Source organism: Vibrio anguillarum (assembly GCF_001989995.2).
Taxonomy (GTDB): Bacteria; Pseudomonadota; Gammaproteobacteria; order Enterobacterales; family Vibrionaceae; genus Vibrio; species Vibrio anguillarum.
The window spans coordinates 1-57671 of record NZ_JAHGUP010000067.1 but is presented as its reverse complement, the minus strand read 5'-3'; the positions used below and the strand labels follow the sequence as shown (position 1 = coordinate 57671).

Sequence of the window (57671 nt, the reverse complement as noted above, 5' to 3'; positions counted from 1 at the left end):
AGGTTTGGCCTTTAAAGCTGATATTGATGATTTACGTGAGAGCCCAGCTTTAGACATCACTTTACATTTAGCACAAGACAATATTGGACAAATTCTAGCGGTAGAGCCAAATATCCACCAATTACCGGGTAAGTTAGCAGAACATGATGTTGAGCTAGTCTCGCTAGAGCGTGCTTTAGAGTTAGCCAATATCGTTGTGGTGCTGGTTGATCACCGAGATTTTAAAGAAGCAGATAAAACGGCGTTTGCCAAGAAAGTAGTGATTGATACTCGTGGTGTTGTATAAAAGGAATTAAGATGAAAGTAACATTTTACGGTATTGGATATGTAGGCTTGGTGCAAGCGGCTGTCCTTGCCGATGCTGGCCATGACATTTGCTGCGTTGATATAGACGAAAGCCGCGTTGAAAATCTTAAAAAGGGCATTATTCCTATTTACGAGCCAGGTTTAACCGCATTGGTTGAGAAAAACTACCAAGAGGGACGCCTTAGCTTTACGACCGATCCCAAAGTTGGCGTGGATTTTGGCGATTTGCAGTTTATTGCGGTTGGCACTCCTCCAGATGAAGATGGCTCTGCGGATTTAAAGTATGTCCTTAAAGTCGCTGAAACGATTGCGACATATATGCAATCACCAAAAATTATTATTGATAAGTCAACCGTGCCAGTAGGTACTGCAGATAAAGTTAGGAATACTATCCAAGCTATACTGGATAATAAAGGGTCTAAATTAACGTTCTCCGTCGTCTCTAATCCAGAGTTTTTAAAAGAAGGTGCGGCGGTTGATGATTGTAAGCGTCCTGACCGAATAGTGATTGGTACAGACTCAAGAGAAGCCGAAGAGTTAATGCGAGAGCTTTATGCTCCTTTTAATAGAAATCATGAAAAAGTTATTGTGATGGATATTAAAAGTGCTGAACTTACTAAATATGCTGCGAATTGTATGCTTGCCACAAAAATTAGTTTCATGAATGAAATGGCAAATATTGCTGAGCGGGTGGGTGCAAACATAGAGCAAGTTCGTCAAGGGATCGGTTCTGATTCCAGAATTGGTTTTCAATTTATTTATCCTGGCTGTGGCTATGGCGGATCGTGTTTTCCTAAAGATGTACAAGCGCTAGTTCGCACTGCCGATGAAATAGGATATGAGTCTCAAATTCTCAAAGCCGTAGAAGCGGTGAATTATGCGCAGAAACATAAACTATTTGAATATATTACAAAAGAGTTTGGCCCTGATCTGTCGGGAAAAACATTCGCCATTTGGGGATTAAGTTTTAAACCAAATACGGATGATATGCGTGAAGCACCGAGTCGAGTATTGATGCAGCAGTTATGGGAGGCAGGAGCAAGAGTACAAGCCTATGACCCAAAATCGATGGAGGAAACTCAGCGCATTTATGGGAGCCGAGAGGATTTAATGCTTATGGGCACAAAAGAAGCTGCACTAACAAACGCCGATGCATTGATTATTTGTACTGAATGGCAAAGCTTTAAAGCTCCAGATTTTGTCAAAATTAAAGAGCAATTAAAACAAGCCGTATTGTTCGATGGCCGAAATCTATTTGATCCGATACGGATGACCAAAAAAGGTTTTGTTTACTATAGTATCGGTAGGAATAAGTTGTCATAAATACAACTTAAAAACCTTCTCGAACAGAGATTTTAGGTCATAGGAATGACAAATAATAAAAAAAAGGTAACGATAGGGATCTGTACCTATCGTCGCCCTGAACAATTAAAGGAATTATTGGTTTCAATATTTGAAGCAAATGATACCAGTGAATTTATCTTAACTATAGCCATAGTTGATAATGATGAAAACCGAAGTGCAAATGAAGTTGCAAGTCTATTTTATAATGAAAATATAAATGTAATTTATCATTGTGAGTTTTCAAGGAATATATCTGATGTGCGTAATAAATGCATTGGAATCGCAAATGATAATGAATCAGACTACATTCTTTTTTTAGATGATGATGAAACTATCTCACCTAATTACTTCATTAGTTTAGCCAAGATGCTTAATCAGTATGATACAGATGTTGTGATTGGTCCTGTGATAACTTGCTATTATCCACAGACATCTCAATGGGTAATTGTTTCTAAACTCTTTGAAAGAGTTAGAAAAAAAACAGGTACTATACTTTCTACTGGTAATACAGGAAATGCTCTTGTATCTATGGCATTAATAGAAAAAGTCGGACTATTCAATAGAGCATTTGGACAGTCTGGAGGAGAGGATTCTGAGTTTTTCTATCGGTGTAAACAACATGGGGCAAAACTGACTTGGTGCGATGAAACTGAAGTCTTCGAATATTTGTCTCTTGATAGAGCTAATTTACAGTATGCTATAAAAAGAGGCAGGAGGGGAGGGCAAACCTTTTCTAAAATAAGAAAAAATCATTATTCTCTAGATAAAAAAGCAATTATAATTACCACTAGATCAATAGTTGGACTATTTGGGGTGTTAGCTTCACTTCCACTTATTGCTTTCACTGGGAAAAGAAAGGGAACTATTTTATTGGTAAATTCCATTGCTAGGCTCGGTCAAATTGAGGGATTGTTTGGCAGAGAGACTAAAATGTATGGTGAGTAAATTAATAAAATTATTTTATCAATTGTGTGGCGTGATTGATGTAGCAACAATAAGTGCGGCTAATTTTTTAATATCTTTTTTTATTATTAGAGAGTTAGGACCTAAAGACTATGCAGTATACATGAATTTTTTTTCAGGATTAATGCTGATCTCTACGCTTCAAAATGCATTTTTCCATACAACCTTATCCGTAAAATATGCAAAAATCTCTGAATATGAAATAAAAATCAGGAAGAGTAATGCACTGTGTGTATTTGCTAATATTATTCATATGGCTCTTATTGTACCTGCATTCTTTTTGGTCAAATATTTTGAATTTGAAAATTCATTGTTTTTTTTGGTGTACTGCTCTTTTTTTCTATATTTAAGTAGAGATTTGTATCGAGTATATAACTATGTATTCGAGCTTCGTGGCACGATAGTGTTGTCTGCTATTGTTTCACTTTTTACTACTATGTTAGGTTTATTGTATTTGTTCTTTAATGAAAGTGATGTGACTCTTAATTATATATATTTAGTGTCTATAATATCGGGTGTTATATCAATAGTAATTATTACTTATAAACTTAAATTTAGGCTACCAACAATAAGTGAAATGAAAGTATCTTATTATGACTTATGGAGTGTAGGCCGTTGGTCTTCTGTTGGTTCGTTAGCGACTTGGGCACAAAATAATAGTTATACCTATTTAGCTACACTCATTATTGGCGTTGAAGCAACAGCGGTTTTAGCTATAGCTCGATTAATTGTTATGCCAATAAATCTAGTAGCTTCTGGTATCTATATGTCTGAAAAGCCTAGATGGGCTAAATTATATAAAAATGACAAAAATACACTTAAAAATGTCAGTGTAAAGATTATATTATCAATGTTTCTATTTATAACTGTTTATTCGATATTGGTATTAAGTAATTTTAACTATATAGAAATGATATTTGAAACTAAAGTTAGATTTGATCTATTATGCTGTTGGCTTTCTGTCTGCATGGTCCAAGTCTTTAAATTTTCAAACAGTAATATATTAAATGTAGCTGAGGAATTTAAATATTTAGCGGTTATGGGTGTTATTGTTTCTACTTTAGGCGTAGCCGCTTCAACAATATTAGGAACATATTATGGAGCCATTGGAATTATTGTTGGATACTTAATAGGTGAGCTTCTTCATTTCTGTTGTTCACAATATAAAATTATAAGTAAAAGGCTATTCTATGCAAATTAGCTATAAGAATTTCATATCTGGTCTGCTATTCGTATTCTTATTAAATTCTGCAGGAGTGTTTTCTCCATCATTGGCTGTTCGTGACAGTGATTTTGTGTCTGAAATTGAAATATCATCTAATATGGTTAATAGACTTATTATGTTGTCTTCATTCATGATTTCTATTGTTTTTTTGTTTAAAAATAATAAGGATTTTTTTAAAATTATCATTATAAAAGCTTGGCCTCTGTGGATATTGGTTCTGTATTCAATTATATCATGCCTTTGGTCTGAAATACCTTTGACTTCATTTACTAGATTATTACAACAAATATTTTTAATCACATTCATTTTGATGGTGATAAGATATTTAGATTTTAATGATATCTTCAATGTGCTAAAGTTTTTTGCTATCGCTATTGTTATTATTGGAGTGTTAAGTATTCCATTCTCTTTTGCTTGGCAAGATATTGGATTTAGAGCGATACATGGACACAAAAATACTGCAGGGTATATTTATGCTCTATCTTTATTGATAGTTATGTATGATATTTTCATTAATAAAAATAAGAATAAATTAAATTTATATTTGTTATTTACTGTTTTTGTTTTGCTTGTAATATCAAAATCCAAGACATCGTTAGCGCTAGTGATATCATCTTCAATCTTCATATATATGCTGATTAATTACCAGTGGTTAAAAGCGAAAAATGTCATTTTATCTATATTTTTTACTTCTGGTTTTGTTTTTTTAGCCCTCCTTTTAGTTGATACGAGTATATTGTCTGATTATGGGCTTGATTTTACTGGTAGAGCTATAATATGGGACTTTGTGATATTCGAGATGAATGATTATAAATGGCTAGGTTTTGGTTATCGTTCTTTTTGGGGAGTTGGTGATGCTGGACTTAGCGTGTTATATGGTGGGGATTTTGATTTCTTTATTACAAAGTTAAATCAATCACATAACACTTACTTAGATATTTGGATAATGTTAGGTTATATTGGTGTGCCAATATTTATTGCATTTGTCATTCATTCCATATTTGAAATAACTCGTTCTAATTATTTATTCATAGCAATATTGTTTTTTTTGATCATTCATTCTTTTATGGAAACAGATTTCTTTAGAAGTAATAATTTATTATGGGTGCTTTATGTTCTTATCTATCTTTCTTCAATATGCCATAGGAAAATAATTAATGAATAGAAATGTTTTGTTTTTATCAAAAGATGCAAGTTGGCAAAGATATAGAAATGAAGTTCTCACTAAATTAACGCTTAACTATTACTGTAAAATTGATGTAATAACTGACGGTGAAATTAAAGATTATATAAAGCCATGTGCAAACTTAAACTATATATGCAGCACAGATATATTAAAATGGTCTAAACGTATTAATCTATTGCCTTATGCTTATAAATATATAATCCAATATAAACCGGATGTGATTCTAGCTCTTCCTAATAGTTCAAACCTAACCGAGCTAAGCTTATCTATATTTTGTAAAATAACAAAAACAAAGCTTGTTTATTGGACGCATGGATACGACCATTGCCGCAGACCAGATAGTGGATTAAATGGTTTTTTAAATAAGATTAGAGTCTCTGTGATAAATAAATGTTTAAAGCAAGCAAATGCCATTATCGTGTTTTCTGAACCAGGGAAAGAATACCTTGTCGATAAAGGAATTGATAAGGAAAAGATATTTGTTGCTCCAAATACGCTTAATACAGAAAAGTTAATCAATAGCTATCTTCCTATAAAAGAAGAAGACATTAATAAATTCAAATCGGACAATAACATAGAAAATAAAACTGTATATCTTTTTTCAGGTCGTTTTAGATCTGGCAAACGGTTAGAAAACTTTATTAATGCTTTGGGAAAAGCAAAGAATAAAGATTCAGTAGCACTGGTTGTTGTCGGTGATGGAGAGATGAGAGAAAGCTGGCAAGAATTATGTAAATGTTTTGGTATACATGCATTGTTTTTAGGTGAGGTTTTTGATGAAGATCGGCTTGCAATAATATTTAAAAGTGCTGATTGGTTTGTAATGCCTGGTTATGTAGGATTAGCCATTGTACATGCATTTAGCGCTGGTTTACCACTGCTAAGTGAGGACATTTCGTTCCACAGTCCTGAAATAAATTTTTTGAAGCAAAATGTTAATGGAGTATTATTCAAAGAGAAAGATTTAAGTGCTTGGACTGCGTTTATTGAAGAGAAAGGGAATGATTTTCAGCTTAAAAATAGAATGTCCAAAGAGGCGTTAAATACAGTTCATAATGAAGCTAGTATAAATAATCAGATTCTTGCAATGTCTTTAGCCTTAGGTTTAGATAAAAATGTATAAAAGCTCACTTTATAAAAAGTCACCTATTTTTCTGCAAGAACTGATGATTAACATTAAATCGATTATATTTAAATTATTGAGAGAAAATTGGTTGTTTAAAAAAAGAATAAAAGAATTACATAATAACCAATATATATCTAGAGAGAAATTGCTTGAGCAACAAAGAAGCCTATTAAAGATAACATTAGATCAGGCTAAGGAACACGTTTCCTTTTATAAAAATGTAAAATCATCTAATATTGATGATTTTCCGCTCATTGGTAAGGAAGATATTCGTATCGCTCCCTGTGCATTTCTAAATGATTCTAAAAAATTTTCTTATACTTTTAAGTCTCAGACTGGAGGTACGACAGGTAAGCCACTAAACCTCTATTCTGGATTATCCGCGATTATAGAAGATCATGCTCAAAGTCATAGACAATTGACATGGGCTGGTTATCTTCCAGGTGATAAGCGAGTCTGGTTACGAGCTGATCTTATTGTTCCTCTAGAGCAAAATACCTCACCTTATTGGCGTCACAACAGTATTGATAAAATGTTAATGATGTCTGTATATCATCTGAGCGAGGAAACAGTTCGACAATATTTAGAGCAATTACATAATTATAAACCAAAAATAATTCAAGCTTATCCATCTGCAATATTTCTGTTTGCTAATTTAATTGAGTCATTAGGGTTAGCAGTAAACCTAAAAATTAAAGGGATTATCCTTTCATCGGAATCTTGTTCTGATAATCAGAAACTAGTAATCGAACGCGTTTTTAATTGTAAGGTTTTTAGTTGGTATGGATTGAGTGAAAGGGTGGCAACGGCAGGTACGTGTAAATACGGTAAGATGCATTTAATTGAAGACTATGGCTATTATGAGTTTTCTGATGATAAATTAATTGCGACGGGATTCCATAACTCTAAAATGCCATTAATTAGGTATAACACAGAAGACATATTCTCTGGTGTTAGTTCCGAATTCAATCAATGTGAATGTGGTCTTCCATTTTTAACAATTAAAAGTATTCAAGGTAGAGAAGGTGAGTTTCTACTGTCAACTTCAGGGCGTAAGGTGCTTATTTTTAACCATATCCCAAAAAATGTGTGTGGTTTGGTTGAGCTTCAGCTTAAGCAAAAAAGAATAGATGAAATAATAGCTTTAGTTGTTGTTGAACGTCGATATGATCAACAATCAGAAAAAATTCTAGAAAAAAATATTAAAACATATTTTGGAGAAGATATGCGTGTTCTTGTTAAGCAAGTTTCATCCATTCCAAGAACAAAAAATGGAAAATTTAGGCAAGCGATTTTAGAGTTGGAACCTTAAAATGTTTAAAAGACAAATTCTTATAAGTGACGCATCGAATGTTGAAGTTTCTGTCCCCAGTACATTCAGATGTATTGATTTTACTAAGTATTCAATTTATTTTGATAGTCATAATAAAGTATACCAGTACATAGGTAGATTTTTCTCCCTATTAATTGTAGGTGAGATAGTACATCCACAGTTTGATTCATTTGACTTAAGGATTATTGTTAATGAACTTGACAATTCAGATATAAGTTTTCCAATCATCAATAAATCTCTATCGAGATGCTGTGGAAGATACTATTTATTTTATAGTGATAGTAAAGTTGATATGTTAAGAGCTGATGCAACATCACTTGCGCAAATTAATTTTTCTAGTAGTTACGGTTTGATAGCGACAGACATTAGTCTCTTGCAATATCAAAGTATTAAGCTTACACATAATGAAGAAGCCTATAAATTTTATAAGGAAGTCTTTCCAAAAAAAGGAAATGGTAATGCTTGGATCGGGCATGAAACTATTTTTAATGAGATAGAAAAAGTACTTCCTAACCATGCTTTAAGTATTAGAGATATGAAAGTTGTTCGTTATTGGCCTCAAGTTGAATTTAAGTACCATGATATTAATCAGGTTGTGACAGAAGTTGCAGAAGAACTTAAAGCCATTTTAAAATCTTTTTCTGAAGTATCACCATTATCAATCGCTGTTACAGCAGGTAATGATTCTAGGGTGATGGCCGCTGCTACAAAAGAAATTAAACATAGATGCTATTACTTTATTGATAAGTTGAAAAATTTAAATGACGATCATCCGGATATTGTCATCGGTAAGAGGATTTGTGATACACTTGGAGTGAAATATACGATCCATACTGATTTTTTAGATGTGGATAAAATACCTGATTCATTTAAAAATGAATATTCCAATTCTGTTTTTTACGCTACTGAAAAACGGCTCCCAGAAGTCTATAACTATTCTATAATCTTGCCTGAACATATCAACGTTTGCGGCGTCGGGGAATTTGGTCGATCTGTATATGGTACACCTAAAGAAAATATCGAGAGTAATTATTTGTGTTTTAAATATCAGTGTGTAAATTCACGCTTCTCCAATTTTCAGACAAATTTATGGTTAGCTGGTTGTAAAGAACATTTATATGCTAGCTCTTATCCCAAAAACTCATTATATTACATTGAACAAAAACTAGGTAACTGGGGGGCAGTTGGTAATTCTGAGTCAGATATAGCATTTGAGGAAGTCAATCCATTTGCTACACACTACATTATTGAACGTATGATTTGCTTGCCATACAAATATACAAAATACTATAACAATATTTTATTTAAAGAAATCATTCACTATCTAGCACCAGAAATTAGTTGTATACCAATAAATCCTCCTAGAAACTTTAAAGGGAAAATTGTTGATTATATAAAATCAGGATTGTTATTTAATATTATTGAACGATATAGGTATATAACGAAAAATATTATTGGGAATAAGGTGGCGTGATGAATTTGATATATTTTTATCGTATATCTCACTGGGCATACGTGAATCGAATTCCATTGATCCCAAATGTTATAAAAATTATTTCTTTTTTACTATTTAATTCCGTTGTCCCAGCTTCTGTGAAAATAGGGAAAAATTCCCGTTTTATGTATGGAGGGATAGGATGTGTCATTCATAAAAAATCGATTATTGGTAATAATGTTTGCTTAGGCCAGGGTATTACAATAGGAAGAAAGCTAAAAGAGTCATGTCCAGAGATAGGAAATGATGTATATATTGGTGCTGGCGCAAGGATTTTGGGTGACATAAAAGTTGGAAATAATATAATAATTGGAGCAAACGCTGTTGTTATTAATAGCATTCCAGATAACTCAATAGTTGCGGGTTCTCCGGCTAAGGTTGTGAAGATGATTGAACATTCTATTTGGCAAGAATTAGGTGACCTACTTTGATTAGTGTGGAAGATATCGTCTCTTCTTTATTAAGAGATGCAAAAATTAATGATTATGCTGGAAAGGATCCTTTTGATGGGTTAAATAGTAAATTTTTTTATTTTTTTCCTAGAGCCAAAACGGGCTTACTTGGTTTATTTTGGACTCAACTTCATAAGCGCTCTGCCATTAATTTTAGAACAGTATTCTTTGTTCCTGACAAGCGAAATCCTAAAGGGATTGGGTTATTTATTTTAGGCTTATTAGAAAACTATCAGTCAACAAATGAGCAGAGTTACCTAGATGAAGCGGTAGAGTTGGCTAATTGGTTGTTAACACAGCAGAGTGATAGAACTTTGTGGGGGCACAGCTGCTGGGGTTATCATTTTGATTGGAATGCACGCGCATTCTTTGTGCCAAAAGGTAAACCTAATGTAATCACGACTGTCTATGTTGCACAAGCACTTTGGGCGTTGGGGGAGATTATTAATAGTGATAAATATCGTGAGCCAGCAATTGATTCTGCGAATTTTATAGTTAAACATCTCTACACAGAACTAGATGGTGAATGTTTTTTCTCTTACATCCCAGGAGAGACCGCACTAGTATACAACGCCAGTTTATGGGGTGCCGCTTGGGTCGCAAAAATTGCTAGTATTACAGGTAATAGCCAGTATAAGAAATTGTCCTTAGCTGTTGCAAGACAATCAGTTTTAGCTCAAAGTTATGACGGTTCTTGGGTCTATGGTACAAGACACCACCATCAGTTTATCGACTCTTTCCATACGGGGTACAACTTAGAAGCCCTAACTCTATTGGCTGATTCTTTAAGTACGGATGAGTTTAAATCAAGTATTGAACTTGGCTTTAAATTTTATAAAACCCAATTTTTTGAAGCAGATGGTACTGCTAAGTATTACCATAATAACCGCTATCCTCTTGATATGCATAGCGTATCTCAGGCTGTGCTTACTCTGCTTAAAGTTGGTGGTACGGCTGATGACTTAATTATGGCTGATAGAATAATAAGTAATGCTATTGAAATATTATACTTAAAGAATAAGCGGAGATTTGTTTATCAGAAGAATCAATATTATACAAATAAAATTGATTATATTCGCTGGACAAAAGCATGGGTTTATTATTCGTTCTCATATTATCAACGTTATATTTTTTTGAATAAAAATTGAATTGATAATTTTATTACACATGGCGGTCATTAATTAGATGAAACGTATAGAATTTTTGGGATCTCCTATGGATATTGCTACAATGTCCGAGACAATATCATTCATTGAGAATAAGATAAGCGAAGGTAGTTTTTTACAACATGTTGTAGTTAATGTGGCTAAGCTAGTAAATATGCAGACCGATCCTACGTTATCTGATTCAGTCAAGGGATGCGACTTAATTAATATTGATGGAATGGGAGTCGTTTTTGGTGCTCGATTTATGGGGCATAATGTTCCTGAGCGAGTAGCTGGTGTTGATCTATTTTACAATTTATTAGAAATGAGTGCTGGACGAGACTTCCCAGTGTTTTTACTTGGAGCAACATCTGACGTGGTCACTCAGACTGCGGATAAGGTTAAAAGACTTTATCCAGAATTGATTATTGCTGGTTACCATGACGGATATTTTTGGGATAATGAAGAGTTTGTTGTAAATAAAGTTAAGGAATCGGGAGCTAAGCTTTTATTCGTAGCAATTACTTCACCAAAAAAGGAAAATTTTATTAATAAATGGAAAGATGAACTAGGTGTTAACTTCGTTATGGGAGTCGGTGGGACATTTGATGTTGTTGCTGGCAAAGTAAATCGAGCCCCAGTTTGGATGCAAAATTCTGGTTTGGAATGGTTATACCGTATCATTCAAGAGCCTAGAAGAATGTGGAAGAGATATCTTGTTACTAATAGCAAATTTTTATTTTTATTATTGAAAGAAAAATTTTTATAGGATGAATTTGTATTTGTTTCTATTTTAACTATGGTTGATTTTTGTAAAGTTTTTTACTAGCGCTTTTCTAGTTGTGACTAATAGAGTGGCTAGAGTGGCATTTCTTAAAATGAAATTTTATAAGAGAAATTTGTCTCATATTTGATTCGTCTCATATTTGAGTCTGTATCTCATCGAAGTGTCGTTGTAATAAGATGTACGTCTACTGATAATTATGTCACCTTATCCATATTCGCAAGGTATCTGCATTATGCTGGCCTTGCTAACCGTACTTTTAGCCTATCGAACGCAGTTTGGTTGGGAAGGTATGCATATTTAGTAGAGGGAAACTTTTTCATGACAATAAAATATTTGGTTTTCGCTGTAGGAATGATCTCATTGGGTGGCTCAATGGTTCAAGCTGCAGATCAGGAAGGTTGCATTATTAGCCGGAAAACCGGAGATAAGTACTGCCTAAATATAGGGCAGCGTTCAGAATATTCGCTACCATCTTGGATTTATAATCATCAAGTTGATGTTTTAGCACCTAGTGGTGTTTCAGTGATGCTCAGTGACTGGGATAATTTATCTTACAATCGCTTGGCAGTTTTTGACCATTATACTGATAACAGTGAGTTAAAAAATGTTAAAGCATTGAACGGGCAGGCTCTAGATTTTTCTCATCCTCGTTCCATGCGTGTTCTTGCATCGGAACTTTATCCTGAAGCCTGTATCGTGAGCCGTGAAAATGGTGAGCGTTTTTGTCTTAAAGAAGGTGAGCGTTCTGGTTATTCGCTCCCTTCTTATATCTATGGGCATGCTGTCGATATAGTCGCTCCAGAAGGTCTTGGAGTGATGCTTAGTGATTGGGATAATTTGTCCTATAACCGTTTAGCTGTTTTCGGTGGTAATACATCTAATGCACAACTGAAATCAGTGAAAGCTTACAATGGTGAGCTCCTTGATTTTTCACACCCTCGTTCTATGCGAGTTGTGCCATTTGAAAAACCTTCTAACACTATTAGCACACAGTTGAAATGGTCATGGCAAGGCGGTGGCTTTAAGCCATTATCGAATCAAGTGATGGCGACTCCAGTTGTTGCTCAACTGAATGATGATAATGGCGATGGTAAGATTGATGAGAAAGACGTTGCTGACCTTATCGTTGTGACGTTTGAAGGGAACAAGTATGTTAACGGAGGCCTAGTTCGAGCTTTAAGCGGTGTTGACGGCTCGGAGTTGTGGTCTTATGAGCGAGGTGAAGCCATTGCTGACGCAAGATATTCACCAGCTGTCGCTGATTTAGATGGCGATGGTGTAGTTGAAATCGTTACAACCAATACATCTAGCCCCTATTTAAATATTTTGGATAACAACGGTCATGTAAAGAAACAGATTCTCAAAGCACAAACTGGAGGCCGTTCAGTTGGCTCTATAACCCTCGCAGATCTTGATGGGGACGGTAGTGTCGAGATTCTATCTTCAGATGGCGTTTATAATTACGAGTCAGGTCTTGTATTTAGTCATCCTTGGGCCCCATCTTCTATTAATGTGGATATCGATGGCGATAATTCGCAAGAGGTCTTTTCTGGTGGTGTAATGTACCAAAACAGTGGTGCCGTCAATTGGCAGTATCTAGCCAATGATATGGTGTGGTTTTCATCGCTTGTTAATTTGGATAACGATGAGCGTCCAGAAATTGTGGCTTCGGTCCCTGCAACTTTCGCAACAGGCGAAAATGCACGATTTGCTGTTTTAGAACACGACGGTACCGTAAAGTGGGAAGTGAATAACAGTACAAATCCAGGTGGTGGCGTACAAGCTGTTTCTAATTTCTTAGGTAAAGCCAAAGTTATCGAAAACAATGAATGGTCAAAAGTCTATGGATATCGTTCTCATACTAATCCATCGACGATTACTATCACATCGGATGCTAAATTATCAGTACGCTCTGGTTTAGCGATTGATGCGGTGGGGAGCTCAGCTCAATCACTTATTGGTGGCCGTGGTGGTAACCTTAGCCAACCAGTCAATATCAAAGACGTCAAATCTGTTGATGTTACTTGGGGTAAGTATTATTGGGGTGGTTATCATGTCGTTGCGCTCGATTTCAGAATGAGTAATAGCAGTATTATTAGGATGGGGTCGAAAAAGTACGCGTATTCTAAGCAGACCGAGAGTTTTAATGTGCCAGCCGATAGCCAAATTAAGAGTATCAAAGTGTGGACTGAGGGGTGGCTAGTTGATGGTTTGCAATTTGAATTGGCTTCTCGTAGTGGCTCTAATGATATTGATGTGAAAGGCATTGTTTACGCTGGATATACTGCTGTGGATATGTACAACAGTAAAGGTGATCGCGTCTGGTCTGCTGCTAACGATGATACTGGCAGTGGTAAAATTGGTGTTTCTGCTTACGATTTTGATGGCGATGGTATTGATGAAGTTATTGTTCAGGATCATGCCAGAGTGCGAATTCTTGATGGACGAACGGGCCAGGAAAGAGCCTCTTTCGCGCATTCGACCTCAACCTTGTGGGAGTACCCGATTGTTGTTGATCTTGCGGGGGATAACAACGCAGAGCTGCTTGTTGTTGCTAATGATTTTGATAAAAATTATGTGGGTAACCATGGTGTGTTTGTTTATGAATCGGCGGACAGTGCAAAACCTTGGAAGAATGCAACTCGCATCTGGAACCAGCATGCTTTCCATCTGACGAATGTTACTCAAGATGGTGTAGTGCCTACAAATGCGACACCAAGTTGGTTGAGCCATAATACATACCGTTCGAGTACATTACGTGCAACGGTGGGTGGTGAGTCTCCAATTTTTGGTTACTCAAATACTCAGCAATCACAACGTGTAGTGACGGCGGATAACCAGATGTATCTGCGTTCTGGTTTTGCGATCGATGCGATCGGCACGACGGCCAATAACTTGGTGGGCGGCCCGGTACAAGGTACTAACGGTGGTGTGCTAAGAGCACCGATTGCTCTTGATCAATTGCAATCCGTGGAAGTTACCTCTGGTCTTTATAACTGGGGTGGTTACCACATAGTGGCGATTAAGTTCACGATGAAGGATGGCTCTAGCGTGTTATTGGGCTCAACCAACTATGCGAGCAACAAAAAAGTTGAAACGTACACTGTGCCGCAAGGTAAACGCATCAAGCAGATCAATGTTTGGACTGGTGGCTGGTTAGTTGAAGGCTTGCAGTTTGTATTCGATTAATTGATATCGTTTTAATTCAATAATTGAAAATCCCTCGAGACAATCGAGGGATTTTTTTATTAACCAGATATAGAGTAGGAATTGTTTTGGACGTATACCATTCCTACTTGAAGCTGCGCGGTGTTGGATACATTCGTTTACCTGCAACTTAAAGTCGTTTTTATATATCAGGAATATTTTGAACGAGTGACCAGACTCGGCATTGAATTTGACCAGTGTCCCATCAATAAACACAGCAAGAAATAAAGTGTTGTTGCGGGAGCTTGAAGTGGGAAATCAACACTCATGTGTATCAACATACCAATAATAGCCATCATGGATGATAATCCGATCCCTTTCATCAATTTATTTCTGCGGTTTTTAAACGCATAAAATGCGCGTTGGGCGGCGACTAAGATCATTACACCCAATATCGAAACCATGACAAGGCCTGATTCTAAGGTGAATTGGATGTAGTCATTATGAGCATGATCGTAAAACAGTTTTACTTTTCCTTGATTGTAGGAAGGAAAAGTGGAGTAGAAAGTGCCAGCCCCAAAGCCAGTCAGAGGCCTTTCTTGTATTGCGACTAGGGAATATCTGACAACATCATCTCTTGATTCACTTTCCAAGCTAGTTTCAATAAGACGTTGTTTGACTTTCTCCAATCCAAACCATTGGCTCACGATGAACGTATCAATGATGAATAAACTGATTATAAGCACATAAACACTTTTGGGTTTCGGTTTGTAAAACAATAGCAACAGCACACAACCTACGGTTAGGGCGATAAAGAAAGCCATATTTCCCATTCTTGAGCGTGTTAAGACTAATGCAATCACCATGATCACGAGCCCTAAACGAACAAAGGCTTTATCAGACAGCAACACGGCTAAAAACTGTTTAGTGATATTTCTAAATCCGGTTTTGTGTGAGCTATCGAGTTTTGCAATTAATAAGCCAAATCCAATGCAGAGATTCAGCATCAAGAAGTTTGCCAGATGATTATGATAGACAAAGCTTCCGGAGGCTCTATTTCCTAGTGGCAGCTTGAATATTATCGAATGATCTAGGTTGAGTAGTAAAATCACGCCAGCGTAAAAGCCTTGGCAAATTCCACTGCTAACCATGACTACTGCGAGAAGTTTTAATTTTTTAGGTGTATCGATGAGGACAAGAGCAATAAGACAAAACTGGAAATAGTGGAGCGATTTGATTGCAGAGACAAAGACTAAACTAGGATCCTGAGTTATACCAAGTTGTGGAATACTTTGGATGAATGACCAGCAAGTGATAAGTGCGATGGGAATGATGACTAATTTTCCCCTTATCAGACAGTTTTTCCAATGCTCAAAAGAGTAGTTGAATAAACAGGCAATAAGCAGCAATGCAATCCAGATTTCATTGAATGACCATGCTAATGGGCGATTACTACCTAAAGGTATGGGCAGCCAAAATACAAAAATGAGAAATATTGGGAAAATGGATTTTTCTATTAGACGCATACTATTAATATCAATTAAGAAGGGCAGGAATATACCTGCCCTAAACTGGATGAAAGTATCGAATTAAACGATCAGTTTGGTGAAGCGGTACCACCACCACTGCCATTGCCGGTTCCAAGTGTTGTGGTGTTACCTGGCACCGTTGCGACTGGAGGTAAGCCACCAGGTAAAGCCGATGGAGTACCTGCCGCTGTCGGTTCAGTAATGGTCGCTGGGTCAGCGCCACCGGAGATTGCAGCAACAATCACATCAGTTGAGTCCATTAAATCCATTGCAATAACAGCATCAACGATAGCTTGAGCTGACTCTGGTGATTTAGTGACAGCAAGCTGAATGACTTCAGAACGCATCTCTTGAGGTGCATTTTTAACGAGTATTGCAGTCAAAGCTGCGACTTGGTCACTCGATATATGGTCAAATACTGTATTGAAGATATCGAGTGCTAGTTGTGGGTGTAGAGTAGACGCTAGGTCCGCCATTTCTAGTGCCATGCTTGGGCATAGTTTCATCAAAGCTTGCAGAGAAATAATGGCATCGTCTGCTTGTTCTAGGCTGGCTCTTATTGTGTCTGTGGCCACTTTATGGTTTTTATAAAGTGAACAAGTAATTTCTGTTTCGGCATATAACCTTGAACTAGCCAGCAAAGCTGAAATAGCAATCCAAAATATCCATAGTGATTTTTTCATTGGTAAGTCCTAAAAGCCTACGATTTACTGTTGCGATGATTATAAGTGAAGTAGTACATCCAGTGATATCGTACTTCTGTTAATAAGGGGTCGATTCTCATTCTTAAGGCGTTTTTATGCGCGAGGTTGCCTTAGTTTGGAGCATAAGTTTGAAGATTGAAGTCTGCTAGTAACGTAATAGATTATTGAGGCCATTGTTATACCAAGTAAGCTTGCCCCTAAATCGAGCAAAGAGAATGATCGTGAACGCGATAACATTTGTAAACTTTCATCAATTACGCAACAGGTCGAGACGATAACTATGGCGAGAAAGATGCTTTGTATAGGGGAAAGAGTGGCGGAAATTACTCGGATAAAAACCAAGGTAATGAATAGCGCAAGTGTAAAGTGGAGATAAATATCACCGCCGAGTGACTTTTCCAAAAATATCGGTATCTCAGCATGAATATTCAGTGTTTTTGCCAGTGATAGCGAAGCTGTACCAAGAGAAAGCAAGGCTAACATGAACAAGGCGATAGGCCGGTTTATTGAATAATGTTTTATCATCGAGATCACTCTAGCGCTCTCTTGCAGAGACTATTTTTCTCAGTATAACGTTGAGGGTTATAAATAATAGCTGCACAGGTAAATTTTAAGAGACCGTTTGATTTTAGATACTGGTAGGCTTCTCCTCGGCTTTGAGGATGAGCTAATGCTCTTGCGGCGTGATCAATAATGATAGTTCGCTGCGGCGCTGAAAAAATAGACCAATGGTTAAGGCCAATCTGGGAAAGTGTGTTGTTCACTTTGGGTGTAAAAGGCCCATATCTATTGGCTTGTGCAAAATAGAGATCAATATTTTCCCCTTTCAACTGAGTTTCAATCACCAATAAATCAGCCCATGTGTCTGACCAAGTGGGTCTCAATAATGCACTTTCCAAGTAGGCCTTTTTTGCATTGAGCAAGCGGCTCTCTTTATCTACATCATCGTCCAAATAGGCTTCCCACTCATAGACCTTACCCAGTAAATTGTGGTAATGAGGATGGTCGCTGTGGTGTTGTAGGGCCTTTAGTATCATGAGTTTTGTCTCATTCACTTGCTCTAAAGTTACACCATCACTGTGCTTTGTCCAGTAGTCGATATTTCTTTCTGTTGCTAGCGCGTAAATGGACGCCGTCAAAAAATGAAATGCAAAATAGAGAGTCACGAGTGCAGTTAGCCCAATGCTCAAACGCAAAGCATGGGCTAAAAAAGGGTGATTCACGACCTTCATGGTTATTTTTCTGGGCCGTAATAGGATTGATATTGATGATAACCGCTATAATTAGAGGCTTTTTTGGTGTTCAGTTTGTTCAATATGACGCCATCAATTCTCGCTCCTTGCTGCGTTAAGCGTCCGACCACATCTCTAGCCACTTTAGTACGTGTTTGTGGAGCATTGATCACTAGTATGGTCGAGTCCACGTACTGCGACAGCATAAATGCATCACTAACGGCTAAACACGGAGGTGTATCAATCACAATTCTGCTATAGCGTGTCTTAAGCTCTTCGAGTAGTGAGGCAAACTTAGGCGAGGAGATAAGTTCAAGAGGATTGTCTGTCACGACTCCTGAAGTCAAAACATCAAGCCCTGATTCTTCATCGGTATAGAGACACTCTTCTATGGTATGCGTACCTATGAGCAAGTTGCTCATTCCTGGCTGTGAACCAGAGATGCCAAAACGGTGTGCAACCGATGGTTTTCTCAAATCGCAGTCAATCAGCAGTGTTTTTTCCATTTGTGCCAGTGAAAAAGCCAAATTGATACTCGAGGTTGTTTTTCCTTCCTCAGGCAGTGAAGAAGTAACCATTACCACATGATGCTCTTTGTTGGTGTTGGCAAGTAAATAACCAGTCCGAACGGTTCTAATCGCTTCTGTGAGCTCTCGGTGTTTCGAATCAAAATAGGTTTTTAGCGTTAGGGGGCCTCGAGTTTTAATTGCCGGTATAATACCGAGCAAGCTTAGTGATAACAGTTTTTCAACCTGTTTTATATCAAGGAATGTATCGTTTACCGCATCAGCAATGAAAGCAACAACACACGCCAAACCAAACGAAGCGACAAACGCTAACAATACAATCAGTTTACGATTCGGTTTACTTGGGGCGAGGGGCGGATTGGCAAAATCGGTAAAACGAGCAATCGTAGCATTAAAGTCGCTCGATGCACTGGTCTCTTTTTGACGACTTAAAAAGAGATCAAACAACTCTCGGTTTGTTTGGACTTCGCGCTTTAGCTCTGAATATCGTGCATTTTTTACGGAGAGGCTTTGAAACTCTGATTTGCGTTTCTCAAGTTCCCGGTGTAAAGAACTCTCTGCTTGCTTAGCAGCCTGTAACTCATTGTTGATCCCGTTTAGTAGCTGTTTTAGTTCGGAATTTAAATTGCGTTTAACAGAGGCTAGTTCGGCTTGAGCTGATTTTAGCTTTGGGTGTTTGTCACCATAACGTTTTGATAGTTCCGAGACTTTCTTTTCAGCTTGCACTTCAGCCAATTTGACATCTCGTATCGTCGGGTGGTTAGAGATCTCTGGGATAGATGCAAGGGCAGAGAGGTCACCATCTTGACGGCTGTACGTTTGAGCGACCAAATAAAGAGTCTCAGCTGCAACGCGTCTGTCTCTCGTTTTATTCAATTGAGAGGTCAGTTCTTCAAGTTCTTGAGATGCTAGGCTTTCAACGCCTTGGATATCAACTAGTCCTTCAGATTTTAAAAATGTTTGTAGTTGAGCTTCTGACTTTTTTAGTTGTTCGCGCAAATCACCCATGCGGTTGTTGAGCCAGCTATTCGCCTTCAGTTCAACTTGAAGTTTGTCTTCGATATGACTATCCATAAAGACGTTACCAATCTCATTGGCAATTTGAGCCGATAATTTAGGGTCTTTACTGGTGTAGAAAATATTCACTAGTTGAGTTTTTCTTATTGGGCTAACTTCTAGCCCACGCTTAAACTTAGCCAGAACCAATCGGCTAGTCCGATAGTTTTGGTCTTCCTGTGATATTTCCGCTGGCTCTTTCTTAAACGATTTTAGAACAGGAAACCATTTCAATACATCGAATTTAAACCCAGTTTTTTGATTATTTTCTACAGTAGGGTCAAATTCTGGGTGGCTGGCAAGGTTAAGGCGTTTAATGACTTCCTCTGCGACTCGGTCTGATTTCAAGATCTCTATTTGAGTCAAATAGTATTCTTGGCTTTTGGTATCTAAACCATAGATGTCTTCAATCGAAACAGCTTTTGCTTGCTTTGATTCGATGATCAGTGAGGCGCGAGCGGTGTATTGTGAAGGAATTGATAATGCAATCAATACAGCGATAGCGGTGACCATCGTAGAAAAAAGTAGAATACGCCATTTATAGTTGAGAAGAACATGAAAGTACTGACGAATATCAATAACTTCATCTGAGTTCAAGTGATTTTTAATTAAAGAGTTTTCCATACAACTAAGTTACCTAAAAAAAGCTTTCTTCTACGGTGAGAATGTCACCAGGCTGAATTTTATGAAGCAATGTTACTTTTACTGGCTTGGCCTCAGGAGCATCACTTGATGATATATAGATCTTAGTTTTAGACGCTCGCTCAGTGAATCCACCCGCAATCGTAATGGCTTTGTTTACGGTTAACCCCGGATGATACGGGTAACTCCCGGATATTTTTACTTGTCCGTTGATAAAATAGGGACGATATTCGAGTATGCTGACAAAAACATTGGGGTTAACCAGATATCCATCGATTAAACCATTGTGGATAACGGTTTTCACTTCCTCAATTGTTTTTCCCTTCAGTTTAATTCGTCCCAAAAAAGGGTAATCAATGTTACCACTGTCACCCACACGGGTTTCAATAGATAACTCTGGTTCATCATAAACTTGAATTCTAATTTGATCCCCAACGCCTAGCTTATAAAAACTCTCATTGGCCAATGTTGACCAGGAAAGACAACTTAATAGAATGACTAAGAAGTACTTCATCGTAAGTTACATCACACCTTCAATAGCAAAGTAATAAACATTTTGATCGTAGCTTAACGAACTGATGCTGGAATCTCTCGATTCAAGTTGGTAGCCGACTTTGAATGTTAGCCAACGACGAAAATCATAGCTCAATGAAAGTGTTACTTTACTGGTGTCATCGTCGCGAGCAGTGCTGGTATAATTCTCGCTCAATAGAGAATAATCGACGTTAGAGGAGATGATGTCACTCCAATTATGTGTCCAATTTGCGTTATACACTTTGGTATCGATTGAATCACCTGTACCGTCGGTATCGGTTGATTTACGATTTGTTTTCAACTGCACTGCAGAGTATGTGCGGATGAGATAGGTGACATCAATATCCCATGAAAAAGAGTCGAAATCTTCCCTAGAAGAGGATTCAAAATCTTTATGTTGCATACCGACCTTGGCATTTCCCTGTAGTTTTCCTGTTGCGTCCCAAGAGGTACCAACATATCCCATATAATGGGTGCTGTCTTTGAGAGTTGAGCCTGGGGCTATATCACTATAATACCTATCATTAACTATAATTTGGAAAACCAGCGATGTTTTTGGTAGTGCTTTATAGTATAGAGAGCTGTTGAATCGTAATTCATCCCAATTTTGGTATTGAGTAATATTTTGGTTATTCTTGTAGTCAAAATTGCCCCAGCCAAGGTTGGTTTCTATTCGTCCTTTTGCGTCTTCGCCACCAAAACCATAACCGAGGTTGAAGTTATTGGTGTTGTATTTGTTGTACGACAAATTGAGTGTCGTATCGTTATCGCCACGTTGTTCATGAGTTAGTGCAAGAGCATAACTTAAGTCAACCCGATGCTTTGAATTGAGTTCCCAGTCACTGGCTAAATCAAAGAAATGGTCAGTGTAGTCATCTTTACTAGAGCTGAAAAAATCGCCTCTTTGTAGTCGATAACCTACGCGATGTTTCTGGCCATTTGTCGGCTCTATTGCTAAACCGATACCTGGCTCGAATACTGAATATTGGGAATGTTCGAGATCTTGTGACGCTTTTGCTAAGTTGTCGTTATAACCCGTTGATAAGTTTAAAAATGGTACAATAGCAATCCCTGACTCAGTCATAATTGGGTTGGGTTGCGGTTTTGCTTGTACGGCTGATAACGCAAAAAAAGCCAAGCCAAAGGACGCGATTCTATTTAAATTAGTTGTTTTCATATGAGTATGCTTTATCCATTCTAGTAAGCATTCTTGCCTACAAATCCTTTAAATACGGTGAGAAATACGATTTTGATGTCGAACCACAACGACCATCTGTGTATATAGTCCAAATCAAATTGGACACGTTTTTCCATTTTATCTAGGGTATCGGTTTCACCACGCCAGCCATTAATTTGTGCCCAGCCAGTAATTCCTGGTTTTACTTTATGTCTCAGCATGTAGCGGTTAACGATCGTTCGATATTCCTCATTGTGTGCGACGGCGTGAGGGCGAGGGCCGACAATTGACATTCGACCTTGTAGCACATTAATAAACTGTGGTAGTTCATCTAATGATGTCTTCCGAATAAACGCACCAAAAGGAGTCACTCGGGGATCATTTTTTGTTGCTTGTGTCACTTTGTTCCCATTGTCCATGGCACGCATGCTTCTGAATTTCCATACTTTGATAGACTTTCCATCCAGCCCATAACGCATCTGTTTGAAAATAATGGGACCTGGTGAGCTGAGTTTCACGCCTACTGCAACTGCAATAAGGACAGGACTGATTAAAATCAAGATAAGACTACTTAAGACTAAATCTTCAAAACGTTTTAGCCACGTACCTAACCCATTGAACGGTGTGTCAAAAATACTAAAAGCATTAACATCGCCGATGGTATACCAACGCGAATGCAGTAAATTGAAGGTGAAAAAGTCTGGCACAATATAGGTATTCACTGTGCTATCCGAAAAGGCCTCTAGAATCTTGCTGATTCGATGCTGGGCTTGCATTGGTAGTGCTATGTACACACTTTTTACTTGACCGTTTTGGGCAAGTGTTAATGCATCATTAACTTTACCGAGCACTGGAATATCGCTTGCGATACGTTCATCACCCCTATCATCGTAAAAACCCGTCAGTTTAATACCTAACTCAGGGTTATTGATGAGATTTTTCGATAGTTCTAGGCCCTGCGGTGTCATGCCGATAATGACAGCTTTAGTTGTGTGATAACCTTTTTTATGTAGATAGTAAATGACTGTAAATGCGACGAAGCGCCAAAGCAGTAATAAAATAAATGATCCGACAAACCAAAAACCTAAAATTAAACGTGAGAAATCGCTTCCAGTTTTTGTGAAATAACCAACTAAAGTTAAGCAGCCAACAGTTGAAGCCCAACAAAAAGCAGTGTGTAGAGTTAAAACTCTAAGTTTTGTGGTTCGCCAACCGCTGTATATATCAAGGCTTTCAGCAATAAATGAATAAAAAACAACCCCTAAAAGTCCCACAGATATATAAGACATCGTAACGATATGTGAGTGAAACTTTAGTGTAATATACATTGTGATCAGTATTACTAAGCAATCTATCAGGCGGTAGAAAAATTTACCTTGATAGTTAGAAATACGGATCCTTCCTCTTTCACCCATTGTAGAAGCTCCTAACCGCTCAATTATTAAGGTAACGAATAATAATTATTTTTTAGCAGTGCATTCTCATATTAAGCTCCGACGACTTCAACTGATCAGGTGCATCAAAAATAAGACGCGATGTGTGATATATGGAATGGGTGACTGTATTTTGGGTTTTTCAATTTGAGATAGAGTACGGAGAGTCGGATAAGGTGGTGTAATCACTTGCTATTACTGCATTAACTTAATGTGGTCACCTTGTTAGAGGACCTTTATATAAGAGCTAGCTAATGTTTAAATAAAAATAATGGAGGGTATTTACGGTGTAAGAATTAAGGCTAAATTTGGTTGTGTTTTTGTCTCTTCTTAATCTTATGGATATTGCGACAGCTTAAGGGTAAGTCACGCTATATCGTGTGGGTTTATGATTCATTGCTAACACAAGGTTAAGTGAGACAGCCCCGAGCACAGACAGTGTGGCAATGGAAAACGAAACAAAAAAGGCAGAAGCAGCTAAAATTGAGCAATCTATAACCAACTGGCTTTTGCCAACAGGGATCCCAAATTTATCTTGAATAAACAAACACAAGACATTAAAGCCACCCAAGCTGGAACGGTGACGAAAGAGAATTAACATGCCAAGACCCATTAATAATCCCCCGGCAATGGCGCAGTAAATTTCATTGACCATTTCCAAAGAAATTACCAAATAAAGATGGTCCGCAAAAAGAGAGACTAATGCGCCGGATAGCGCGCTGTTGATGGCAAAGCGATGACCAAATCGTTTCCAAGCCAAAATGTAAAAAGGGGTGTTAGCCAAAAAATAAATGCTACCAAATGAGGCTGGGACTAACTGGCTGATCAGCAGTGCTAAACCAGCGGTTCCACCTGTCAGTAAATGAGCGGACTGGAGAAAGAAGACGCCTTGTGCGACCAAAAAGGTTCCCGTTAAAATGGCAACCCAATCTTCTTTACGTGTGTGTGTTCGCATCGATAAATAATTTTAATAGCTAAGAATGGCGAGCATAGTAAAGAAAAAGTAATATTTTCGGTAGATAGAGAGTGAAAATTGAGGTAAACCTATGTAATTGCAGCTTTACAAGGTGTAAAGCAGAATGGTTGACATACTAACTCATCATTATCCAACTTACTGTTTAGCATGAGTTACCTCACTATCCATTATGAAAAAACTGCATGATAATTTCTGTAATTTGTTCTTTATGACCCAGATCAAATTATGTAGAATGTGCGCCATATTACGGTGACGAAAACGTTTGCTTTTGGTCGTTGTGTGGTTTTTTTGAAACTTTCAGTAAAATCTGAGTCAGGAGATACAGATGCTTAAGCGTGATATGAACATCGCAGATTACGATGCGGACCTGTTCGCAGCTATTCAAGAAGAGACTCTTCGTCAGGAAGAACACATTGAACTTATCGCTTCGGAAAACTACACAAGTCCACGTGTAATGGAAGCGCAAGGTTCACAGCTCACCAATAAATACGCTGAAGGTTACCCAGGTAAACGCTATTACGGTGGTTGTGAGTTTGTCGATAAAGTAGAAACACTGGCGATTGAACGTGCGTGTGAACTGTTTGGCGCAGACTATGCGAACGTGCAGCCGCATTCTGGCTCACAAGCAAACAACGCGGTTTATATGGCGTTGCTTAACGCAGGTGATACCGTATTAGGAATGAGCTTGGCACACGGTGGTCATTTGACTCACGGTTCTCCTGTCAACTTTTCCGGTAAGCTGTACAACATCATTCCTTATGGCATTGATGCAAAAGGTCAAATTAACTACGAAGAGATGGAAACATTAGCGGTTGAGCATCAGCCAAAAATGATCATCGGTGGCTTCTCTGCTTATTCACAAGTTTGCGACTGGAAAAGAATGCGTGAAATTGCTGATAAAGTGGGCGCTTACTTGTTCGTTGATATGGCGCATGTAGCTGGTTTGATTGCGGCGGGTGTTTACCCTAACCCTGTTCCTCATGCCCACGTAGTGACGACCACTACCCACAAAACATTGGCAGGTCCTCGTGGTGGCCTTATTCTTTCGAATGCAGGTGAAGACTTATATAAGAAGCTTAACTCAGCCGTATTCCCTGGTGGTCAAGGTGGTCCTTTAATGCACGTTATCGCAGGTAAAGCGGTCGCGTTTAAAGAAGCTCTAGAACCAGAGTTCAAAGAGTATCAAAAACGCGTAGTCGCCAATGCGAAAGCGATGGTGGCCGAGTTTTTGGCTCGTGGTTACAACATTGTTTCAGGTTCCACAGAAAATCACCTGTTCCTTGTCGATTTGATCGATAAAAATATTACAGGTAAAGATGCTGATGCGGCATTGGGTGCGGCTAACATTACAGTGAACAAAAACTCTGTACCGAATGATCCGCGTAGCCCATTTGTGACCTCTGGCATCCGCGTGGGTTCTCCATCAATTACTCGCCGTGGTTTTACTGAAGCTGATGCGAAAGCACTAGCTGGATGGATGTGCGATATTTTGGACAACATGGGTGATGAATCTGTTATTCAAGCAACGAAGGCAAAAGTGTTAGAAATTTGTAAGCGTTTGCCTGTATACGCGTAGTTTTACGCACAATAAAAAAGCTCCTAATATTTAGGAGCTTTTTTATTTGGTCATTATTTATTTTATTGAGCACCAATAAGAAGAGTGGCCTCTCGCTGTTGAATGTGCTCTGCAGAACTATTTTGCAATGCTGAGCAATGTGCCTGACTTACATTGAAAAGAGTAATATTTAGTGCTCTCGTTAAATTTGCCTAAACCTTCACCATCACAATACTCAATATTAATATTGCGCATAGTATCAAGTGTCTTTTCGCTATTTAAGGCAAACTTAGAGCCGTCAGCGCAGACAATACGAACGCGGCCATCATCACTCACAGAGTAAATGTTGACTTCAGTATTACAAAGCTCAAAGGAGGCTTCACGATAGTTATCTTGCTGAGTATTAGACGCACAACCGGCCATTAAAGTGGCTGTAACAAGTGCTAATGTACTGATCGTTTTCATATTAATAAATCCCTAGCTTTGTTATCTATTTTCTATGCCGTTAGACTATAGAACATAGAATCAATATTCAAGCTTCAATCATTAACTGAGCAGAGTCCCAAAAACCGATGAGTGAACATCGGCTTGATTGAACTTGTGCTGTGTGGTTATTTCACTTCTAGCCCTTTGGCTTGCATATCCGCATGATAGGAGGAACGTACGAACGGGCCACAGGCGGCGTGAGTAAATCCAAGCTCTAGTGCGATCTCTTTAAGTTCGTCAAATTCAGACGGTGGAACGTAGCGTTCAACTGGCAGGTGATGGCGACTCGGTGCTAAATATTGGCCAAGAGTAAGCATTGTGACGTCGTGAGCGCGAAGATCTTTCAATACTTCCACGATCTCTTCTTTTGTTTCACCAAGCCCCATCATGATGCCTGATTTGGTAGGGATATTTGGATGTTGTTGCTTGAATTTCTTCAACAGTTCCAGTGACCATTTATAGTTTGCCCCGGGACGCGCCTTACGATATAGACGTGGTGCGGTTTCTAAGTTGTGGTTAAACACATCCGGTGGGTTATCTTTGAGTAGTTCAAGGGCGATATCCATTCGGCCACGAAAATCCGGTACTAACGTTTCGATACGGATCTCTGGGTTTAATGCTCGAATTTCACGGTTACAGTCGGCAAAATGTTGGGCACCACCATCACGTAGGTCATCACGGTCAACTGAGGTGATAACCACGTATTTCAACTTCATATCCTTAATGGTTTGCGCCAGTTTTTGTGGTTCGTTTGTCTCTGGGGCATTTGGCCGTCCATGAGCAACGTCACAAAATGGGCACCGCCTTGTACAGATGGCGCCTAAAATCATAAAGGTGGCGGTTCCGTGGTTAAAGCATTCTGCTAGGTTAGGGCAAGACGCTTCTTCACACACCGAATGGAGATTATTTTTACGCATTGCCGATTTGATCTCTTGGATGCGTTGGCTATCACTCGGCAGCTTAATTTTCATCCACTCGGGCTTACGCAAAACTTCTTTTTGTTCGGCGGCTGGCATATTTTTTACAGGAATTAATGCCATCTTATCAGCGTCGCGGTATTTAACGCCTTTTTCCATTTGGATCGGTTTGCTCATGCTTTTTACCTTTGAAGAGGTGCTTCTGTGCTGAATTCTACTTGCTCGTAAGCCAATATGTTAACGAGTTCTATTATAAGTTGTTTTTCTACGGTTTGTAGTTCTGTCGGGCCGCCCAGTTCACTGACTTGGGCCATTTCTAAACCCTGATAGCCACAAGGGTTAATGCGTAGGAAAGGGGAGAGATCCATGTTGACGTTTAGCGCTAAACCATGAAACGAACAACCTTTACGGATCCGTAACCCAAGAGAGCAGATTTTTTTCCCTTTGACATAGACACCAGGGGCATCCGGTCTTGCGGCTGAGTCAATACGGTATGCTTGCAAGGTATTGATCACGATCTGTTCAATTTTGGTCACTAATTCTCTTACACCTAATTTTTTGCGGCGCAAATCGATCAAGAAATAAGCCACCAGTTGGCCTGGACCATGGTAGGTAACTTGGCCGCCTCGGTCACTTTGTACCACTGGAATATCGCCAGTATTGAGAAGATGCTCAGCTTTACCTGCTTGGCCTTGGGTAAAAACTGGTTGATGTTCGACAAGCCAAACCTGATCCGGTGTGCTTTCGGTTCTTGTATCGGTAAATTCATGCATAGCTTCCCATACAGGAAGGTATTCTTGGCGACCCAGACGTTTTACAACAAGCGAATTTAACATCAGCGTGACTCATCTACCGTATAAATAAAGTTTTTGGATTATAAACTTCTTCCAGCGAATGGACTACTAATGAGGACGATAAATTTGTCCTTAGTGTGATGGGGTATATGCTAGCTATATGATTTATATTAAAAAAGCAGCCTAAGCTGCTTTCAAAAAAAATTGAATAAATCAAAAAATGAGAGGCTAGGCATCTCAATCACGGTTTTTGGGCTACAGAACCATACGTACGATATCGATCTCGCCTAGCTCTTTGTACAGTATTTCAACTTGCTCGATAGAGGTGGCGGTAATGTTAATCGATAAGGAGTGATAAGTCCCTTTTGCACTGGGTTTAACTCGTGGGCTGTAATCACCTGGAGCGTGACGTTGGATAACTTCAAGAACCTTCTCTGGAAGTTCGGGCTTTGCGTGGCCCATCACCTTGTAGGTAAATGAACAAGGAAACTCGAGTAAGTCTTTGAGTTTTGCATCAGAGTTGATAGTCAGCATAATGGAAACTCCCGTTGATAATTCGATTAGCGGTGGCGAATACTACAGCGAATGTTGATGGAACTCAATAATCACAAAGCCGCGGTAAGGCGGCTTTGTTTTATCTTCTACAAGGGATATCAGAATAATCCTTTGAAAAGTAATACAATGTAGTCCCAAAGACGGCTAAATATGCTGCCTTCATCAACATTTTCTAATGCCAAAAGAGGGTATTCAGCCACGTCTTTGCCATCAAGCTGGTAGTAAAGCTTACCGACCACATCGCCTTGGCTTATTGGCGCTCTGAGCTCTTTTTCAAGAACAAAGCTTGCGCTGAGATCCTTCGCTTGACCGCGAGGGAGTGTAACGTAAGTATCTTCATTGACACCAAGCGCCACTTTATCCTTGTCACCCATCCAGATTTTTTCTTCGACGAATGTTTCACCTGCTTTGTGTGGCGCAACGGTTTCGAAGAATCTAAAGCCATAGCTCAGAAGTTTTTTACTTTCTGATTTACGAGCATTTTCATCTTTGGTCCCCATAACCACAGCAACGAGGCGCATTTTCCCTTCCGTTGCAGAGCTAACTAAACTGTACCCAGCATTACTCGTATGACCGGTTTTAATACCATCTACGTTCATACTTTTATCCCACAGCAAACCATTTCGGTTGTACTGGGTAATCCCGTTATAGGTATATTTCTGCTCTGAATAAATACGGTACTCGTTTGGTACATCACGAATCAACGCTTGACCTAGTAGCGCCATGTCATATGGAGTTGAATAGAGATTTGGGTTATCTAGACCGTGTACGTTAGCAAAGTGCGTATTGCTCATTTTTAGTGAACTTGCCCACGCATTCATTAGGTCAACAAAAGCGTCTTCTGAGCCAGCAATGTGTTCAGCCATCGCCACGCAAGCGTCATTACCAGACTGAATGATGATACCTTTGTTCAGTTCTTCTACGGTAACTGTAGTGCCGACTTCAATAAACATTTTAGAAGAGTCAGGGAAGTTTTTAGCCCACGCATTTTTACTGACCACCACTTTATCTTGTGGAGAGATATTGCCACGTTTAAGTTCTTGGCCAATCACGTAGCTGGTCATCATTTTCGTCAAACTTGCAGGTGAAAGTTTGGTGTTCATCTCTTTTTCTGCCAGCACTTTACCTGAATGGTAGTCCATCAACACATAGCCTTTAGCGGCAATCTGAGGAGCATCAGGTATCACGATAGGCGCAGAAAATACTGAGCTAGTAAAGGTTGCAGAAAGCGCAATAGAAGACGCTAGAATCGGTTTTAAGAATGTGTGTTTTTTCATGAGGAATGCAAATTATCTTATTAACTGTCCATATCTTAACAGAAACGACCTATCAAACCAGAGCTTGAATCAAGATCACTGGATTTGATAAGTCACTGAGTGACGGGTTGCGCTTTGATGAAGGCGGTCTCGTAACCGAGTAATTTAACTTTTTCTAGCGTTTGTTGAGTCAGGGCATCGTCATTAAATGGCCCTAAAAATACGCGATGACTGCCATTCACACTGTCTACAAAGCTTTCAACCGTCAATGTTTGACTCAATTGTTCGGATAAAGTTCGTATTCTTTGCTCTGATTTTGCAGAGGCAACTTGGATGAGATATTGAACCTTCTTTTTCTGTGGTGACGTCGTGATGGGTTTATCGATGGTGATGACTTCGATAGCCACATTCGCAGTCCCGGTTTGAACTACACCCAATTTGTAAGCGGCAGCGTAACTTAAATCAATAATTCGTCCCTCATGAAAGGGACCGCGATCGTTTACCCGAACGATCGCGGTTTTTTTGTTATCTAAATTCGTTACTTTAACGTAGCTGGGTAACGGCAACGTTTTATGGGCGGCCGTCATCGAATACATGTCGTAGATTTCACCGTTGGATGTCAGATGTCCATGAAACTTTTTTCCATACCACGAGGCTTGGCCTTTCTCTGTAAATCCTTTGGCCTCTTTGACAATGGTGTAGTTTATGCCTCTCAAAGTGTAATTCTTGTTGCCGCCCAAACTATAGGGTTCGTATTGCGGATGTGCATCTTCAATATGCTCAACCGAGAGTGGCGTGTTAGGGGCCACGTCGTCTGTTATTGAATAGCGGCTTGAAGAGCTACAACCGATGAGAAATAGACTCGTTAATATAAAGATAAATAGGGATTTTCTCATGCTTAGGTTGCCTTAGAAAATGCTTTTCGGTGAGTGTGGATAGACATCAGTATGCCAAAGCCAGCCATGAGAGTGACCATGGATGTGCCACCATAGCTGATGAGAGCCAAGGGAACACCAACCACGGGTAAAATACCACTGACCATACCTATATTTACAAAAACGTAAACAAAGAAGCTGAGTACAATACTTCCAGCCATCATTCGCCCCAAAGCCGTTTGTGCGTTGCTCGCGAGGTATAGACCACGTCCGATGATAAAGAGATAAATAGCGAGTAAACACAAGATGCCAATCATGCCCCACTCTTCAGCAATGACGGCAAAAATGAAGTCGGTGTGCCGCTCAGGTAAGAATTCAAGTTGCGACTGTGTGCCGTGTAGCCATCCTTTTCCTGACAACCCACCAGACCCAATGGCTATTTTACTCTGAATGATATGATAACCTGCACCGAGTGGATCGGATTCCGGATTGAAAAGTGTTCTGACTCGGGTTTTTTGATATTCACGCATCAGAAAGAACCAAAGCACAGGTATGAAGCCACCCAAAGCCACGGCGGCAGAAAAAATGATTCGCCAGCTTATTCCAGATAAGAAAATGACAAAAATGCCGGAGGCTGCAATCAATATTGAAGTGCCAAGATCGGGCTGCTTCGCGATTAGCACGGTAGGGATAAACACCATTAACAGCGAAACGACTAGGGTTTTAAAGGTGGGTGGAAGAGAACGTTTCCCTATGTAGCGAGCGACCATGAGAGGCACTGCGAGTTTAAGCAATTCTGAGGGCTGAAAACGAACAAAGCCTAAATTTAACCAGCGCTGAGCTCCCTTGGACGATTCGCCAAAAAACAGCACGCCGAGCAACAGCAGTACGCCACAGAAAAACATAAAGGGTGCAAGAGACTCATAAGTTCTTGGGGAAATTTGAGCAAGAAAGATCATCACACCAAGAGCCAGTACCATGCGCATGGCTTGGCGATCCATCATAGTTAAGCTCTGACCGCTGGCGCTGTACATCACGACCAGCCCAAACCCCATCAATAACAAAATACCCAGCAGTAATGGCAAGTCGATGTGCAAGCGCTCAAAAAGCGCTCGATTTTGTCCTGTTGAAGGATCCAGTTCCATTATTTTTCAGCCTCTTTACCTAGAATGGCGCGGTCAAATATTTTCCTAACAACGGGTCCACCATTGCCAGAACCTCCCCCTGCGTTTTCGAGTACCAGAGTGACAATAAGCTGCGGGTCATCTACAGGTGCAAAGCCTGTGAATAGGGCATGGTCACGGAGGTGTTCGGCTAATTCATCGGCCTTATACACTTGGTTTTCTGCCAAGCCAAACACTTGCGCAGTTCCAGATTTTCCAGCGCTGACATATTTCATATTGGTAAATGAACGCCGTGCGGTTCCTTTTTTGCCGTGGTTTACAAGACGCATGCCATTGATTGCGATGTCCCAATAGCGTTTCTGCACCCCTTCGATCGGTGGCGAAGTTTCTAATTCTGAAAGCTCTTGCCTGCTAAACTCTTCACCATTTTTGAGCGTCGAACGCAATAAATGCGGCGCAATCACTTTGCCGTGATTAACCAGCACGGAAGTCGCTTTGGCAATTTGCATCGGTGTTGATGTCCAATACCCTTGGCCAATGCCGACCGGAATCGTATCACCTTGATACCAAGGGGTTCGGTGACGTGCCATTTTCCATTCACGCGTTGGCATGTTCGCTTTGCCTTCTTCATAAATGTCTAAACCTGTATAGTCACCAAAGCCAAATTTCATCATCCAACTAGAGAGACGATCAATACCCAAGTCGTAGGCGATTTGGTAAAAGAAGGTATCGACAGACTCTTCGAGCGCCTTATTAATGTCCACTCGACCATGCCCCCAGCGCAACCAGTCTCGGAAGGGCCGCGTTTTGGAGTTTGGTATCACCCAATAACCAGGATCATTACGTGTTGTTGTTGGGGTTATAACCCCTTCTTGAAGTGCAGCGACGGCAATAAAAGGTTTAATCGTTGAGCCGGGAGGGTAAATACCAAGTGTCGCTCGATTGACTAACGGGCGGTCTGGGTCATTGAGAAGTTCGTTGTAGGCGGCGCTAGAAATACCATGTACGAATGGGTTTGGATCGTAGCTTGGACTTGATGCCATGGTAAGGACACCGTTATCTTTTGGATCGAGCACCACAATTGAACCTCGACGGCCATCCAACAACTTGTGCACATAAAGCTGCAGATCAATGTCCAAGCTTAATACAATGTCTTTCCCTGCCACGGGAGGGACGTATTTTAAGGTGCGAATGATGCGTCCTCGGCTATTGACCTCAACTTCTTGGTAGCCAGCCGTGCCGTGCAGCACATCCTCATAAAAGCGTTCAATCCCCAGTTTGCCAATATCACGAGTGGCTTGGTAATTGGCTGAGCGCTCTTCGCGTTCTAGACGTTCCATATCTCGGTCATTGATTCTGGATACATAACCGATAACATGAGTGAGAACTTCACCATAGGGGTAGTAGCGCTTTAAGCTTGCGCTTACTGATACACCGGGAAACTTGTGCTGATTGACCGAAAAAATAGCCACTTCTTCCGGTGTTAACTGTGTCAAAAGCGGCACTGAATTAAACCGGCGTGTCTGACGACGCTCTTTTTCAAAGGTGGCAATTTTTTCTGGTGATATGGTCAGGTATTGCTGTAAGCGCGTGATCGTATCATCCATATCGCGCACTTGCTCAGGTGTGATCTCTAAGTTGAATACTGGGCGGTTTTCCGCTAGTAGCACACCATTGCGGTCATAAATTAACCCTCGATTAGGCGCAATCGGGACGATTTTGATTCGGTTATCGTTGGATCGCGTTTTGTAATCTTGATATTGGTTAATTTGAATATGGTACAAATTGGTAAGCAGAACGCCCACCAGCATGATGATCGCAATAAAAGAGACAATTGCTCGGTTGCGAAACAGCCGAGCTTCTGATTGGTAGTCACGAATTTGGCTACGCTTACGTAACATGAATAGTTATTCTCGGTGATAAGGGTGATTAGCCGTAATACTCCAAGCGCGGTACAAACTCTCTGCCATGACCACTCGAACCAAAGGGTGAGGAAGTGTCAACGGCGAAAGCGACCAGCTCTGCTCTGCGGCGGCTTTGCATGCAGGAGAAAGCCCTTCAGGGCCACCAATTAAAATTGATACATCACGGGCATCGAGCTTCCAACTTTCAAGTTGTTCCGCTAGTTGTTCGGTATCCCAACGCTTACCTGGAATATCGAGAGTAACAATTCGATTGCTTTTTGGCACGGCCGCGAGCATAGCTTCGCCTTCTTTTTGCAAAATTCTTGCAATATCCGCATTTTTGCCACGTTTGCCCGCTTGTATCTCCACTAATTCAAGCGGCATATCGTGTGGAAAACGTCGGCGGTACTCTTGAAAGCCTTCTTCTACCCATTTCGGCATTTTGGTACCAACGGCAATCAACTGAATTTTCAAAACTTAACTCCAAAGTTTTTCAAGCTGGTACAGATCACGGTGCTCTTCTTGCATAACATGCAACATGCTGCTGCCCATGTCTAGCACGACCCATTCACCTTCACTTTCGCCATCCATACCCAGTGGTTCCATGCCCACTTTTTTGACTTCAGTTGCGACATGTTCGGCAATCGAGGTTACATGTCGTTTTGATGTGCCTGTGCAAATGATCATGTAATCGGTGATGCTAGATTTTCCCTTAACATCTAAGGTTTTGATATCAATGGCTTTCATATCGTCGGCTTTATCGGCAAGAAAGTCTTTCAATTCGTGGTGTTGCAAGCGTCATCTCCTTTAAAAATTGGTCTGGTTACTGACAAAATGGCGCGGAGTATAACACGCCTTCAAGCCAACTTTGATACAACGGACTGTGGCAAGCAAAATTCAACACTGGTTTGCTGCAATATTGGCCAAGTTGAGGTTTCATACTGAGTTTTAGTTACTCTTTCGGCTTGGGTGAGTAATGCAATCAGCTGTTTGAGTTTATCTCTCGATAGTCTTTTTAAGCTTGCCGCGTACCAAGGTCGCTTGGATTGCCAAATTCGGTACTTATCAAAGATTGAGCCAATCGGCATCTGGGTTAAATCTTGATGCATTTGCAGCAGCAGTAGCAGCTCTTTTTGTAGGCTACGTATCAGAATCACAGGCTCAGTGCCTTCGGTAATGAGCTGGCGTAAAATACGTTGTGACCGATTCGCTTGCCCTTCGAGCAGCGCATCGACCCAGTGAAAGACAGTGAAGTGGTTATGTCGGCTTAATGACTCTTCTAAGCGGATCAGCGTCAGTAAGCCATCTGGATAGAGTAGCGCGAGTTTTTCTAAGCTTTGAGATAGTGCGAACAGATTGCCTTCATGCCATTGCGCCAGCATCTGCACTGCTTCTTGATCAGGTTTTAGCCCCAATGTGCGGCAGCGCATCATGACAAATTGTGGCAGTTTGCTGATGTCCGGGGTTAAGCAACTCACCCAACATCCTAGGCTTGAGAGTGTCTTAAACCATTTAGTGCTTTCTTGTGCTTTGGTCAATTTCTCACCGATGATCACAAGTAGTACGTCAGGATGAAGCGATTGACCTAGGGCGACGAGCTCTTTTGCTGTTGCCGCATTTGCACCAGTTTCAGGTAATTCAATTTCAATGATTTTTTTGCTGGAAAATAAACTTAAAGCTTGGCAGCAGTCATAGACTTGATCCCAGTTTAAATGGGCATCAGCACTGAAACGATGGCGTTCTTCAAATCCTTGTTCTAATGCTTTTTTCTCTATCGCCACGCGTGATTCTTGCAGCAATAGCGGTTCGTTGCCAAACAGTAAGTAAAGCCCCATCAAGGGCTTGTTTAAGTGATCGGCCAGCTTGTCAGCAAATATTCTCATTACTCGCCTTTAGTTTGTCGCAGGAGCCGTGAATTGTGACGGTTCACTTTCCACGGTGTTTATCTCATAGGCCTGCTGGTCTGTTCGCTGCTGTTCATTTTCTTGTTGTTCAAGTTGATGTTCATTCGCTGCAATATCGGCTTTTAGACGTGCCATTTGGCGTAAAATTTGAGTTGCGGCTAGTTTGCGCATCTCATCTTCAATCATGTCTCGCTCTACCGATTTAGCGAGAGCAGTCAATGGGTTATCAAGATAGCTACGAGTCACACTGGTTGAAAACGTTTTTATCCCCACTTCAGGTAGGGTGACGCTATAGGAGGCGTTGAACGTCAATTCCAATTCAGCAGCACGAGTATTTTGATAAAGCGAAAGCGTCCGTTCACCAACACTCTCGCCTATGAGATAGATGTTTGGCACCGTTTCGGCAGGGGGAACAATTTCAATGTCACTCATTCGTAATTGATTTTTTACCATGCGAGTGAAGGTACTGTATTGATCGTAGCTGGTGACAGAGACACGATTGAGCTCTTCAGGAACGGAGTAATCACCACGCAGATGAAAGCCGCAAGCGGAGAGTAGGCTGCTCATAATAACAATTAACGATAATTTCAGAGAGTAAGACGAAATTTGGCGCATTGGGGTTAAGTTCTCATATATTTAGGTGACTTATCTTAGCGCTCTATAGCTCTGTGGGTAAGAACGCTAAGATAAATCAACAGGGTAGCGAGCTACCCTGTTGATAAACCAGTTATTACGACATTAGGCTGCGATATTAGTTCGCAACGATGTTCAGTAACTTACCTGGTACATAGATAACTTTACGCACGGTTAAGCCATCCGTAAATTTCATGACGTTCTCGTCCGCTAAACCGAGTGCTTCAACCTGATCTTTACTTGCATCAGCGGCTACGGTCAGCTTACCACGAAGTTTTCCGTTAACTTGTAGGACGATCAGTTTTTCATCTTCCACTAGGGCGGATTCGTCGTAGGTCGGCCACACGGTATTATCTACATCACTCTCACCCAGTGCATTCCACAGTTCAAAGCTGATATGAGGAGTGATTGGGTAAAGCATGCTGACAACCGCTTTTAAAGCCTCGTCGAGAATGGCCCGATCTTGCACGGATTCTTGTGACGCTTTAGTGAGTTTATTCATCAACTCCATAATCGCAGCAATGGCGGTATTGAACGTCTGGCGGCGTGCAATATCGTCAGTCACTTTGGCGATGGTTTTATGCACATCACGACGCAGCGCTTTTTGTTCACCAGTAAGAGAGGCGCTATCTACCGCTTCAGCCACACCTTTAGCGCTATGTTCTGCAACCAGTTTCCAGACGCGTTTTAGGAAGCGGTTAGCACCTTCTACACCAGACTCTTGCCATTCAAGCGTCATGTCAGCCGGAGAGGCAAACATCATGAATAGACGAACCGTATCGGCGCCATACTTATCAACCATCTCTTGCGGGTCGATACCGTTGTTTTTCGACTTAGACATTTTGATCATGCCTGAGTGCTCAACGTTGCGGCCTTGGTTGTCTACGGCTTGAGTGATGCGGCCTTTACCGTCGCGTTCCACTTTTACGTCAGTTGGCGCTACCCACTCTTTGGTGCCTTTCTCGTTCGTGTGGTAGAACGCATCAGCCAATACCATGCCTTGGCAAAGTAGTTGCTTGAAAGGTTCATCTGAAGTGACATAGCCTGCATCACGCAATAGCTTATGGAAGAAGCGTGAGTAGAGCAGGTGCATACAAGCATGCTCAATACCACCGATGTATTGGTCTACTGGTAACCAGTAGTTTGCCTTCGCTGGGTCTAAAATATCGTCCGCTTGTGGTGAACAGTAACGAGCGTAATACCAAGACGACTCCATAAACGTATCGAAGGTATCGGTTTCACGTAGTGCAGGCTCGCCATTAAAGGTGGTTTTGGCCCACTCTTTGTCGGCTTTGATTGGGCTAGTTACACCATCCATCACAACATCTTCTGGTAGAATGACGGGCAGTTGATCAATTGGCACTGGGTGAACTTGGCCATCTTCAGTGGTCACCATAGGAATCGGCGCGCCCCAGTAACGTTGGCGAGAAACCCCCCAGTCACGTAGACGGAAATTAACGGTTTTCTTGCCTTTACCTTCAGCCTCCAGCTTGGCTGCAATAGCATCAAATGCTGCTTGGAAGGCTAAACCATCAAATTCGCCAGAACCAAACAGGACTCCTTTTTCAGTGTACGCAGCGCTAGACACATCGACTTCAGAGCCATCTTCTGGTTTGATGACTGGAATGATGTCTAGGCCATATTTGGTGGCGAACTCAAAATCACGTTGGTCATGAGCAGGTACGGCCATCACCGCGCCTGTACCGTAATCCATCAGCACAAAGTTGGCGATATAAATAGGCACTTCACGACCATTTAAAGGATGAATGGCCGTTAGGCCCGTATCCATGCCTTTCTTTTCCATGGTCGCCAGTTCAGCTTCTGCAACTTTGGTGTTCTTACATTCGTCAATAAAAGAAGCTAAAGCAGGGTTATTTTGCGCTGCAATGGTCGCTAATGGATGACCAGCCGCAATGCCCACATAAGTGACACCCATCAAGGTATCAGGGCGAGTGGTATAGACGTCGAGATCTGAATGACCGTTGACACCAAACTTGAGCTCTACGCCTTCTGAGCGACCAATCCAGTTACGCTGCATGGTTTTGACCATTTCAGGCCAACCTTCTAAGTTCTCTAAATCGTCCAACAGTTCTTGTGCGTACGCGGTGATCTTAATAAACCATTGTGGGATCTCTTTTTGTTCTACTGGTGTATCACAACGCCAGCAGCAGCCATCTTCAACTTGCTCGTTAGCGAGAACGGTTTGGTCGTTTGGACACCAGTTAACGGAAGAGGTTTTCTTGTAGACTAAGCCTTTTTGATACAGCTTAGTGAAGAACTCTTGTTCCCAGCGGTAATATTCTGGCGTGCAAGTGGCGAATTCACGGCTCCAATCGTAGCCAAAACCCAGCAGTTTTAACTGGTTTTTCATGTACTGAATGTTTTCGTAGGTCCAAGGCGCTGGTGCCGTTTTGTTTTTTACAGCCGCATTTTCAGCGGGTAGGCCAAATGCGTCCCAACCAATGGGTTGCATGACGTTCTTGCCTTGCAGACGTTGAAAACGAGAGACTACATCACCGATAGTATAGTTACGCACGTGACCCATGTGCAGTCGGCCACTTGGGTATGGGAACATAGAAAGACAGTAGAATTTTTCTTTATTTGGGTCTTCACTTACAACAAAGGTCTTGTTGTCATCCCAGTGCTGTTGAACTTTTTGTTCAATATCTTGCGGGTTATATTGCTCTTGCATCGATGATATCCGGTTATCTTGGAATTTGTGAGTTCGGTTAGAACAGAGTCTAATAGATCGACATAGAATACCTAAAGCAGGGTTACACAACAATAGCCAATCTGGTTTGATGGAGGTGGGTGATGCCAAAACGTAAAACAAGTTACGAAGAGATTGTGGATGACGTGATTGAAACGCTCAAACATAGTCCTGATGAAATGTCCCAAGTTTTGCAAACATCAGGTAAGGTTGTTGATGCTGCCAATAATCTCACCAAAGATGAATTAGCGCTTATTTCTGCCTATGTAAAAGCGGATCTCAAAGAATTCGCGGATAGTTTTGAAGAGAGCAGAAGCAGCCCATTTTCATTGATGATTACCAATTCAATTTGGCAGGGGCTTTTTGAAATCACCGATAAAACAAAAGTGGAATGGGTGGAATTGTTTCAAGATTTAGAACGACAAGGTTTGTACCAGGCGGGGGAGATGATAGGCCTTGGAATGTTAGTGTGTGACCATTGTGGGCATAAAACCCAGTATAATCATCCAACTGAAATTATGCCTTGTATTCAATGTGGGCAAACGGCTTTTACTCGTCAGCCATTAAAACCTTAAGTGTTGCTGATAGAAAACCTCAAAAAGGCGCTGAAATGCGCCTTTTTGAGGTTAAGAATGAGGTGAGTGACGTCTTGTCCATCCGACGATCAAACTGAGTAACACCCAGACGTAGAGCGGCCAAGTGCCGACAGCGTGATACGGCGTCTCTCCTTTGGTCGACGTGATGGTTGCTTTCAATACGGCTGTTTCAAATTGTGGGATCTGCTGCGTTATTTTACCTTTGTGATCCGTCACGGCGGTGACACCATTGTTGGTTGAACGAATGAGCGGTTTACCCAGCTCTAAAGCTCTCATCCGAGCAATCTCCATATGTTGCAATGGGCCATTTGAATGCCCAAACCACGCATCGTTAGAGAGGGTTAAGATAAAATCTGTTTCATCAGTGACATTCGCTCTGACTTGTTCATTGAAGATGATTTCATAGCACAGTGCCGCGGCTAGGTGTCTCCCCTTGGCAATCAGATTCGGTTGAATATAGTCACCACGGCTAAATGAAGACATCGGCAAGTTGAAAAAGGGTGCGATGGGCCTGAGCCAATCTTCAAATGGCACAAACTCACCAAATGGCAATAAATGATGCTTATGGTAGCGAGCGTCAGAGTTATAACGGTAGTCGCCATAAGGGTTGGTGCCAAGTACCAGAATGCTGTTGTAAAAGGATCGCTCTGGGCTTTGGTTGAGCACGCCTGTGACAATTGCACTGTCGTTCATTTTTGCCGCAGAATCTAAGTTACTCAAATAGGAAGGGATCTCGAATTCAAATGCGGGAATCGCCGCTTCTGGCCATACGATAATATCTGCGTCCCAGTTTTCTCGACTGAGATCGGTGTAGGCCATAATGGTTGGCCAGCGCTGATTGGGAAGCCATTTTTCCGCTTGCTTAATATTACCTTGAATCAGTGCGACGCGAGTTTGTGTGCTGGGATCGAGAGTGACCCAATCGAAATTGCGTAGTCCAAACCCCGTCGCCAATATGGTCAGAGGAATGAGCACGAGTATCCAAGAGCGCTTAAGCCACGTCATTGCTAGAGCGCTAGAACAGAGGAGCGTGAAGAAGGTGACCAGCTCAACGCCTCCCAGTGGTGCGAAACTGGCAAGCGGGCTATCAATTTGACTATAACCAAGCCATAACCAAGGAAAGCCGGTCATTACCCAGCCTCGAAGCCAATCGGTAATTAGCCAAAGCGCAGGGGCGGCTAATAAAAAATGGCTAATAGTGTTACGGCGGAAAAAACGGTTGAGTAAGCCAGCGAAAAGCCCAGAATAAAGGGCTAAATAACCGACCAGTAATGACATCAGGAACAGGCTGGCAATTTTGGGCATACCACCAAAGGTATCAATACTGACGTGCACCCAACTGATGCCAAAAGCAAAAAAACCTAAGCCCCAGCAGTAACCGATCCACGCTGCTTTTTTAGCTGGTTGCTGATTAATGAGCAACAATAGCAACATGGGGGTGAGTATGGCCAGCGGCCAAAACTGATAAGGAGCAAAAGCGAGTGGGGTTAATGCGCCAACAAAAGCGGCCGCAAGCGGCCGCATTAGGCGATGAAAAAGTGTTTTAATCATCTATCTCATTCTGCTGATGTGAATGGGGTTATGTCACTCTTCTGCTATCACTGGAAGTGATTCAAGATCAGGAATAGTGACTTGCAGTTGAACCACTCGGCGGTTATCTGCTGCGGTGACTTTAAAGCTGTATTTGTCGATCTCTACAACTTCGCCACGGCTTGGCAGGTGGCCAAAGGCTGTCATCACCAATCCCCCTACAGTATCCACTTCTTCATCGCTGAACTTAGTACCAAAGGTTTCGTTAAACTCTTCGATGGTGGTCAGCGCTTTAACTGCAAAAGTATGTTTGCTGAGCTTACGGATATCCAATTGTTCTTCATCATCGAACTCGTCTTCAATGTCGCCAACGATCTCTTCCAAAATATCTTCAATGGTCACTAAGCCAGACACGCCACCGAATTCATCCACGACGATCGCCATGTGGTAACGCTCCTCTCGGAACTCCTTCAATAAGCGATCAACCCGTTTACTTTCTGGTACCACGACTGCCGGGCGGATCACTTCTAAAATGTTAAAAGGTGCACTGTCTGAACCTAAATATTTGAGTAAGTCCTTCGCTAGTAGAATGCCTTCAACATGGTCTTTATCTTCACTGATCACTGGATAACGTGAGTGCTGAGCATCGGTGATCAGCGCAATTAAGGTATCCAAGTCATCGTTTTTATCGATAGTGACCATTTGTGAGCGTGGGATCATAATATCACGCACGCGCATCTCAGAAATCTCCATTACACCTTCAAGCATATCTCTTGTGTCATGGTCGATAAGGTCATTGATTTCAGAGTCGCGGATCACATCTACAAGCTCTTGGCGATCTCTCGGATCACCTTGAAATAATTGGCCTAGGCGTTCAAAGAAGGACTTTCTACTCGGACCTTCAGAATTCTGGGGGTTATCTTCGTTCATTGTTTCTCTAATTTTCCTCGCTATCAGATGTGTGATAGCACACGTATCGTACCGACTTTAGCGGTACTAGCTTCATTGTCTGGAGCTATTCCTTCTCAGCAATATACGGGTCTTCAAAGCCCATTTTTTGCAGAATTTCAGTTTCAAGAGATTCCATCTCTTCGGCTTCATCATCATCGATATGATCATAACCTAGCAGATGTAGACTGCCGTGTACAACCATATGAGCCCAGTGTGCCATCAACGGTTTTTGTTGCTCATCGGCTTCTTGTTCCACCACTTGACGGCAAATGACAAGGTCACCGAGCAGATCCAACTCTATGCCCGGAGGCATCTCAAAAGGGAAGGATAGCACGTTGGTCGGCTTATCTTTTCCTCGATAATCGCGATTGAGCTGTTGACTCTCTTCGGAATCAACAATTCGCACAGTGACTTCCGCTTGTTCCTGAAATGGGGTCACCGCGTGAGTTAACCAATGGCTGATATCATCAAAAGTAGGTAACCCTTGCTCATTTTTGACCGCTAATTGTAAATCTAGTTCGATACTCATTATTCACCAACGTTTTTTGTTGCGGTTACTGCATTCACTTCAGTAGAAACATCCACAGACTTTACTTCTCGCTCTTCACGACGACGTTGCTCTTGAGCTTTACGCTCTTTTTGGTCCTGAGCTTCCCATTTTTCGTAAGCGTTGACGATACGAGCAACCACTGGATGACGTACGACATCATCAGACAAAAAGAAGTTGAAGCTGATTTCGTCAACTTCATTGAGCACTTCAATGGCATGGCGAAGACCTGAACGAGCGCCACGCGGCAAATCGATTTGTGTCACATCACCCGTAATAACGGCTCTTGAATTAAACCCAATCCGTGTTAGGAACATTTTCATTTGTTCAACGGTAGTGTTTTGACTTTCATCTAAAATAATAAAAGCATCGTTGAGTGTACGTCCGCGCATGTAAGCGAGTGGCGCAACTTCAATCACATTGCGTTCAATGAGCTTTTCTACTCGCTCAAAGCCAAGCATTTCAAACAACGCGTCATAAAGCGGTCGTAGGTACGGGTCGACTTTTTGGCTTAAATCACCGGGTAGAAAGCCCAATTTTTCACCTGCTTCAACCGCCGGGCGTGTTAACAAAATTCGACGAACTTCTTGGCGCTCTAGCGCATCAACTGCAGCGGCAACGGCTAAGTAGGTTTTACCTGTCCCTGCTGGGCCGATACCAAAGCTGATGTCGTGCGTCACCATGTTAACGAGATACTGAGCTTGGTTAGGCGTACGCGGTTTGATCAGCCCTTTTTTGGTCTTAATGAAGACTTCTTTGCCATGTTGAATACTTGATTCAGACGGCTGCTCAAGGATCCCTGAATCTTTGATGGCTAGATGAATTTGCTCTGGTTCGATATCGGGAATTTGACCACGTATGGGTGAGGTATTAACGTACAAAGATTTGATAATATCCAACGCAGCAGCGGCAGTGTGTGGTTTACCGACTATGGTGAAAAACTGGCTGCGGTGATTAATTTCAACACCAAGACGGCGTTCTAATTGTTTGATGTTGTCATCGAATGGACCGCACAGGCTAGCAAGACGGCGGTTGTCTGAAGGTTCTAGATCTATCTCTAGCGTAACAATTTTATTGCTCAATGTTGCCTCTCAGTTTGCCATGGTACAGTGCCCGATTATGATCGAGCACTGTATGACATTATGCTTAAACCTAAGGTGTAAAAGTGGCTACCCCTAGCTCATTTTCTCGACGTGTTTTCGCCATCATTTGCGTTGGTGAAATCACGGTGCGAAGATCCATCTCTTGTTCAGTGCGAACCAGTTCACCACGCAGTGAGTTGGCAAACACATCGACAATTTTCACATCGACAAATTGGCCAATCAGATCGGCGGAGCCTTCAAAGTTAACGACACGGTTATTTTCGGTACGGGCGCGAAGCTCCATTAGATTTTTCTTAGATGGGCCTTCGACTAATACGCGTTGTTCTGTACCTAACATCAAACGTGAGTAACGCATCGCTTGTGCGTTGATTGTTTGCTGCAGTTCATATAAACGCTCTTTTTTGGCGTCTTCTGATAAATCACATGGGTAATCAGCGGCTGGCGTACCCGGGCGAGGGGAGAAGATAAAGCTGAAGCTCATATCAAAATCAACGTCTTTAATCAGCTTCATTGTATCTTGAAAGTCTTTATCTGTTTCACCGGGGAAACCGACAATAAAGTCAGAACTAATTTGGATCTCTGGGCGCGCCTTACGCAGTTTGCGAATAATGGATTTGTACTCAATCGCGGTGTGTGGACGCTTCATCATGGTTAGGATTCGGTCTGAACCACTTTGTACCGGAAGATGCAGGAAACTTACTAGCTCAGGTGTGTCTTCATAAACGGCAATGATATCGTCGGTAAATTCGAGTGGGTGGCTGGTGGTGAATCGAATGCGATCAATACCATCAATAGAGGCGACTAAGCGTAGCAGATTGGCAAATGAACAGATTTCACCATCGTGCATAGGGCCACGGTATGCGTTAACGTTTTGTCCTAAAAGATTGACTTCGCGTACACCTTGCGCCGCGAGTTGCGCGATTTCATACAACACATCATCCATCGGGCGACTGACTTCTTCACCGCGAGTGTAAGGTACTACGCAGTAAGTGCAGTATTTTGAACACCCTTCCATAATAGAGACGAATGCGGTTGCGCCGTCTGCTTTTGGTTCTGGTAAACGGTCGAATTTTTCAATCTCTGGGAACGAAATGTCCATGACTGGCGCATCGTTGGTTTGCGATTGTTTTATCATTTCTGGCAAGCGGTGTAGGGTTTGCGGGCCAAAAATAACATCAACAAAGGGAGCGCGTTCACGGATGTGATCACCTTCTTGGGTTGCAACACAGCCGCCAACGCCAATCACGACGCCTGGTTTTTTATCTTTCAATGTTTTCCAACGACCCAGTTGGTGAAAGACTTTCTCTTGTGCTTTTTCTCGGATCGAACAGGTGTTAAGTAATAATACATCTGCTTCCTCTGGCTCTTCCGTTAGCTCGTAGCCGTTTGCAGCGTTAAGCAGGTCGGCCATTTTTGATGAATCGTATTCGTTCATCTGGCAGCCCCAGGTTTTAATTAGCAGTTTCTTACTCATCTCACTTTCGCTCGTCTTATTGGTCTAAATTGGTTGAACTAATGCTCAAATTGTAGCCGCCATCTCGGCGGTAAGCCGCGTATTGTACTGCTTTAAAAAGTCACTGACTAGTCATCCAATAAAATCTCTCGCATGTTCCGTCATCTCTAGATTTTCACCATAGAAAGTGCAGGGTTTTTGTGTAAAAAAATTCGCAAAAAAGAGCTGAAAACGTACAATGAAAATCGACTCAAAACTCAGACGATTAAGTGTAAACAATGAACAATTTTGACGTGGTGGTGATTGGCGGTGGCATGGTTGGGGCGGCAGTGGCTATAGGCTTTGCTAAGCAAGGTCGCACGGTTGCTATGGTCGAAGGTATAGAGCCTGAAGCATTTACAATAGACCAAGCAATGGATCTGCGCGTTTCTGCCATTTCGCAAACTTCGGTTCAGTTACTTACTGACTTAGGCGCATGGGATGAAATTATGCAAATGCGTGTTTGCCCTTATCGCCGCCTAGAAACCTGGGAGCACCCAGAGTGCCGTACTCGTTTTCATAGCGATGCACTGGGCCTCCCTCAGCTGGGTTATATGGTCGAAAATCGTCTTATTCAGATCGGATTGTGGGGGCAATTTGTGCACTATCCGAATTTGCAGGTTTTTTGTCCTGATAAGCTCAAGCACATTGTGTTTGGTCAACAAAATAGCGTGCTTTTAGAGTCAGGCGCAACTCTTACTGCAACTTGGGTGATTGGTGCGGATGGTGCAAATTCTCTTGTGCGGCAGCTGGCGGGAATTGGTATTACCGCGTGGGATTATCGACACCATTGCATGTTGATCAATGTCGAAACTCATCAACCTCAGCAAGATATTACTTGGCAGCAATTTTTTCCATCCGGCCCGCGCTCGTTTCTTCCTTTGCCGGGTAATCAAGCTTCTTTGGTATGGTATGACTCACCAAAACGAATTCGCCAATTGTGTGCGATGAACAAGCAGCAGTTAAGGGAGCAAGTGTTGGCCTCTTTTCCTGAGGAACTAGGCGATATTAACGTGTTGCAGTGTGGGGCATTTCCCCTCACTCGTCGTCATGCTCAGACATATGCGAAACGGCAATGTGTTTTGGTTGGCGATTCAGCACACACGATTAACCCTCTGGCTGGGCAAGGGGTGAATTTAGGGTTTAAAGATGTAAAAGCGTTATTAGCTGTGACACAAAATCAAGAAGCTTTAACACAAGCGCAATTACGGAATTATGAAACATGCAGAAGGCCGGATAACTTAGTGATGCAATCAGGAATGGATCTGTTTTATAAAACGTTCAGCAACGAGGTTTTGCCAGCAAAGTTGGTGCGCAACGCGGTATTGAAGTTGGCCGAACATTCAGGCCCAGTGAAGGAAAAACTGTTGAAATACGCGTTAGGTTTGTAGTGCGATTTGAGCTGTTTTTGTAGAAACAAAAAACGCTGCAGATCAGCAGCGTTTTTTACGTAATAAAAATTTTAACGAATTACTTAGTTACACGTAGAACCGGTGTTTCACCAACAACGACGGTGCCAGAAAGCTTGTTCAGCTCTTTGATTTCGTCCATGTTAGAGATAACAACAGGTGTTAGTGTTGATTTTGCTTTCTCTTCAAGAAGCGCTAGGTCGAATTCGATAACAGTATCGCCTGCTTTAACCGCTTGGCCTTCTTGAGCGATACGAGTAAAACCTTCACCTTTTAGCTCAACTGTGTCGATACCAAAGTGAACGAATAACTCAACACCGTCATCAGACTCGATTGAAAACGCATGGTTAGTTTCGAAAATCTTACCGATAGTGCCGTTAACTGGAGCTACCATTTTGTTGCCTGATGGTTTAATCGCAATACCATCACCAACAATTTTCTCAGCGAAAACAACATCTGGCACATCTTCGATATTGACGATTTCACCAGAAAGAGGGGCAATAATTTCAATCGCACCTGCATCTGAGCTGTCGTCAGATACTAGCTTCTTAAGTTTATCAAACAGACCCATTGTGTCATGCTCCTAACGTTTAATTTTATTCTGTCGAATTATAGTATACCAATCGCCAACAATAGACGACCTATTTTTAGTCGTCTATCTCATTGGTATTAGCGAATTATTGCGTTTTCTCTGCGATGAATTTTTCCACACAAGCTTCGATTTCAGCTGCGGTTGGGAAAGAGAGTGCTTCTTCTGCCATAGCTTTAACTTCGGCGAAGTTTGAGTTGCGGATCACTTTCTTCACTTTAGGGATAGAGATACCACTCATAGAGAATTCATCGAGTCCCATACCAAGTAGAAGTAGCGTTGCACGTTCATCACCCGCTAACTCGCCACACATACCCGTCCATTTACCTTCAGCGTGTGAGGCATCAATCACTTGTTTAATCACGGTTAAAACCGCTGGAGAAAGTGGGTTATACAGGTGTGAAATCATTTCGTTACCACGGTCAACCGCAAGAGTGTATTGGGTTAAATCATTGGTACCGATAGAGAAAAATGACACTTCTTTTGCCAAGTGGTGCGCAATTGCCGCTGCCGCAGGTGTTTCAACCATAACGCCGATTTCGATATTTTCATCGAACGCTAAGCCTTCAGTGCGAAGTTCTTCTTTGTATTCTTCAATGGCGTTTTTAAGCTCACGAATTTCTTCTACAGAGATGATCATCGGGAACATAATACGCAGTTTACCATGCGCAGATGCACGCAGAATGCCACGAAGCTGATCTCGTAAGATGTCACGACGGTCTAAGCTGATGCGAATCGCGCGCCAGCCCAAGAATGGGTTCATCTCTTTTGGTAGATCCATGTACGGAAGATCTTTATCACCACCGATATCCATGGTACGGATAATCACCGCTTCACCACTCATCGCTTCTGCAACATCTTTATACGCTTGGTATTGCTCATCTTCAGTTGGTAGCGCGCTGCGGTCCATGAATAAAAATTCAGTACGATATAAGCCAACGCCTTCACCACCGTTGCGTAAAATACCATCGCAGTCTTTTACTGTGCCGATGTTACCGCATACTTCAACTTGGTGGCCATCGAGTGTGATAGCAGGTAGGTCTTTTAGTTTTGCGAGCTCTTCTTTTTCCGCAGCAAAATCATCACGAATTTTTTTCGCTTCTTCAAGCTGTGCTTCTGAAGGATTAATGATGATTTTGTTGTTCATGGCGTCAAGAACAAGCATGTCGCCATTCTTTACTTTCTTCGTGATGTCGTTAGTACCAACAATCGCTGGAAGCTCAAGTGAACGTGCCATGATTGAAGTATGAGATGTACGACCACCGATATCACAAGCAAAACCCAGCACGTAATCAAGATTGATTTGTGCAGTTTCAGAAGGCGTTAAATCATAAGCAACAAGAATTACTTGTTCGTTAATATCACTCAGTGAAACGATATTGATGCCGAGAGCATTTTTAACAAAGCGCGTACCGATATCGCGGATGTCTGTCGCGCGTTCTTTTAGATATTCATCATCAAGAGATTCTAGGGCAGCAGCCTGCTCTTCGATCACGGTATAGATCGCGTTGTCTGCATGCATTTTGTCATTTTTGATGAGTGCTAAAATTTCTTCTTCTAGCTCTTCATCTTCAAGCAACATGATGTGGCCTTCAAAGATGGCTTCTTTTTCTTCACCAAATGTTTCAAGTGCTTTTTGTTTGATCACTTCTAGCTGAGCAGAAGATTTGTTACGAGCGTTATAAAAACACTGAACTTCTGCTTCTACTTGGTCATCTGAAATAGAGTGAGTATTTAGGACAATTTCATCTTCTTGAAGTAGCAGTGCTTTACCAAAAGCAATGCCTGGAGATGCTAGGATGCCTGAAATCATAGCGTTACCTTAAATTGGTCAACTGTAAACGGGAGAATGTGGACTATTGCGCTAACGGTAATTAGTAGCTCAAAATGTAGACTATTTCCAACAAAGCCATTTTGTTTTCACAAAATGGCTTTGAAAATAGTGGACCGGATTAATGTAGTTGGTCCATGAGAGCAACTAGGTGATCTACCGCTTGCTTAGCTTGAGGGCCTTCAGCAGAAATAGTCACAACGGTACCTTTTACTAGGCCAAGAGTTTGAAGTTTGAATAGGCTCTTAGCACTTGCGCTTTTGCCGTTAGAAGTCACTGTGATGTCTGCATCGAATACTTTTGCTTCTTTAACGAACTGCGCAGCAGGACGAGTGTGAAGGCCATTTTCTGCAGTGATTTCTACTTGCTTCTCGTACATGTTATATACCCCAATTGATTTATTTTTTGTTAGTTTCTTCACCAGAACAGCTTAACTGCTAATCAACGGTTCTGCTAGCAGAGTAACGCTGTTTTAGTGTCATAGCTGATACTGATTTAAATTTCATAATCACGATTTCAATCTATGTTGTCATTCGTCATTATAGTTAATACGTTTCTGACTTCTTTATTTTGAAGCTTAAAATAAAACGAGGTGATATTACCAAAGGTGAGGCAAGGATCAACAAAAAAGCCCCTGCATGGGGCTTTTTTAAACGAAAATTTGATTTAACCACCTATTACTGTTGGTTCTCTTTCTCGGTAAATAGGCCAGAAAATAGTGCGGTGCTCAGATAACGCTCACCTGAGCTTGGTAATACCGCTACAATTGTTTTTCCTTCAAATTCAGGTAGTTCTGCTAATCTATTCGCGGCTACAATCGCTGCGCCTGATGAAATTCCAGCCAAGATTCCTTCCTCTTCCATGAGGCGTCTTGCCATTTCAATCGCTTCTTCTGAAGTGACGGCTTCAACACGATCAATGAGGGATAAATCGAGGTTGCCAGGAATAAATCCCGCTCCTATACCTTGGATTTTGTGTGGTGCAGGTTTAATTTCATCCCCAGCAAGTGCTTGAGCAATGACTGGCGACTCCGCAGGTTCAACCGCAACTGAGATGATAGCCTTGCCTTTTTGGCCCTTAATGTAGCGGCTTGTGCCCGTTAAAGTACCACCGGTTCCGACACCTGCAACGAACACGTCAATCTCACCATCAGTTGCATCCCAGATTTCCGGCCCTGTTGTTTTTTCGTGGATCTGTGGGTTGGCTGGGTTATTGAATTGCTGCAACAACAAGTATTTTTCAGGGTTGCTGGCAACAATTTCTTCTGCTTTAGCAATTGCGCCTTTCATGCCTTTCGCCGCTTCGGTGAGTTCAAGGTTGGCTCCTAAAGCTTTAAGCAGTTTACGGCGCTCTAAACTCATTGATTCAGGCATAGTAAGCGTCAACTTATAACCACGAGCTGCTGCAACAAACGCAAGAGCAACACCTGTGTTACCGCTGGTTGGCTCTACAAGTTCAACGCCAGGTTTCAGTGTGCCAGCTTTTTCTGCTTCCCAAATCATGTTGGCACCGATACGGCACTTCACGCTAAAGCTTGGGTTGCGCGCTTCAATTTTCGCCAGTACCTTACCTTTGCTGACTTTGTTTAAGCGAACAAGAGGAGTGTTACCAATAGTCAGAGAGTTGTCTTCGTAAATTTTGCTCATTGCGATATTCCTTTATTACACACGTTATGCGTGTCTGGTTGTGTGATAAGACACGTGAGTGGATACAGGTGCAGAATAGGTGTTAACCTTAAAACGTAAAAGGATTAAAAAGTTATAACTTATAGAGGGATATGCAGGTTGAATCTCCCTCGCACCATCACTGCAGTTTGTTTTTAAATTCACCAACCCACATGGCTGTTGCACCACATACAGCAACCGGCATGACGATTAAGTTAACAATGGGTATGGTGGTAAAAATCGACACTAAAACACCAAAGCTATACGCCTTGGTCTGTTTTTGTTTCAAATTGTGTCTCATCTGGTTAAAGCTCACTTTGTGGTTGTCAAATGGGTAGTCACAGTATTGGATGGCTAACATCCATGCAGTGAAAATAAACCACAGCAAAGGGCCTAAGGTTTGTCCTAAGGCAGGAATTAGGAGCAATAAGAACAAACCGATTGCTTTGGGTAAGGTATAGATTAATTTTCGCCACTCTCTTGCGAGGATACGTGGGATGTCTTTGACCATAGACCAGATGCCATCGCTGTTGATTGGATCGCCAATTAATCTTTCTTCCACTTTTTCTGCGAGTAGCCCATTAAATGGTGCAGCGATGAAGTTAGCCAGTGTACTGAAGAAATAGGAGAACGTGGCTAAGATAGTGATCGCGAGCAATGGCCATAAAACGTAACTTAGCCAAGATAAAAAATCAGGGATTTGACCAATAAGCTGTTCTATCCACGTATTGAGATGATTGAATAAGTAAAAAAGAGCGCTGCCGACGAGAATGATGTTGATGAGTAATGGCAGAATCACAAAGCGTCGAATGCCGGGGGTGAGTGCTAGCTCTAGACCAAAAAAGAAGTATCCAAAACCTGAACGTTGCTTAAGTGTCATACCGTTATCCATGTGAATATCTGTTAATCAATGCTAAAAAGCTATTCTACTCAACCTGCCGAAGAAGAAAAGCGTGGTGAAAATCACATCATGTATTGAACTTCTCACATTAAGTTGTTCTAAATCGGTACAAACTTTTGGTAAAGTACCCCGATAGACCGATATAACCCACGTTGGTGACACGTTCAATTCAAGCTGGTAAAGCTGAGAATAACCATGCATCGAGAAACTGAGAGTGAAACATGCAGGAATTGCGATTCGTACTCATAATTGTTGGCGCGCTAGCGATAGCCGCGTTGCTATTTCATGGTCTTTGGACCAGTAAGAAAGAAGGGAAGTCCAAGTTTGAGGATAAGCCTCTTGGTAAAATTGATGTTGTTCACGATGATACACAATCTGCGACCCAGCGTTCATTTGCTCCGGAAGATGATTTCGAAATTATTCGCAAAGTACGCAAAGAGCCAGATTTTAGTGAAGCGGTTGACCCTCTCATTGACGGTTATTCACCAAGCTTTGAACCTGAAAATGTGCTTGATGAACTCGATGATGTTCCCTCAATATCGATGAAAACCGAATCCCCAACTCTCAGTGAACAAGATGATGTCATTGCTGACGATAATCAAAAATCCGACGTTCAAGAAGCCGAAATGGAAGTAATTGTGCTGAATGTGCATTGTGCGGGAAATGATCCCTTTGTCGGCACTAAGCTTTTTGACAGTATGCAGCAAAACGGCCTTCTTTATGGTGAGATGGATATTTTCCACCGGCATGCCGATCTGTCAGGTACTGGGAAAGTGCTGTTTAGTGTTGCTAACATGATGCAACCCGGTACATTGGCACATCATGATCCTGCGGAGTTTACTACTCGCGGTATCTCATTCTTCATGACACTGCCTTGCTACGGCGAGCCTGATCAAAATTTCAAATTAATGCTTAAAACCGCTCAGCAAATCGCCGATGATTTAGGTGGTAATGTATTGGATGATGCGCGTAATTTAATGACGCCAGATCGATTGGCTGCCTACCGACGCCAAATCCAAGAGTTTAAAAGCGCACGCAACGCGTAGAATAAACATCGACCATTAAGGGCTCCTAGTCGGAGCCTTTTTTCATGATCCGAGAGAATTATGATGCAAACAATAGAACACAAATTAAGCCAACTTCGTGAGACGCTGCATTATCATGCTGTACGTTATTATGTAGAAGATAACCCTGAAATTCCTGACGCTGAGTATGATCGTTTGATGCGTGAGCTGCTTGAGTTGGAATCGCAGTATCCGGAGTTAGTCACAGCGGATTCACCCAGCTTGCGTGTTGGAGGTAAGCCTTTAGAGGGTTTTGCTCAGGTGACTCATGAAATTCCAATGCTCTCTTTAGATAATGTGTTTGATGAGAAAGAGCTTGATGCCTTTCACAAGAGGATGCAAGACCGGATACCGAGTGCCCACTTTAACGCTTTTTGCTGCGAACCTAAGCTTGATGGTTTAGCCGTGAGTTTGCTTTACGATAATGGTGTGTTAGTACAAGCCGCCACGCGTGGGGATGGCGCGGTCGGTGAAAATATTACGGAAAACGTGCGAACGATCAGTGCTATTCCACTGAAGTTACAGGGAAAAGAGTGGCCCGTTCGTTTAGAAGTTCGTGGTGAAGTGTTCATGCCTAAAGCCGGTTTTGAGCGATTGAACCAACAAGCACTCAAAAAAGGTGAAAAAACCTTTGTTAACCCAAGAAATGCGGCCGCAGGGAGCTTGAGACAGCTCGACTCAAAAATCACAGCTCAAAGGCCGTTGAATTTTTATGCTTACAGTGTTGGTGTGATTGAAGGCGCTGAGTTAGCAAGCAGTCATTATCAGCGCTTTTTGCAGTTAAAAGGGTGGGGGCTGCCGATGTGCCCTGAAACACGTCTAGTCTCTTCAATGGATGAAGTGAAAGAGTACTACCAAAGTATCTTAACTCGTCGCGCCCAACTCGCGTATGAGATTGATGGCGTGGTGATTAAAGTTGATGATATTGAACTGCAACAAAAGCTCGGTTTTGTCGCGCGGGCGCCTCGCTGGGCGATTGCTTATAAATTTCCCGCCCAAGAAGAAATAACGCTCCTGAACGATGTTGAATTTCAAGTGGGCCGTACCGGGGCTATTACACCTGTTGCGAAGTTAGAACCTGTATTTGTGGGGGGAGTCACCGTCAGCAATGCGACATTACACAACGCTGATGAAATTGAGCGCCTAGGCGTGAAAATTGGTGATAGCGTTATTATTCGTCGAGCAGGCGATGTTATCCCACAGATTGTTTCTGTGTTGTTAGACAGACGCTCTGATACAGTGGTCGATATTGTTTTCCCGCAGTACTGCCCGGTGTGCAACTCTGACATTGAGCGTGTTGAAGGTGAAGCTGTCGCCCGTTGTACAGGGGGGTTAGTGTGTCAAGCTCAGCGCAAAGAAGCATTAAAGCACTTTGTCTCTCGCAAAGCGTTAGACGTGGATGGTTTAGGCGAAAAAGTGATTGAGCAGCTTGTTGATAAAGAGATGGTGAGCACGCCCGCGGATCTCTTCCGTCTAAAAGCAGGGCAGCTAACGGTGTTAGAGCGTATGGGACCAAAATCAGCACAAAATATCGTTAATGCACTGAATGCCGCCAAAATGACCACATTACCCCGTTTTTTGTATTCATTGGGCATACGTGAAGTCGGGGAAGCGACGGCGGCGAATCTTGCGCTCCATTTCGGGTCATTAGACAAAATTCGCCAAGCGACCCATGAAGAACTACTTGAAGTTCAAGATGTTGGAGTTATCGTTGCGAGTCATGTCACATCTTTTTTTGAGCAAGATAAAAACAAACGGGTGATTAATGAATTGATCGAACTCGGTATCCAGTGGCCTAATATCGAAAAGCCGAGCCAAGATGCGATTCTCCCTTTACTTGGTAAAGTGGTGGTTTTGACGGGGAGCTTGTCGAAACTCTCTAGAAGTGATGCGAAAGCGGCGCTACAAGAGCTTGGCGCAAAAGTAACGGGAAGCGTCTCTAAAAACACCGATATACTATTTGCCGGAGAAGCGGCCGGTTCAAAATTAGTAAAAGCGCAAGAACTAGGGATCGAAATTCGCAGCGAACAAGATTTGCTTGAGTTAATGAAAAGCTAATTTTTTAAGCATCCCTTCCTTCATAAAGCCTCAAAATTAATTTTGAGGCTTTATTTTTATCTCAAACCGCCACATTAAAATGTCCAGTAATTAGAAAAAAAGCCCTCATTTTCTTCGATGCTAATCAAGAAGAACTTTACTCTCTTTCAATTTATTATTGCGATGCACTTCAAGCTATTAGTGTAATTGTTTTTTTATCGTTTTGAAAATTAATGAGTTTTTTGTTTTTATATTTTGTTTTATGACTTATTAGATCTTGATCACTTACTTGGTCAAAGTTTGCCGTAGCTCATATTTTTTTAGATAAAAATTAAGTTCTCATTGATGTTTTCTGTTGCGAAGTTAGTCTAGTGAACATGGATACACGATGTGTATGCAGGAAAAGAGAAAATCAGAAAATTAATGACTAATTTAGGTTTTCAACATAGGAAATGATTTCTCCCTTCGGCGGCCAACTTAAGGGGGAAGTAAAAAACAGCTATATCTATTTTTTAGGAGTTTTTCCATGGACAAAATGTTTAAACGTACTCTTTTAGGCGCTGCAGTTGCTATAGCGTCAACTGGTGCATTCGCAGCGTCTGAAACAGGTGCAATTGGTGTGCTGTCTGATTTTAACGTGCAAGCGTACGGTGTTGCTGCTATTTCTGCTTTTTATCAAGAAGATAGTAATGGCTACGATTATGAAAATGAATCACGCATAGGTTTCCGTGCTAGCAAAGATATGTTTGATAATGTGAACGTATTTATGCAAATTGAATCAGGTTATGTTGGCGAAGATGGTAAAGGTAACACTTTAGGTGCCCGTGATACTTTTCTTGGTTTGCAAGGAGATTGGGGTAAAATTCGTTTTGGTCGTATGCTAACCCCTCTATATGAAATCGTTGACTGGCCATACTCTAACCCAGGTTTAGGTCGTGTATTCGATTGGGGTGGCGATGTTGCAGGCCATTATGATCGTAAAGGTGATATTGCTCGCTACGACTCACCAGCCTTCGGTGGTCTAACATTTAACATTTCTGCTGGTCGTGGTGATGTAGGCACTAAAGGTTCAAATCACTTTGGTGCAGCTGTTCACTATAATGCAGCTGATATCGTAACTTTCCATGTCGGTTACGAAAATAACTCAAAATACCAATTAACTTTAACAGAAGACAAAAAAGATGATATTAAAGCTGCTGCTGACGCAACAGCGTATATCGTAGGTTTTGAACTTCCACTGCCAGCAGGCTTTGGCTTAGCAGGGGCTTATAAGTATACGGAAGGTGTTTCTAAACACTATAGCAATGCTGGTAAAGAAGGTGAGCAAGGTCAATACTCTCTGATCGGCCAATACTGGAATGGTCCATGGGGCTTCAAAGTAGGCTATGCAGCTAACCTTGATTCTGAAGTGAACGGTGTAGAGCAAAATGATGATGATGAAGTATTGTCTGCACAGCTGATGTACGTGAAAAATGGTTTCGTGCCATACATTCGTGTTGGTCAGCACGATGCATACAACTCTGATGATAAGAAAGGATTTGTACGTGTAGGCTTGGAATACGGCTTCTAATTTGACAAACCTCGCCTTTCTTTAATAAAACGCCGGCCTTGTGCCGGTGTTTTTACTCCATAAACAAGGACATAAATGATGAATTTATTTAAAACGACCATATTATTTTCAACCATCACAATGGCCGTTGGATGCAGTAATTTAGACAGTTCTAGTGTGTTCAATGATGTGGCGAAGAATGTCAAAGAAAGGCACAACTATGTTCAAGTTGTAGCAAAAGACATTACACCAGGAGCTAAGGCAATTTTAGGACCTGATATTGTAAAATCTGAGCTAAGCTATGTCGGTAATTTCCCTAAATCTGAAGGGGTAAATATTGAATATTCATATGTTGATATGAATGTTACTTATTTTAAAAATTATGACCAATTTGACACAGTTACTTACTCATCACAGAAGTTTCAAGTAGAAACATATCGTCCATTGGCTGAGACTTGTACCGAGCATTGTACGACGACGCAATGGTTTAAGTTTCCATTATCTCAAGAATATATTCATCAGCTGAGCTCGGATTCGGTTGTGTTTACGCTGACTTCATCAACAGGCAAAAGCCAAGTAGAATTTTCGGTGCCTAAAGCCTACTTCTTAGCCGTGATTGACGAGGCGAATTTCACCTTAGGCAGTTCAACGATACCTTCCAGTATCACTCACTCAGTGCAAGAGCAAGCGACTAAACCTATTGAAATGGTTCAATATTGGTTTACTGAAGCTGATGTTAACGATCGGAAAATATTTGAAAACTGGGCATTTAGTAATCGAGATAACATTAGCCAACCTCTGACGGCAGAAAATAAGCCATTAGATATGCTAGGGTACTGGTATGAGAAAGCGAATAAAGCTGAGAAGTCTCAGATTCTGAGCTGGTTACTAAATCAATAATCAAGCTTGCGATTTATCGTTATAAAAGGCATGGTTAAATCATGCCTTTTAAGTATTACGCTTACTATGAATATTAGCCAAGTTTCTCAGTTAACAGCACTTACTGCTAAGTCCATTCGTCTTTATGAAGAGAAGGGGCTGATATCGCCGCCCCTTCGTTCAGAGAATGGTTACCGTCATTATCAACAAGCGCATATTGATGATCTTTTACTTATTGCACGATGCAAGCGCGTTGGTTTTAGTTTAGAGGAATGTAAATCCTTACTCGCCCTTGCCAACGATCCGTCCCGGACCAGTTTTGCAGTCAAAGAGAAAGCGCAAGAGAAGTTGAAACAAGTATCACAGAAGCTGGCAGAGCTTTCATTGATTAAGTTGCAACTAGAAGAGTGGATTACCGAATGTCCAGGCGACGGTGGTAGTGAATGCCCAATCATAGATAATTTGAAGGGGCAGTGTTGCAGGGAAACCGCATGAAA

Annotated in this window: 51 protein-coding genes (1 of these 51 running past the window's edge); 20 read left to right on the top strand and 31 right to left on the bottom strand. The window is 41.4% G+C overall.

Annotated elements, in window-relative coordinates; translation table 11 throughout:
- From vpsB to PL85_RS14590, 12 genes are all read left to right on the top strand, one after another.
- A protein-coding gene (vpsB, locus tag PL85_RS14645) for a UDP-N-acetyl-D-mannosamine dehydrogenase VpsB (protein ID WP_088728705.1) crosses the window boundary here: on the top strand, positions 1–286 show its final stretch. 953 nt of this gene lie to the left of the window's left edge; 286 of the gene's 1239 nt are visible here — the last part of the coding sequence; its start codon lies beyond the left edge, outside the window; the stop codon is at positions 284–286.
- Positions 287–297: 11 nt separating this feature from the next.
- A complete protein-coding gene (locus PL85_RS14640; RefSeq protein ID WP_013857366.1) occupies positions 298–1629 on the top strand; it encodes a UDP-glucose dehydrogenase family protein in 1332 nt (443 codons plus the stop codon).
- Positions 1630–1674: 45 nt separating this feature from the next.
- Positions 1675–2595, top strand: coding sequence for a glycosyltransferase family 2 protein (locus tag PL85_RS14635; protein WP_013857365.1), 921 nt, complete (start codon positions 1675–1677; stop codon positions 2593–2595).
- On the top strand, positions 2585–3814 hold the full coding sequence (locus PL85_RS14630) for a lipopolysaccharide biosynthesis protein (RefSeq protein ID WP_088728706.1): 1230 nt from the start codon (positions 2585–2587) through the stop codon (positions 3812–3814). The genes PL85_RS14635 and PL85_RS14630 overlap by 11 nt, the downstream gene beginning before the upstream one ends.
- Positions 3804–5003 carry an O-antigen ligase family protein gene (locus tag PL85_RS14625; protein WP_115339611.1) on the top strand — a complete coding sequence of 400 codons (1200 nt, stop codon included), beginning with the start codon at positions 3804–3806 and terminating at the stop codon, positions 5001–5003. Before PL85_RS14630 ends, PL85_RS14625 begins: the two co-directional genes overlap by 11 nt.
- Positions 4996–6147 (top strand): glycosyltransferase family 4 protein, encoded by a 1152-nt coding sequence (locus PL85_RS14620; protein ID WP_115339612.1) that lies wholly within the window; start codon positions 4996–4998, stop codon positions 6145–6147. The genes PL85_RS14625 and PL85_RS14620 overlap by 8 nt, the downstream gene beginning before the upstream one ends.
- Positions 6140–7462 (top strand): phenylacetate--CoA ligase family protein, encoded by a 1323-nt coding sequence (locus tag PL85_RS14615; protein ID WP_115339613.1) that lies wholly within the window; start codon positions 6140–6142, stop codon positions 7460–7462. The genes PL85_RS14620 and PL85_RS14615 overlap by 8 nt, the downstream gene beginning before the upstream one ends.
- A 1-nt stretch (position 7463) precedes the next feature.
- On the top strand, positions 7464–8957 hold the full coding sequence (locus PL85_RS14610; protein WP_115339614.1) for a hypothetical protein: 1494 nt from the start codon (positions 7464–7466) through the stop codon (positions 8955–8957).
- Complete coding sequence (locus PL85_RS14605; protein WP_096036184.1) at positions 8957–9409, top strand: serine O-acetyltransferase; 453 nt, start codon at positions 8957–8959, stop codon at positions 9407–9409. The genes PL85_RS14610 and PL85_RS14605 overlap by 1 nt, the downstream gene beginning before the upstream one ends.
- Positions 9406–10578: a hypothetical protein gene (locus PL85_RS14600; protein WP_064624729.1), complete on the top strand. Its 1173-nt coding sequence runs from the start codon at positions 9406–9408 to the stop codon at positions 10576–10578. Before PL85_RS14605 ends, PL85_RS14600 begins: the two co-directional genes overlap by 4 nt.
- Before the next feature lie 37 nt (positions 10579–10615).
- On the top strand, positions 10616–11344 hold the full coding sequence (locus PL85_RS14595) for a WecB/TagA/CpsF family glycosyltransferase (protein WP_115339615.1): 729 nt from the start codon (positions 10616–10618) through the stop codon (positions 11342–11344).
- Positions 11345–11680: 336 nt separating this feature from the next.
- Entirely contained in the window at positions 11681–14551 is a 2871-nt protein-coding gene (locus PL85_RS14590) for a beta-prism lectin domain-containing protein (RefSeq protein WP_115339616.1), read from the top strand.
- Between the two features lie 167 nt (positions 14552–14718).
- On the opposite strand, the gene PL85_RS14585 is transcribed toward PL85_RS14590, so the two are convergent.
- The 8 genes from PL85_RS14585 to PL85_RS14550 all read right to left on the bottom strand — a co-directional run bounded on the left by PL85_RS14585 (position 14719) and on the right by PL85_RS14550 (position 24298).
- Positions 14719–16035: an O-antigen ligase family protein gene (locus PL85_RS14585; RefSeq protein WP_115339617.1), complete on the bottom strand. Its 1317-nt coding sequence runs from the start codon at positions 16033–16035 to the stop codon at positions 14719–14721.
- 71 nt (positions 16036–16106) lie between these two features.
- Positions 16107–16721 (bottom strand): hypothetical protein, encoded by a 615-nt coding sequence (locus PL85_RS14580; RefSeq protein ID WP_013857353.1) that lies wholly within the window; start codon positions 16719–16721, stop codon positions 16107–16109.
- Positions 16722–17272: 551 nt separating this feature from the next.
- Positions 17273–17974 carry a VpsP family polysaccharide biosynthesis protein gene (locus PL85_RS14575; protein ID WP_115339618.1) on the bottom strand — a complete coding sequence of 234 codons (702 nt, stop codon included), beginning with the start codon at positions 17972–17974 and terminating at the stop codon, positions 17273–17275.
- 2 nt (positions 17975–17976) lie between these two features.
- Entirely contained in the window at positions 17977–20181 is a 2205-nt protein-coding gene (gene vpsO / locus PL85_RS14570; RefSeq protein ID WP_115339619.1) for an exopolysaccharide regulatory tyrosine autokinase VpsO, read from the bottom strand.
- Between the two features lie 13 nt (positions 20182–20194).
- Positions 20195–20713, bottom strand: coding sequence for an exopolysaccharide export protein VpsN (gene vpsN, locus PL85_RS14565; RefSeq protein WP_115339620.1), 519 nt, complete (start codon positions 20711–20713; stop codon positions 20195–20197).
- Between the two features lie 6 nt (positions 20714–20719).
- Complete coding sequence (locus PL85_RS14560; protein ID WP_115339621.1) at positions 20720–21910, bottom strand: outer membrane beta-barrel protein; 1191 nt, start codon at positions 21908–21910, stop codon at positions 20720–20722.
- A 20-nt stretch (positions 21911–21930) separates the two neighbouring features.
- Positions 21931–23325 carry an exopolysaccharide biosynthesis glycosyltransferase VpsL gene (vpsL, locus tag PL85_RS14555; protein ID WP_115339622.1) on the bottom strand — a complete coding sequence of 465 codons (1395 nt, stop codon included), beginning with the start codon at positions 23323–23325 and terminating at the stop codon, positions 21931–21933.
- A 373-nt stretch (positions 23326–23698) separates the two neighbouring features.
- Complete coding sequence (locus PL85_RS14550) at positions 23699–24298, bottom strand: YitT family protein (protein ID WP_088728717.1); 600 nt, start codon at positions 24296–24298, stop codon at positions 23699–23701.
- A gap of 346 nt (positions 24299–24644) precedes the next feature.
- Between PL85_RS14550 and glyA the strand changes: the two genes are divergently transcribed.
- Positions 24645–25895, top strand: a complete 1251-nt coding sequence (gene glyA, locus PL85_RS14545; RefSeq protein WP_088728718.1) for a serine hydroxymethyltransferase — start codon at positions 24645–24647, stop codon at positions 25893–25895.
- Between the two features lie 117 nt (positions 25896–26012).
- On the opposite strand, the gene PL85_RS14540 is transcribed toward glyA, so the two are convergent.
- The 13 genes from PL85_RS14540 to leuS form a co-directional block, all read right to left on the bottom strand.
- On the bottom strand, positions 26013–26339 hold the full coding sequence (locus PL85_RS14540) for a hypothetical protein (RefSeq protein WP_013857344.1): 327 nt from the start codon (positions 26337–26339) through the stop codon (positions 26013–26015).
- Positions 26340–26485: 146 nt separating this feature from the next.
- Positions 26486–27454: a lipoyl synthase gene (lipA, locus tag PL85_RS14535; RefSeq protein ID WP_088728719.1), complete on the bottom strand. Its 969-nt coding sequence runs from the start codon at positions 27452–27454 to the stop codon at positions 26486–26488.
- 5 nt (positions 27455–27459) lie between these two features.
- On the bottom strand, positions 27460–28113 hold the full coding sequence (gene lipB, locus PL85_RS14530) for a lipoyl(octanoyl) transferase LipB (RefSeq protein WP_017043433.1): 654 nt from the start codon (positions 28111–28113) through the stop codon (positions 27460–27462).
- Between the two features lie 213 nt (positions 28114–28326).
- On the bottom strand, positions 28327–28605 hold the full coding sequence (gene ybeD / locus PL85_RS14525; protein ID WP_010317329.1) for a DUF493 family protein YbeD: 279 nt from the start codon (positions 28603–28605) through the stop codon (positions 28327–28329).
- Between the two features lie 119 nt (positions 28606–28724).
- Complete coding sequence (locus PL85_RS14520; RefSeq protein ID WP_088728720.1) at positions 28725–29903, bottom strand: serine hydrolase; 1179 nt, start codon at positions 29901–29903, stop codon at positions 28725–28727.
- 92 nt (positions 29904–29995) lie between these two features.
- Positions 29996–30778, bottom strand: a complete 783-nt coding sequence (locus PL85_RS14515; RefSeq protein ID WP_088728721.1) for a septal ring lytic transglycosylase RlpA family protein — start codon at positions 30776–30778, stop codon at positions 29996–29998.
- A gap of 2 nt (positions 30779–30780) precedes the next feature.
- Positions 30781–31902 (bottom strand): rod shape-determining protein RodA, encoded by a 1122-nt coding sequence (gene rodA, locus PL85_RS14510; RefSeq protein WP_115339623.1) that lies wholly within the window; start codon positions 31900–31902, stop codon positions 30781–30783.
- A complete protein-coding gene (gene mrdA / locus PL85_RS14505; protein ID WP_019282595.1) occupies positions 31902–33782 on the bottom strand; it encodes a penicillin-binding protein 2 in 1881 nt (626 codons plus the stop codon). The genes rodA and mrdA overlap by 1 nt, the downstream gene beginning before the upstream one ends.
- Positions 33783–33788: 6 nt before the next feature.
- Positions 33789–34259 carry a 23S rRNA (pseudouridine(1915)-N(3))-methyltransferase RlmH gene (gene rlmH / locus PL85_RS14500; protein ID WP_013857336.1) on the bottom strand — a complete coding sequence of 157 codons (471 nt, stop codon included), beginning with the start codon at positions 34257–34259 and terminating at the stop codon, positions 33789–33791.
- Positions 34260–34262: 3 nt separating this feature from the next.
- Complete coding sequence (gene rsfS, locus PL85_RS14495; RefSeq protein ID WP_019282596.1) at positions 34263–34580, bottom strand: ribosome silencing factor; 318 nt, start codon at positions 34578–34580, stop codon at positions 34263–34265.
- 62 nt (positions 34581–34642) lie between these two features.
- Positions 34643–35668 carry a DNA polymerase III subunit delta gene (gene holA / locus PL85_RS14490; protein ID WP_069211920.1) on the bottom strand — a complete coding sequence of 342 codons (1026 nt, stop codon included), beginning with the start codon at positions 35666–35668 and terminating at the stop codon, positions 34643–34645.
- A gap of 9 nt (positions 35669–35677) precedes the next feature.
- A complete protein-coding gene (locus tag PL85_RS14485; protein ID WP_081245220.1) occupies positions 35678–36304 on the bottom strand; it encodes an LPS-assembly lipoprotein LptE in 627 nt (208 codons plus the stop codon).
- Between the two features lie 136 nt (positions 36305–36440).
- Positions 36441–39014: a leucine--tRNA ligase gene (gene leuS / locus PL85_RS14480; RefSeq protein ID WP_026028474.1), complete on the bottom strand. Its 2574-nt coding sequence runs from the start codon at positions 39012–39014 to the stop codon at positions 36441–36443.
- Positions 39015–39136: 122 nt separating this feature from the next.
- Between leuS and PL85_RS14475 the strand changes: the two genes are divergently transcribed.
- Positions 39137–39607, top strand: coding sequence for a zinc ribbon-containing protein (locus PL85_RS14475; RefSeq protein WP_029388304.1), 471 nt, complete (start codon positions 39137–39139; stop codon positions 39605–39607).
- 51 nt (positions 39608–39658) lie between these two features.
- On the opposite strand, the gene lnt is transcribed toward PL85_RS14475, so the two are convergent.
- From lnt to miaB, 5 genes are all read right to left on the bottom strand, one after another.
- A complete protein-coding gene (gene lnt, locus PL85_RS14470; protein ID WP_069211919.1) occupies positions 39659–41179 on the bottom strand; it encodes an apolipoprotein N-acyltransferase in 1521 nt (506 codons plus the stop codon).
- 33 nt (positions 41180–41212) lie between these two features.
- Positions 41213–42088: a CNNM family magnesium/cobalt transport protein CorC gene (gene corC, locus PL85_RS14465; RefSeq protein ID WP_010317353.1), complete on the bottom strand. Its 876-nt coding sequence runs from the start codon at positions 42086–42088 to the stop codon at positions 41213–41215.
- An 85-nt stretch (positions 42089–42173) separates the two neighbouring features.
- The gene (gene ybeY, locus PL85_RS14460) at positions 42174–42638 is read right to left on the bottom strand and encodes an rRNA maturation RNase YbeY (RefSeq protein WP_013857329.1); all 465 of its coding nucleotides are present in this window, start codon (positions 42636–42638) and stop codon (positions 42174–42176) included.
- Positions 42638–43738 (bottom strand): PhoH family protein, encoded by a 1101-nt coding sequence (locus PL85_RS14455; protein ID WP_017043446.1) that lies wholly within the window; start codon positions 43736–43738, stop codon positions 42638–42640. Before PL85_RS14455 ends, ybeY begins: the two co-directional genes overlap by 1 nt.
- 70 nt (positions 43739–43808) lie before the next feature.
- The gene (gene miaB / locus PL85_RS14450) at positions 43809–45233 is read right to left on the bottom strand and encodes a tRNA (N6-isopentenyl adenosine(37)-C2)-methylthiotransferase MiaB (protein ID WP_013857327.1); all 1425 of its coding nucleotides are present in this window, start codon (positions 45231–45233) and stop codon (positions 43809–43811) included.
- Between the two features lie 257 nt (positions 45234–45490).
- On the opposite strand from miaB, the gene PL85_RS14445 reads away from it, so the two are divergent.
- Positions 45491–46642: a 2-octaprenyl-3-methyl-6-methoxy-1,4-benzoquinol hydroxylase gene (locus PL85_RS14445; RefSeq protein ID WP_017049487.1), complete on the top strand. Its 1152-nt coding sequence runs from the start codon at positions 45491–45493 to the stop codon at positions 46640–46642.
- A gap of 79 nt (positions 46643–46721) precedes the next feature.
- Here PL85_RS14445 and crr read toward each other — a convergent pair whose 3' ends face one another.
- The 5 genes from crr to cysZ all read right to left on the bottom strand — a co-directional run bounded on the left by crr (position 46722) and on the right by cysZ (position 51636).
- The gene (gene crr / locus PL85_RS14440) at positions 46722–47231 is read right to left on the bottom strand and encodes a PTS glucose transporter subunit IIA (protein ID WP_010317358.1); all 510 of its coding nucleotides are present in this window, start codon (positions 47229–47231) and stop codon (positions 46722–46724) included.
- A gap of 106 nt (positions 47232–47337) precedes the next feature.
- Positions 47338–49062 carry a phosphoenolpyruvate-protein phosphotransferase PtsI gene (gene ptsI / locus PL85_RS14435; RefSeq protein ID WP_088721041.1) on the bottom strand — a complete coding sequence of 575 codons (1725 nt, stop codon included), beginning with the start codon at positions 49060–49062 and terminating at the stop codon, positions 47338–47340.
- A gap of 139 nt (positions 49063–49201) precedes the next feature.
- Positions 49202–49459 (bottom strand): HPr family phosphocarrier protein, encoded by a 258-nt coding sequence (locus PL85_RS14430; protein WP_026027491.1) that lies wholly within the window; start codon positions 49457–49459, stop codon positions 49202–49204.
- Between the two features lie 298 nt (positions 49460–49757).
- The gene (cysK, locus tag PL85_RS14425) at positions 49758–50726 is read right to left on the bottom strand and encodes a cysteine synthase A (protein WP_013857323.1); all 969 of its coding nucleotides are present in this window, start codon (positions 50724–50726) and stop codon (positions 49758–49760) included.
- Positions 50727–50883: 157 nt separating this feature from the next.
- Positions 50884–51636 (bottom strand): sulfate transporter CysZ, encoded by a 753-nt coding sequence (cysZ, locus tag PL85_RS14420; RefSeq protein WP_115339624.1) that lies wholly within the window; start codon positions 51634–51636, stop codon positions 50884–50886.
- A 230-nt stretch (positions 51637–51866) separates the two neighbouring features.
- Between cysZ and zipA the strand changes: the two genes are divergently transcribed.
- The 5 genes from zipA to cueR all read left to right on the top strand — a co-directional run bounded on the left by zipA (position 51867) and on the right by cueR (position 57669).
- Positions 51867–52691 carry a cell division protein ZipA gene (gene zipA, locus PL85_RS14415; protein WP_115339625.1) on the top strand — a complete coding sequence of 275 codons (825 nt, stop codon included), beginning with the start codon at positions 51867–51869 and terminating at the stop codon, positions 52689–52691.
- A 60-nt stretch (positions 52692–52751) separates the two neighbouring features.
- Positions 52752–54767 (top strand): NAD-dependent DNA ligase LigA, encoded by a 2016-nt coding sequence (gene ligA, locus PL85_RS14410; protein ID WP_115339626.1) that lies wholly within the window; start codon positions 52752–52754, stop codon positions 54765–54767.
- Between the two features lie 505 nt (positions 54768–55272).
- Entirely contained in the window at positions 55273–56316 is a 1044-nt protein-coding gene (gene chiP / locus PL85_RS14405) for a chitoporin (protein WP_064624780.1), read from the top strand.
- Positions 56317–56391: 75 nt separating this feature from the next.
- Positions 56392–57195: a hypothetical protein gene (locus tag PL85_RS14400; protein WP_029388306.1), complete on the top strand. Its 804-nt coding sequence runs from the start codon at positions 56392–56394 to the stop codon at positions 57193–57195.
- A gap of 66 nt (positions 57196–57261) precedes the next feature.
- Entirely contained in the window at positions 57262–57669 is a 408-nt protein-coding gene (cueR, locus tag PL85_RS14395; protein ID WP_115339627.1) for a Cu(I)-responsive transcriptional regulator, read from the top strand.
- Positions 57670–57671: the final 2 nt, after the last annotated feature.

Coding starts and splice junctions, on each gene's coding strand:
- PL85_RS14515 (WP_088728721.1), bottom strand. CDS start 30,778: ATGAGAAAATCCCTATTTATCTTTATATTAACGAGTCTATTTCTCATC.
- PL85_RS14590 (WP_115339616.1), top strand. CDS start 11,681: ATGACAATAAAATATTTGGTTTTCGCTGTAGGAATGATCTCATTGGGT.
- ybeD (WP_010317329.1), bottom strand. CDS start 28,605: ATGCTGACTATCAACTCTGATGCAAAACTCAAAGACTTACTCGAGTTT.
- cysZ (WP_115339624.1), bottom strand. CDS start 51,636: ATGGATAACGGTATGACACTTAAGCAACGTTCAGGTTTTGGATACTTC.
- zipA (WP_115339625.1), top strand. CDS start 51,867: ATGCAGGAATTGCGATTCGTACTCATAATTGTTGGCGCGCTAGCGATA.
- PL85_RS14520 (WP_088728720.1), bottom strand. CDS start 29,903: ATGAAAAAACACACATTCTTAAAACCGATTCTAGCGTCTTCTATTGCG.
- vpsN (WP_115339620.1), bottom strand. CDS start 20,713: ATGAAGTACTTCTTAGTCATTCTATTAAGTTGTCTTTCCTGGTCAACA.
- PL85_RS14610 (WP_115339614.1), top strand. CDS start 7,464: ATGTTTAAAAGACAAATTCTTATAAGTGACGCATCGAATGTTGAAGTT.
- PL85_RS14595 (WP_115339615.1), top strand. CDS start 10,616: ATGAAACGTATAGAATTTTTGGGATCTCCTATGGATATTGCTACAATG.
- PL85_RS14615 (WP_115339613.1), top strand. CDS start 6,140: ATGTATAAAAGCTCACTTTATAAAAAGTCACCTATTTTTCTGCAAGAA.
- ybeY (WP_013857329.1), bottom strand. CDS start 42,638: ATGAGTATCGAACTAGATTTACAATTAGCGGTCAAAAATGAGCAAGGG.
- PL85_RS14475 (WP_029388304.1), top strand. CDS start 39,137: ATGCCAAAACGTAAAACAAGTTACGAAGAGATTGTGGATGACGTGATT.
- PL85_RS14630 (WP_088728706.1), top strand. CDS start 2,585: ATGGTGAGTAAATTAATAAAATTATTTTATCAATTGTGTGGCGTGATT.
- PL85_RS14625 (WP_115339611.1), top strand. CDS start 3,804: ATGCAAATTAGCTATAAGAATTTCATATCTGGTCTGCTATTCGTATTC.
- PL85_RS14635 (WP_013857365.1), top strand. CDS start 1,675: ATGACAAATAATAAAAAAAAGGTAACGATAGGGATCTGTACCTATCGT.
- PL85_RS14540 (WP_013857344.1), bottom strand. CDS start 26,339: ATGAAAACGATCAGTACATTAGCACTTGTTACAGCCACTTTAATGGCC.
- PL85_RS14445 (WP_017049487.1), top strand. CDS start 45,491: ATGAACAATTTTGACGTGGTGGTGATTGGCGGTGGCATGGTTGGGGCG.
- PL85_RS14605 (WP_096036184.1), top strand. CDS start 8,957: ATGAATTTGATATATTTTTATCGTATATCTCACTGGGCATACGTGAAT.
- lipB (WP_017043433.1), bottom strand. CDS start 28,113: ATGTTAAATTCGCTTGTTGTAAAACGTCTGGGTCGCCAAGAATACCTT.
- miaB (WP_013857327.1), bottom strand. CDS start 45,233: ATGAGTAAGAAACTGCTAATTAAAACCTGGGGCTGCCAGATGAACGAA.
- rodA (WP_115339623.1), bottom strand. CDS start 31,902: ATGGAACTGGATCCTTCAACAGGACAAAATCGAGCGCTTTTTGAGCGC.
- PL85_RS14400 (WP_029388306.1), top strand. CDS start 56,392: ATGATGAATTTATTTAAAACGACCATATTATTTTCAACCATCACAATG.
- mrdA (WP_019282595.1), bottom strand. CDS start 33,782: ATGTTACGTAAGCGTAGCCAAATTCGTGACTACCAATCAGAAGCTCGG.
- glyA (WP_088728718.1), top strand. CDS start 24,645: ATGCTTAAGCGTGATATGAACATCGCAGATTACGATGCGGACCTGTTC.
- vpsO (WP_115339619.1), bottom strand. CDS start 20,181: ATGGAAAACTCTTTAATTAAAAATCACTTGAACTCAGATGAAGTTATT.
- ligA (WP_115339626.1), top strand. CDS start 52,752: ATGATGCAAACAATAGAACACAAATTAAGCCAACTTCGTGAGACGCTG.
- cueR (WP_115339627.1), top strand. CDS start 57,262: ATGAATATTAGCCAAGTTTCTCAGTTAACAGCACTTACTGCTAAGTCC.
- crr (WP_010317358.1), bottom strand. CDS start 47,231: ATGGGTCTGTTTGATAAACTTAAGAAGCTAGTATCTGACGACAGCTCA.
- chiP (WP_064624780.1), top strand. CDS start 55,273: ATGGACAAAATGTTTAAACGTACTCTTTTAGGCGCTGCAGTTGCTATA.
- PL85_RS14485 (WP_081245220.1), bottom strand. CDS start 36,304: ATGCGCCAAATTTCGTCTTACTCTCTGAAATTATCGTTAATTGTTATT.
- PL85_RS14550 (WP_088728717.1), bottom strand. CDS start 24,298: ATGCGAACACACACACGTAAAGAAGATTGGGTTGCCATTTTAACGGGA.
- ptsI (WP_088721041.1), bottom strand. CDS start 49,062: ATGATTTCAGGCATCCTAGCATCTCCAGGCATTGCTTTTGGTAAAGCA.
- PL85_RS14620 (WP_115339612.1), top strand. CDS start 4,996: ATGAATAGAAATGTTTTGTTTTTATCAAAAGATGCAAGTTGGCAAAGA.
- PL85_RS14580 (WP_013857353.1), bottom strand. CDS start 16,721: ATGAAAAAATCACTATGGATATTTTGGATTGCTATTTCAGCTTTGCTG.
- PL85_RS14430 (WP_026027491.1), bottom strand. CDS start 49,459: ATGTACGAGAAGCAAGTAGAAATCACTGCAGAAAATGGCCTTCACACT.
- PL85_RS14585 (WP_115339617.1), bottom strand. CDS start 16,035: ATGCGTCTAATAGAAAAATCCATTTTCCCAATATTTCTCATTTTTGTA.
- PL85_RS14640 (WP_013857366.1), top strand. CDS start 298: ATGAAAGTAACATTTTACGGTATTGGATATGTAGGCTTGGTGCAAGCG.
- corC (WP_010317353.1), bottom strand. CDS start 42,088: ATGAACGAAGATAACCCCCAGAATTCTGAAGGTCCGAGTAGAAAGTCC.
- lipA (WP_088728719.1), bottom strand. CDS start 27,454: ATGAGCAAACCGATCCAAATGGAAAAAGGCGTTAAATACCGCGACGCT.
- vpsL (WP_115339622.1), bottom strand. CDS start 23,325: ATGGGTGAAAGAGGAAGGATCCGTATTTCTAACTATCAAGGTAAATTT.
- PL85_RS14560 (WP_115339621.1), bottom strand. CDS start 21,910: ATGAAAACAACTAATTTAAATAGAATCGCGTCCTTTGGCTTGGCTTTT.
- lnt (WP_069211919.1), bottom strand. CDS start 41,179: ATGATTAAAACACTTTTTCATCGCCTAATGCGGCCGCTTGCGGCCGCT.
- cysK (WP_013857323.1), bottom strand. CDS start 50,726: ATGAGCAAAATTTACGAAGACAACTCTCTGACTATTGGTAACACTCCT.
- leuS (WP_026028474.1), bottom strand. CDS start 39,014: ATGCAAGAGCAATATAACCCGCAAGATATTGAACAAAAAGTTCAACAG.
- PL85_RS14575 (WP_115339618.1), bottom strand. CDS start 17,974: ATGAAGGTCGTGAATCACCCTTTTTTAGCCCATGCTTTGCGTTTGAGC.
- holA (WP_069211920.1), bottom strand. CDS start 35,668: ATGAGAATATTTGCTGACAAGCTGGCCGATCACTTAAACAAGCCCTTG.